Origin of the sequence: Gordonia humi, from assembly GCF_014197435.1 — a bacterium.
Taxonomy (GTDB): domain Bacteria; phylum Actinomycetota; class Actinomycetes; order Mycobacteriales; family Mycobacteriaceae; genus Gordonia; species Gordonia humi.
Genome location: NZ_JACIFP010000001.1, coordinates 4,816,089 through 4,856,907 on the forward strand (window position 1 = coordinate 4,816,089; position 40,819 = coordinate 4,856,907).

A 40,819-nucleotide genomic window follows, 5' to 3' on the forward strand; every position below is an offset into this window, starting at 1 on the left:
ACCGTGGAACGCGATGTCTGCTTCGAACTCCGACCCCGATCAGTCCCGCCGTCGCCTGCTCGCGTCCGGGCTCGGCGTGGTCGTCCTACTGGCCGTGGTCGCTCTGACCTGGTGGGTCGACGGTCGCAGTTCGCTCGACTCCGTGGAGTCGACGTCGTCCGGAGCGAGCATCGTCGCGCCGAGCGCCACGGGCTCCGAGCACTCCCGCACCGCCGGAAAGCCGTCCGACGACGTGCCTGCGCGGGTACAGCAGACGCTCGACTACATCGACGCGGGCGACTGGCCGGAGGCCGCGAACGCACCGGGCACCCACGGCGGCGACCTGTTCCGCAACGCCGAGGGACGGCTGCCCCGACGCACGGCCGACGGACAGAAGATCACCTATCGGGAGTGGGATGTGAACGCCAAGCAGCGGGGCCGCGGGCGCGACGCCGAGCGCATCGTGACCGGCAGCAACGGTTCGGCCTACTACACTCTCGACCACTACGAGAGCTTCACGGCGATCCGAGGGCCCGCCGCATGACCGCACTCTCCTCATCCGCCCCCAGCCTGTTCGGAACCGGATGGGTGGCACGCCGGGTGGACGGCGAGGCGATGCGGACCGTCGACGGCGTCCTCGACTCCCTCGCCGCGGCCTGGCGTTTCCCCGACCACTTCGGACGGAACCGCGACGCTCTCGACGACTGCATGCGAGATCTGCCCACTGATCTGCCGACCGCCGAGGGCGGACCGTCGACCGGCCTGCTGACGATCGTCGTGCACGCCGGCGCGCTGCTCGCCGACGCCCCCGACGAGCTGGAATGGTTCGCCGAATCGGTCGACTTCTGGCACGACCACTACCACGATCGCCGCTTCGCCGTCTTGCTGACCGACGACGACCCGGCGGCCGTCCGCGACCGGTGGGCCGCCGTCGGCACTCAGCTGACCGACCCGACCGAGGAGATCTGACCCGTGCGCCTGGCGACCTGGAACGTGAACTCGATCCGCGCGCGTTCGGAGGACGTCGTCGCGTGGATGACCCGGCATGCGATCGACGTCCTGGCGCTGCAGGAGACCAAGTGCTCCGACGACCAGTTCCCGGTGATGAGTTTCGCCGCACACGGCTACGACGTCGCGATCTGCGGCGACGGCGGATACAACGGGGTCGCCATCGCGTCCCGCGCGGGTCTGACCGATGTGCACATCGGCTTCGACGGTCAGCCGACGTACAACGGCGTGCGCGAGTCGCGCGCGATCTCGGCGACATGCGGCGGCGTGCGCGTGTGGAGCCTGTACGTGCCGAACGGCCGGACACGGACCGATCCGCATATGAGTTACAAACTGGAGTGGCTCGACGCCCTCGCCGACGTCACCAGACTCGAGCTCGGACACGATCCGGCCGCCCAAGTGGCGTTGGCCGGCGACTGGAACGTAGCACCGACCGACGCCGACGTATGGGATCCCGAGCTGTTCGCCGACCGCACGCATACCTCCGACGCCGAGCGCGCCGCGTTCGCCCAGTTCGGCGCCGCCGGTTTCGTCGACAGTGCGGGACCGTTCGCACCCGGTCCGGACACGTACACGTTCTGGGACTACCAGGCCGGCCGATTGGAGCGCAACGAAGGCATGCGCATCGACTTCGCGCTGTGCTCGCCCGCACTGAACGACCGGGTCTTCGACGCCTTCATCGACGTCGCCGCCCGCAACGCCAAGGGCGCCAGCGACCACGCTCCGCTCGTCCTCGACGTCTCGTCCGCGTAGACCCGCCCCCGACTCCCCCGCCGGTGGAGTATCGAGGCCCCTCCTACACCGGCACCAGCGGGACCACTCCCGGATGCTCCTCGATGAACTTCCTGGTGAACGTGCAGACGGGACGGACTTTGAAGCCGTTGTCGCGCATGTACGACATGGCGCTTCCGGTCAGTCTGGTCGCGAGGCCGTGACCGGCGTACTCGTCGTACATGACGGTGTGCAGAATGGTCGCGATCGTGCCGTCGGGAGCGTCTTCGAGGCTGTAGCCCAGCACGCCGACGAGATCGCCCGCCACCCACAGTTCGAAGCGTTCCCGTTCCGGGTTGTGGACCACTTCGGAGATCTGTTGGAGCAGCGAACGAGCGGAATTCTGCGGCGCCTGATGGCGATTCCTCAGATGCATGACACCTCCCTGTGACAACGATCACAACACTACGTGGCGCAAGCAATGTGCCGCAACTCACACCAGTCTCATCTGCATCACGGTTAGGTGTGACTCGAGTTACCTGGAGAGGCCGACTGGAACCGCACCGCGGCTTGTGGTTAGAGTGGCACCGTGCGCTGTGAGCGCACACACAACTGCACACGCGGGGGCTCTCACGAACCGAGGGCTGAGATGACGAACGGCGATCGTCGACCGCTTGAACCTGTCCGGATAATGCCGGCGTAGGGAGGAATGTCATGAGCACATCTGTGTCCACCGGCGGTGTCACCACCGGCCCCATCGAGGGCAGCACCAAGGAATACCTCGAGGTCGAACATCGCTCCGGTCTCGGGACGGTCGACGGCCTGCGTGTCCCCACTCGACGCGTTCACCTCACCGACGGCGACCACCTCGACCTGTACGACACATCCGGTCCGTACACCGATCCGAACGCCGTGATCGACCTCGAACGCGGTCTCGAACCGATCCGCGACTCGTGGACCAGGCCCGAGCCGATCGACGGCGCCGCCACCCAGCTCGGCTGGGCCCGAGCGGGCATCGTGACCGCCGAAATGGCCTACATCGCCGCCCGCGAAGGCGTCGACGCCGAGGTGGTCCGCACCGAGGTCGCCGCCGGCCGCGCGGTGATCCCGGCCAACCACCGCCACCCCGAATCGGAACCCATGATCATCGGCAAGAAGTTCGCGGTCAAGGTCAACGCCAACATCGGCAACTCGGCGGTCACATCGTCGATCGCCGAAGAGGTGGAGAAGATGGTGTGGGCCACCCGATGGGGCGCCGACACGATCATGGACCTCTCCACCGGCAAGGACATCCACCAGACCCGCGAGTGGATCATGCGCAACTCCCCCGCCCCGGTCGGCACCGTTCCGATCTACCAGGCGCTGGAGAAGGTCAAGGGCGATCCGACCGCACTGACCTGGGAGATCTACCGCGACACCGTGATCGAACAGGCCGAGCAGGGGGTCGACTACATGACCGTCCACGCCGGTGTCCTGCTGCGCTACGTGCCGCTCACGGCCAAACGCGTCACCGGCATCGTCTCGCGCGGCGGATCGATCATGGCGGCCTGGTGTCTGGCGCACCACACCGAATCGTTCCTGTACACGCACTTCGACGAGCTCTGCGAGATCCTCGCCCGATACGACATCACCTTCTCCCTCGGCGACGGTCTGCGCCCCGGTTCGATCGCCGACGCCAACGACGAGGCCCAGTTCGCCGAACTCCGGACGCTCGGTGAACTGACCACTCGCGCCAAGGCGTACGGCGTGCAGGTGATGATCGAGGGTCCCGGCCACGTGCCGATGCACAAGATCGTCGAGAACGTGCGCCTGGAGGAGGAATGGTGCGACGAGGCCCCGTTCTACACCCTCGGTCCGCTCGCCACCGACATCGCGCCCGCCTACGACCACATCACCTCGGCGATCGGCGCCGCGATGATCGCCCAGGCGGGCACCGCGATGCTCTGCTATGTCACCCCCAAGGAGCATCTCGGTCTGCCCGACCGCGACGACGTCAAGGTCGGCGTGATCACCTACAAGATCGCCGCCCATGCCGCCGACCTGGCCAAAGCGCATCCGCGTGCGCAGGAGCGCGACGACGCGCTGAGCAAGGCGCGGTTCGAGTTCCGCTGGACCGACCAGTTCAACCTGGCACTCGACCCGGACACCGCCCGCGAATACCACGACGAGACGATGCCCGCCGAACCCGCGAAGACCGCGCACTTCTGCTCGATGTGCGGTCCGAAGTTCTGCTCCATGCGCATCTCCGCCGACGTCCGCGCCTACGCCGAGGAGAACGACCTCGTCACCGCCGAGGACATCGACCGGAAGATCGCGCAGGAGATGGCGGCCAAGTCGGAGGAGTTCACCGCCGCGGGCAACCAGGTCTACCTGCCCATCAGCGAGGTCGCCGCGCCGTGACCGATCCGCGCCTGCTGCCGACCGTCGCTCCCGGACGCACGCCGGTACGCGTGATGACCGTCGCCGGGTCCGACTCCGGCGGCGGCGCGGGCATCCAGGCCGATATGCGCACGTTCGCACTGCTCGGCTTGCACGCGTGTGTGGCGGTCACCGCGGTGACCGTGCAGAACACGCTGGGGGTCACCGGTGTTCAGGAGATCGAACCGGAGGTCGTCGCCGCGCAGATGCACTCGGTGGTGCCCGACATCGGGGTCGGCGCGGTCAAGACCGGGATGCTCGCGTCGGCGCCGATCATCGAGGCGATCGCCGACGCGTGCGACGAACTGTCGATCGGCGGCGGGCGGACGATTCCGCTCGTCGTCGACCCGGTGTGCGCGTCGATGCACGGCAATCCCCTATTAGCTGTGGACGCCCTCGGCACGCTCATACATCGGATGATCCCGCTGGCCGACGTCGTGACGCCGAACCTCGACGAGGTCCGACTCATCACCGGCATCGACGTGGTCGACGCGGCGACCCAGCGCGACGCAGCCCGCGCCCTGCACGATCTCGGCGCCCGGTGGGCACTGGTCAAGGGCGGGCATCTGCGGACCAGCGAACTCAGCCCGGATCTGCTGTTCGACGGCACCGAGTTCATCGCCCTGGAGACCCGTCGCATCCACACCCCGCACGATCACGGAGCGGGCGACACGCTCGCCGCCGCGATCTGTGCGGCCCTCGCCCACGGTCGCACGGTGCCCGATGCGCTCGAGTTCGCCAAGGGCTGGGTCACCAGGGGTCTGGAGTCGGCGTATCCGCTGGGAGCCGGCCACGGCCCGGTGAACCCGCTGTGGCGGGTCGGCGAGTAAGCGCCCCGTTCGCGACGCGGCCGCTCCGCGACACCGGTGTGCCTGCCGAGCCGAGGCGCCGCGTCACGCCGTAACGGGCGCGGTGACCGGCCGCGCGTCCCGCTTGGCCACCACCAGTGCGATGAACGAGGCGGAGAAGAAGCACAGCGCGCCGATGAAGGTGCCGGTGTTGGCCAGCACCGCGTCCACGGTGTTACCGGTCCTACTGACGAAGCCGCCGACGGCCGACACTCCGAACGCAATACAGCCCAGCATGTTGATCTGACCGCACCACCAGTCCGAACTCCGCGGCGCCCACACGCGACCGTCGGTGTGTTTCAACGCGACCAAGACGAACCAACCGCTGACGAGGAAGAACACCGATCCGCCCGCGTCCGGATTCCAGACCAGCTGCTGGGTGCCGTGCACCGACTTGATGTACAGCGCGGCCGTGGTGCTCACATTGAACAGCACGGTGCCGACCGACTGCGTCGACGCGGCGAGCCACTCGGCGCGGAACATCGTGCCCGATCCGTAGGAGACCTTCGTCGTCATCGCACCCGAGAGCGCCAACTGCACCAGGCCCGCGGCCGTGAAGAACCACGCCCCGATGAAATACGAGACGTTCGACGCCGTCGCACCGGCCCACGTACCGAACCCGGGGGCCGACCCCAACGCGAACAGGAACGACCCGATCATGAATCCGATGCACTGTTTGGCCAGTGTCGGCATCAGGAGCCGTCCGACGAACGAACCGCGGGCGACGCTCACACGCATACCTCTCTTCTGAAGAAACGCCAAAGGACGTCCCGCGTCGCGAACGACTCGGGACGTCCCGCACCGGTCAGTGGTGGAAGGCCGAGGTCTGGCCCTCGGTCGGCATCGGACCGGTCAGACGCTCGAGGAACTCGACCTCGGTCTTGATGTCGGCGAGCAGTGAGCCGGCCAGATCCTTGCTCAGCCCGGCACGCACGACGATGCGCTGCACGGTGACCTCGGCGAGATCGTCGGCGAGCGGGTAGGCGGGAACCTGCCAGCCCTTCATCCGCAGACGGTCCTGGAGATCGTAGAGAGTCCAGTTGTCGGTGTATCCCTTGCGCATCCGCCACGCGAACACCGGGATCGTGTCGCCCTTGCTGACGAGTTCGAACGGCGCCATCTCGGCGATCGACGCCGAGAGGTACTGGGCGACGTCGAGCGACCCCTGCTGGACCTCGCGGTAGCCCTCCTTGCCCAGACGCAGGAACTGGTAGTACTGCAGCAGGACCTGCGCGCCCGGGCGCGAGAAGTTCAGCGCCAGGGTCGGCATGTCGCCGCCCAGGTAGGCGCAGTGGAAGATCAGGCTCTCGGGCAGAGCGTCCTTGTCACGCCACACGATCCAGCCGACACCCGGGTACACGAGGCCGAACTTGTGGCCCGAGGTGCTGATGGACGCGACGCGGTCGACGCGGAAGTCCCAGTTGAGCTCGGGCTGGCAGAACGGGGCGATCATCGCGCCGGACGCGCCGTCGATGTGGATGTTCACGTCCAGGCCGGTATCGGCCTGGATCTGGTCGAGCTTGGCCGCGATCTCCTCGACCGGCTCGTAGGCGCCGGTGTAGGTCTGGCCCATGATCGCGACGACGCCGATGGTGTTCTCGTCGACGTACTTCTCGAGGTCGTGGCCGTCGAGGAACAGGTGGTCCTCGGTGATCGGCACCCAACGGGGCTCCACCTCGAAGTAGTTGCAGAACTTCTCCCAGCACACCTGAACGGCGGTCGAGAGCACCAGGTTCGGCGCCTCCGTCGACTTGCCCTCGGCCTTGCGCTTGGTCTGCCAGCGGCGCTTGAGCGCCAGGCCGCCGAGCATGCACGCCTCGGACGAGCCGATCGTCGAGGTGCCGATCGAGTTCTCCACGTCCGGGTTGTGCCACAGGTTGCCCAGGATCCGCCAGCAGCGGTCCTCGATCTCGGCGGTCGCCGGATACTCGTCCTTGTCGATCATGTTCTTGTCGACGGTCTGCATGTACAGGAGCTGGGCTTCCTTGTCCATGTACGTCGAGACGAACGTCGCCATGTTCAAGCGCGAGTTTCCGTCGAGCATCGCCTGGTCGTGGACGATCTGGTACGCGGTGCTCGGCAGGAGCATCCCGTCTGCCATCTCGTGGCGCGGCAGCGACGACTGCTCGCCGAGCCGGTTGAACACCGGGCTGAGAGCCATCCGCTGGTAGTCCTTGTCGGCCATGTCTTCTCCTATTTTCTGGTCAGCGAATCAAATGTGTCGGGAAGGCACAGGTCACGCCTGTACCGGGTCAGACTTCGACTGGCGGATAGAGCCTGTCCATCGTGTACTGCCGGTTTCTTCGAGCGGCGAACGTCGACACGATCAGGCACAGGAGCGTGATCCCGATGAGGACCGCGAACGCCACCCAGAATCGATAATCGACGCCGCCCATGATCATTTGTCTCAACCCGTTGACGGTATATGTCATCGGATCCACCCAATGGATGTACTGGAATGGTTTCGTCGTCGTCTGAACGGGGTATATACCGCCGGCAGAAGTCAGCTGAATCATCAAGAACGCCAACGTGACCACACGGCCGACGGCTGGACCGAACAATGCGTTGAACATCTGAATTATCGCGAGGAACGTCGCGACCACCAACACCATGAATCCGAATGTGCCGAAAAGATGCGCCGGTTTCATGCCGACCGCGTACACGGTCACGAGGTACAGGATCAGGGCCTGCAGGACGCCGACGCCGAACGTGGGAGCGTACGAGGCGAGCACGGCGCGCACCGAGTTCAGCCCCTGTGCGATCGGACGGGACTGCAACGGTGTGAACAGCATCCAGGCGATGATGCCGCCGACGAACAGCGCCAGGGAGAAGAAGAACGGCGCGAAGCCGGTGCCGAAGGTCTCGGCCTCGTTCTTGTACTTCTCCTCCAGGGTCACCGGCGCCGCCAGAGTCTTGGCGAGCGCGTCCTGCTGGGCCTTGGTCCACTTCGGGATGGCGTCGCCGGCCTCGTCGAGACCGCTCGCGAGCTGCGCCGAACCGGTCTGCAGTTCGCCCAGACCGGACGACAGCTCATTCGCACCGTCGCTGAGCTCGGTCATGTCCGAGCGGACCGTCATGATGTCGTTGTGCAGCGCACCGGTCTCGGCCAGGCCGAGGAAGGTGTTCAGCGGGCTGCCCGGCGTGTTGAACTGCGACGAGATCAACGACGAGTCGGACTGCAGCTGAGTGAGGGTGTTGTCGGCGTCGGGGCCGAGCCCCTGCGTCGTCAGGTACTGCTTGGCCGGCGCGAGGGTCGACGCGAGCGCGCGCATCGACGGGTCACGGCTGTTCGACAGACGCGAGACGACCGTGTCCAGGGCGTTCGCCGCCCGCGACTGGGCCCCCGCCGCGTCGCTCATCACCGTGTTCAGCTTGGTCACGTTCGTGTCGATGCGGGTCGACGCCGCCTTCACCTCGGCGGGGCTGAGTCCGCCCCCGTCGCTCGTCAGAGACACGAGCGGATCGGTGGCCTTCAGCACGGCACTGGAGAGTTCGTCGACGCCCCCGGCCAGCTGTTTGCCGCCGGAGTTCGCGGTCACCAGCCCCGCGGCGAGCTCATTGGCGCCGTCGATGGCCTCGGTGACCTTCGGCAGCATGCCGCCGACCTGCTGGAAGACGATGTCGAAGGTCTGGGTGCCGACCTGCGCCGACACGTTCGCCACGACCTGCTGAGCGGCGTCGCCGCCGAGGACCGACGCCAGATAGTTGTTGGCGTCGTTGTACGTGAAGATCAGTTGAGCCGATCTCGCGTTGCCGGACGTCGGCGATACGACGGCCTGGCTGAAGTCCTTGGGCAGGGTGATCGAGAAGTAGTACTTGCCGTGGTCCACGCCGTCGGTGGCCTCGGACTCGGAGACCACGTCGAGGTCGAGTTGCTTGGACTCCAGGAGTCCCTGGACCACCTGCTCGCCGGCCTTCAACTCCTTGCCGTCCATCTGCGCGCCGGTGTCCAGATTCACCAGGGCGATCGGGATCCGGTTGACCTCGTTGAACGGGTTCCAGAACGCCCACAGGTAGAGCGCGCCGTACATCAACGGCATCAGGATGATGACAGCGAACGCCAACCTCGGCATCCTGCCGCGGTAGTAACGCTTGAAGTCGCTGCCCGGGGAGAATGCTGCGAGCATCTTCATACGATTCGATCTCCGTGCTCGAGACGAACGAACTCGTCGTCGGTCAGATTGGGAACGTCCACGACGTCGGTGATCCCGTCGACCGGGTCGACGCCGTTGACGTCGGCCGTGATCACGGTCTGCTCACGACCGAGATCGATGAGCCGTTCCAACATCAGGGCGGCGCTCGCGGTGTTCCGCAGGTTGTCGATTCCGCCGACGACGAGAAGCTCCGGTCGGCGGATGTTGGCCATGGCGATCCGGAACAGCGCACCGGTGAGCTCGGGAAGCTCCTCGACGTAGGCGTCCAGCGTGGGCAGTGTCAGCGGGCCGAACACCGGGCGGCACAGCCGCTCCAGATCGTCGGCGGTCGACTGCCCGACGAACTTGTACCAGGGCGCCGTCCAACGAAGCTGTTCGGTCAGCACGTCGTGCACGCGGATGGTCTGCTCGATCTCGTCGACCTCGTCGACGAAACCGAGGGCCGAACGCGAGAACAGTCGGTGCGCGGAATTGCGCCTGCCGAACGAGTCGAGGGTTCCCGCCGTCGGCTTCATCCGCCCGGCCAGGGTGAGGAGAAGCGCGGTCCGGCCGCGGCCTCCGGACCCGACGAGGACGGTCACACCACCGCGTCGGATGTCCAGGTCGACCGGTCCGTAGATGTGACCCCAGGACGCTTTGACCTGCATATCGCGTGCCTGCAGAATCGTCTCTCTGGGCAGCACGGTCTCCACTGTGGGAGCCTCATCGGAGAACGATTCGGCACCGTAGGGCTCAGTCATCGATGCGCCCGTTTCGACGAGCGTGAATATCGGCTTTCCCCACACGGACCGAGAATTCCCCTCGGTCTGAAGGACCTGCTGAGAAACCCCCGTCTAGAGCGTCGACACCGATCCGGTGACAAGAATAAGCCATGGCAGAAGCATAGTTAAGCCCCTCAGCAGACGTTAAGCAATGGTTCGGGGCCTCGGGTCGGTCCGAACCCACCGTCGCCCCGCCTTACCCCGCGCCGTAGCGACTACCTGCGGTTTCCGCCAATGCACGGATGCGTGATGATTGCCTCGGGCGTCACTGAGCGGACAAACATGTCACAGTTTTCAGCGCCGATGGCAGGTAATTGCGCATACGCAACTTCGATGCGTGACGCCCGCCCGGGACGTCTCCGCGCACCCGTCACGGCACGCGTTCAGGGTCCGCCGGGTGTCAGCGCTCTGTGCGCTTGCGGAGCTCGGCCTTGGCCAGCGAGTTCTTGTGAACCTCGTCGGGACCGTCGGCGAAGCGCAGCGTACGGATGCCCGCGTACGCCTCGGCGAGCGGGAAGTCCTGCGACAGACCGCCGGCGCCGTGCACTTGGATCGCCTTGTCGAGGATCCATTGGACGGTACGCGGGGTGGCGATCTTGATCGCCTGGATCTCGCTGTGCGCCCCCTTGTTTCCGACGGTGTCCATCAGCCATGCGGTCTTGAGGACCAGAAGTCGCAGCTGCTCGATGCGCACGCGCGATTCGGCGATCCAGTCGCGGATCACACCCTGCTCGGCGAGCGGGCGACCGAACGCGACACGAGCGGATGCACGGTCGCACATCAACTCGACGGCGCGCTCGGCGAGGCCGATCGATCGCATGCAGTGGTGGATGCGCCCCGGTCCCAGACGGGCCTGCGCGATGGCGAAACCGGCGCCCTCGTCGGCGATGACGTTCGCGACCGGCACGCGGACGTCGGTGAACTTCAGTTCGGCATGTCCGCCGTGGCTGTGGTCGTCGTAGCCGAAGACCTCCATACCGCGGATCACCTCGACGCCCGGGGTGTCCCGCGGGACGAGGATCTGCGACTGCTGCCGGTGACGCGGCGCCTCCGGATCCGTCTTGCCCATCACGATGAGGATCTTCGCGTTCGGATTCATCGCACCGGTGATCCACCATTTGCGACCGTTGACGACGTACTCGTCGCCGTCGCGGCGGATCGACAGCTCGATGTTGGTCGCATCCGAGCTCGCGACGTCCGGTTCGGTCATCGCGAATGCCGAGCGGATCTCGCCGTCGAGCAGCGGGCGCAGCCACTGCTCCTGCTGGGCCGCGGTGCCGAACTCGTTGAGGACCTCCATGTTTCCGGTGTCCGGCGCGGCGCAGTTGAAGACGGCGGGTGCCAGCTGCGGGCTGCGGCCGCTGAGCTCGGCGAGCGGAGCGTACTGCAGGTTGGTCAGCCCCGCACCGTTCTCGCCGGGCAGGAAGAAGTTCCAGTAGCCGCGCGAGCGCGCCTCGCCGCGCAGTTCGGCCAGCACCGGCACGCTGTCCCAGGCCCACTTGTCGTCGAGCTGGGCGAGCTGGTCGTGAAAGACCTGCTCATTCGGGTAGACGTGGCTGTCCATGAAGGCGCTGACGCCCTCGATCAGCTCGCGGGTCTCGTCGTCGAATGCGAATTCCATGTCAGTTCTCCTTCAGTGCGGCGAGCCCCGCGTCGAGCAGTCCGTACACGCCCTCGCCGATCTGCGAGAAGCCGTCGCCGACCGTCTGGCCGTTGACGAAGCGGTAGTGGATTCCTTCGACGATGCCCGCCAGTTTGAAACAGCTCAGGGCGATGTAGAAGCCGAGGTCCGACAGATCACGGTCGCTGCCCGCGGCGTACCGGGCGATCACCTCGTCCTCGCTCAGGTAACCGGGGGCCTCCGTCGCATCGGCGACGGTGTCCGGCGAGAACTTCGCCATGCGGCCGTAGACCAGCATCAGCGCGAGGTCCGTGAGCGGGTCGCCGATCGTCGACAGCTCCCAGTCGACGACGCCGACGACGCGGTCGTCGCCGTCGACGAGGACGTTGTCGAGCCGGTAGTCGCCGTGCACGATCCCGGGCGCGGTGTCGGCCAGAACCCGCTGCGACAGTTCGGCGTACAGCGCCTCCATCGTCGGGAGCTCACGGGTGTGCGCGGCCTCGAACTGCTTGTGCCACCGCTCGACCTGACGCCCGAGGAAGCCCTCGGGACGGCCGAAGTCGGCCAGCCCGACCTCCGCCGGGTTCACGCGGTGCAGTTCGGCGAGGACGTCGACGAAGTTCTCCGACATCGCCCTGGTCCGCTCGGCGCCGACGGCGGCGAGGTCGGCCTTGGAGCGGTAGGTGGCACCGTCGACGCACTCCATGACGTAGAACGGGGCGCCGAGCACGTCCGGATCGTCACACAGCGCGTACATCGCGGGCACGGGCACGGGAGTCGGCGCGAGCGCCGACATCATGCGGTGTTCGCGGACCATGTCGTGGGCGGTCGCCAGCAGGTGCCCCACCGGCGGCCGACGCAGAATCCACACCGCCGTCCCGTCGGTGATCCGGTACGTCAGGTTCGACTTTCCACCGGCGATCAACGTCGCGCTCAGCTGCGAGCCCGCGCCGTCGACGTGCTCGGGAAGCCAGCGGCCGAGGACATCCAGGTCGAGTCCGGGATGCGGCTGCGTCATCAGAACGCCAGCACCGACACGGTCTCGGCGACGCATGCGGGCTTGTCGCCGCCCTCGCGTTCGACGGTGACGCGGTTGATCACCTGGTACCCGGCGGCCGTCTCCGTGACCGACACGATCTCGACGCCCGCGCGCACGCGCGAGCCGACCGGGACCGTCGACGGGAAGCGGACCTTGTTGCTGCCGTAGTTGATGCCCATGGTGTTGCCCTCCACCTTGTACACCTGCCACGACAGCATCGGGATCAGCGACAGCGTCAGATAGCCGTGCGCGATGGTGGCGCCGAACGGTCCGGATGCCGCGCGCTCGGGATCGACGTGGATCCACTGGTGGTCGCCGGTCGCGTCGGCGAACTTGTCGATGCGGGCCTGGTCGATCTCGACCCAGTCGGAGTAGCCGAGGTGCGTGCCCTCGGCGGCTTTGAGCTCATCGGCGCCGTTGAGGATTCTCATGCCTTCGGCCCGCCCGCCACGTAGAGCACCTGGCCGGAGACGAAGCCCGCACCTTCGCTGGCGTAGAAGCTGACGGCGTGCGCGATGTCGGCGGGCTCGCCGACGCGCTGGACCGGGATCTCCTTGGCGGCCGCGGCCTTGAAGTCGTCGAAGCCGACGCCCATGCGCTCGGCGGTCGCGGCGGTCATCTCCGTGGCGATGAATCCCGGGGCGATCGCGTTGGCGGTGACGCCGAAGCGGCCGAGCTCAAGGGCGAGAGTCTTGGTGAAGCCCTGCATCCCGGCCTTGGCGGCCGAGTAGTTGGCCTGGCCGCGGTTGCCCAGCGCCGACGTCGACGACAGGTTAACGATGCGGCCCCAGCCCTCCTTGGTCTGATACGCCTGCACCTCGCGGGACATGAGGAACGCACCGCGCAGGTGCACGGCCATGACCGAGTCCCAGTCGGAGACGGTCATTTTGAAGATCAGGTTGTCGCGGATGATGCCTGCGTTGTTCACCAGGATGGTCGGCGCGCCGAGTTCGGCGGCCACCCGGCTCACCGCGGCTTCGACGGCGACCTCGTCGGAGACGTCCGCACCGACGGCCAGCGCCTTGCCGCCGTCGGCCACGATGCCGTCGACGACCTTCTGGCAGGCGGCCTCGTCGAGGTCGAGCACCGCGACGGCGTGGCCGTCGGACGCGAGACGACGGGCGACTTCGGCCCCGATGCCGCGGGCTGCTCCGGTGACGATGGCGGTTCGCTGGGTACTCATGAATCTCCTCTGACAATGACGGCGCCGACGGTCGCATTCACCATGCTCAAACCGAGTAAGCGATCGCTTATTTTTCCGGTTCCCACTATGCCGGAGGGTGTGACCGTCGTCAACCGTCGGCGAGGGAATCGCCCGGCGAGCCGTCGCCGCGCGCCGGTATCGCTCATGTTCCCGTCGATCGTGTCGCGGTACAACAGTGCCCCGGCGAGTCGATACTCGTCGGGGCACCGTCTGCGGTACGGCCGGACCGTTCTACTTCGGAGGCATCCGGATGCCGCCGTCGACGCGGATCACCTCGGCGTTCATGTACGAGTTGGTGATCAGCTCCTCGACCATCGACGCCAGCTCGTCGGGCACGCCGAGACGCTTCGGGAACAGAACGCTCTCACCGAGCTTGGCCTTGAACGCTTCGGCGTCGGGACCCTCGCCGTAGATGGGGGTGTTGATCAGACCCGGCGCGATGCAGTTGACGCGCACGCCGATCGCCGACAGGTCACGGGCGACGGGCAGGGTCATGCCGACGACGCCGCCCTTCGACGACGAGTACGCGGCCTGACCGATCTGACCGTCGAACGCCGCGACGCTGGCGAGGTTGACGATCGCACCGCGCTCGCCGTCGCCGGACGGCTCGTTGCGGCTCATCGCGGTGGCGGCGAGGCGAACGCAGTCGAAGGTGCCGATCAGGTTGATCGCGATGACCTTCTTGTACAGGTCCAGGTTGTGAGCGGAGGCGAACTCCCCGTCGCGTCCGACGGTGCGCTGCGCCCAGCCGATACCGGCCGAGTTGACGACGGCCTTCAGCGGGCCCAGCTCGGTGGCCTTGTTGACCGCGGCCTCGATCTGCGCGGTGTCGGTCACGTCGACGGTGACGAAGACGCCGTCGATCTCCTTGGCCAGGGCCTCGCCGTCTTCCGCCTTCAGATCGGCGATGACGACTTTGGCGCCGCGGGCGGCCAGACGACGGGCCGACGCCGCGCCGATGCCCGACGCGCCACCGGTGACGATTGCACTTGCTCCATTGAGTTCCATGTCCGGAGCTTAACCAACCGGTGACGGTCGACACAGGCGGGGTATGCAACAAAGTGCAGTGAACTTGCGCACAGGGGTCTCGACCCGCGCTCGACCGGCGGAAGACTCGTCCGGCGCCAGGCGAGTCAGCGACAGCGCACGAACGGCTCCGGATCGTATTTCACTTCTCGCGTGTGCCGGGAGATCTCGCGACCGGTCCGGTGATCGGTGATGACGCGGGTGTTCGACGCGGTGAAACCGCCCACACCGCTGCTGGGCACGCAGTCGTCGCCGGCGGGCAGGGTGATCGTCTCGGGCGACGTGGGTGCGGTGCGCGGCCCGGTGATCGACTCGACGTCGACGGTCTTGGTGCTCCACATGCGAACGGTGATGCTCGACGGCGACCACAGCGTCTCGATGTACACGCCGTGCTTGGTGTTGTTGGTGAACTGAAGGTCGATCTGACCTTCGAAGACCGTCGCCTCCCGGGCCTCGGGATACCGCGAGATGTAGTACGAGTGCTCGGTGTGCCCGGCGTCCTCGAGGCCCGCGAAGTACGCGGCGTTGTACAGGGTGGTCGCGAACTGGGAGATGCCGCCGCCGACCGCGTTCGACGGCCTGCCGTGATCGATGATCCCGGACTCGACGTACCCCTGGGCGGTGCCGCGAGGGCCGGTGTACCCGTTGAGCGAGAAGGTCTTTCCCGGTCGGACGAGAGCGCCGTCGACTTCCTGAGCGACGAGTCGGATGTTCTCCCCCGACGGTCCGGAGAAGCCCCCGGTGGTGAACTCGGAGACCACTTCGGTCACGCCGAGCCTGCGGGCGCCCGCCGTGGTCAGCGAGGGCTTGCGGATCCGGTAGTCGATCTCGCCGGAACGCTCGTCCTCGGACACCGCGAGCTTCTCGATCGCCGCGGCCGTCTTCGGCCAGTCGACGCGTGCGCCCTCGACGGACGGCACGACCTTCGGCGAACCGCCGGAGAGGCGGAAAGTCGCGCTCACCGGCTCGGACTCGGTGGGCGCGGTCCGCGCCGCCAGTAGTTCCTCGGCCTTCTTCGGGTCGACGCGCGGCACGAGACCTCCCCGTCCGTCGGCGACGAAGGTGACGAGCCTGCCGATCTCGCGAGGAGCGACGACCACGGTGCGGCCGCGACGCCCCTCCAGCCGGATCGGCATCATGGTGACCGTGCGGCCGATCCCGCGGATCACCTCGTCGACGGTCTGAGCGGACACGGTCGGCGCGAACGGCTCCATCGCCAGGTCGATGGTGCCGCCGTCGAGCCACCGCTCTTCGACCGCCCGCAGCGCCGCATCGCGGTCGATGCGCATGCCCTTGGCCGGATAGTCGGCTACCGGGGTCAATCCGTCGAAGTGCACACCGCCCTCCACGGCGGCCTTCTCCAGAACCTTCTTCTGCGCGTCGAGTTCGACGCCGAACGCCTCGTGGTCCACGTGCACCACCGGACGCACATCGTGTTTGACGCCGAACACCGCGGCGAGCCGGTCGATCGGGTTCCGCGGCTGCTTCTTCAGTTCAGCGAGGGTCGCGTCGACGTCGAAGGTCGCGCCGAGTGCGGCGGGATCGAGCGTCGCGGTGCCGGACGCGGTGCGGACGCTGATCGGCCCGTGCGAGACGACGGACAGCCGTTCGAGTTCGGCCCGCGCCTGTTGGTCGGTCTTGTCGCCGAGATCGAACTCGGCGATCTGAGCCCCGCGCGCGGTCTTGCCGTGGCCGAGTGCCGCGTCGACGGCGAATCCCAAGACGACGAGGAGAACCACTGCGAGGAGACCTCGCGCGATGGTTCGTCGTGCGCCCGCGCGGCGTTCGCGTCGTGAAGTCACTGCAGTGGGAATCATAGGTGGATGGCAAGACTCCGGCTGAACCGCCGGGTCGGGGGTCTGGCGGTTCAGCCGGAGCTACCAGGTTTATAGCCGTACGGCGTCCGGGCGTTACACATTCCTTCGGAAATCTTCTGCGCCGTCCTGAACTGGCGTTTCGTGGGCGTCGAGACGGACGGTCGCATCCAGCACGCGGCCCAGGGAGCTCAACAGCACCGCCTGTTCGTCGTCGGAGAGATCGACGAGGAGAGCGTCGGCCAAGCGCGCGAAACGGATGCGGGCCTCGCGTGTCGCGGCCGCCCCCGACTCGGTGAGGTGATGTCCCATCGCACGCCCGCCGAGCGCTTCGCGCCGCACCATGCCCGCGTCCACGAGGCGACACAGCACTTGGCTGACCGCTTGCGGCGTCGTGTGGGTGGCCTCGGCCAGCTCGAGCCCGGTGCTGCCCGGCAGATCCCCGATGACCGACAGCACGGGGATCTGCGCCTGCGAGAGCCCCAGGTCCTGCAGGTCTGAGGCCCCGTGCCGCGACAGCGCGAGATTGAGGTCACGGATCATCAGCGCGAATTTGAGCGACGGGTCGTCGACGCTCTCCGATGCGAGACGGGGCACGCCGTCACACCTCCACAGACTCTTCGGCGTCGACACGGCGACCGCCGGCCACGCGCAGGGCGGCGCATCCCACGGCGAGGAGCGCGAACACGACACACGCGGCGATCGCGGTGACGCTGAAGCCGTGCGCCTGTGCCGAGCTCAACGCGTCGTGCAGACCGAGTTCGGGGAACTTCGCCGTCGCGACCGCGCCGCCGTGCTGGATGCCCTGCGCGTCGACGAGTTCGGTGACCGCCGCGGCATGCGCCCGATCGACGCCCGCGTCGAACAGCTTGTCCGGCAGCGCACTGAGCGCCCACGAGGCCGACAGGATCGAGAAGACGGCCGGGCCGAGTGCACCGCCCGTCTGACGCACCGCGTTGATCGCGGCACTGGCCATACCCGCCTGCTGGTACGGAACCGCGTTGACCGCCGCCGCCGTCACCGTCGCGAGGACGGCGCCGATGCCGATCCCGGCGAGGACCAGTCGCAGGTCGGCCTGCCAGACCGGCGCCGACGAGTCGATGAACGACAGGAACGCCATCGCCGCTGCCGTCCACCCGCATGCGGCGGCGAGGACGCCCTGCGCGTTGAACCGGTGCAGCGCCCGGCCGGCGACGTTCGATCCGATCACCGAACCGCCGATGATGAAGATGTACCGGTTGGCGACCTGAATCGGGGTCAGGTCCAGGGCGCTGAAGTACAGGGCGAGTCCGAAGTTGACGCCGAGATAGGCGAACATCGCGATCGCGGCGACCAGGGCCGACATCGAGAAGTTGATGTTGGAGAACACGCGCAGATCGAGCAGCGGTGTGGCCGAACGGAGTTCGACGACGATGAAGCCCGCGATACCGACCGCCGCGACCACGAACGCCACGATCGCCTTCGGATTCGAGAAGCCGTCGGCGCCGCCGACGATCACCGCGTACACGAGGGCGGCGACGCCGACGGCCGTCAGAATCTGACCGGGCACGTCCATCCGGCCGGCACCGCCGGCGCGGCTCTCCGGCACCAGCCGGACGCCGAAGACGAGGAGCAGCGCGGAGGCCACGACCACGGGGACGAACAGCCAGTACCAGTCGAGCGAGTCGAGGATCGCGGCGGAGACGTACACGGCGACGGCCATGGCGGCCATCATCGAACCCGACCACGCCGCGATCAGCACCGCGCGGCGACGATGATCCGGTTCGGCCACGCTGATGATCGCCAGGGTCGTCGGGATCAGCGCGGCGGCGCCCGTTCCGGCCAGACCCTGGCCGACCCACACGAAGTAGATCGCCGCCGATCCCTCCACCAGGCCCGCGGCGGTCGCGACGATGCCCCCCAGCATGGCCAGCACCAGCCCGATCGCGAGGACTCGGCGTCGTCCCCACTTCTCCGCCCACGCGCCAAAGGCGAGAATGAGCGCGGCCATCGGCAGCACGAGCATCGACACGACCCACTCCAGGTCGGACGACGACGCCTCGGTGGCTCGCGCGATCGCCGACAGGCCGACCGTCGCCGCCATGATCGGGAGGTATCCGACGAAGATGCCCGCACAGGCGACCGCGGCGATGAGCCCCGTGCGGCCTCGCGGTTCATCGGATGTCGACGGCGGCATCGTCTCGCTCTGCGTACTCATGACAGTCATTGAATCAAGGACTTGATTCATGGCGCCAGAAGAAAGTCGTCGCGGGTGTGGAACATCACCGCGTCGGTCCGAATCCGCTTGCCGTGGAATGCGACTACCCGGAATGCGACTACCCCGCTCCACAGATCTCGTGGAGCGGGGTAGTCGGGGTTCAGGGCCCGGAACCTCAGCCTTCGACGATGGCGGTGACGCCTTGGCCGCCCGCGGCGCAGATGGAGACGAGGGCGCGACCGCCGCCGTTCTCCTTGATCTGCTTGGCCGCCTGGGCGATGATGCGGCCGCCGGTCGCGGCGAACGGGTGCCCCGCGGCCAGCGACGAGCCGTTGACGTTCAGCTTGCCGCGGTCGATCGCGCCGAGCGCCTTGTCGAGGCCGAGGCGCTCGCGGCAGTACTCGTCCGACTCCCACGCGGCCAGGGTCGCGAGGACGACGGAGGCGAACGCCTCGTGGATCTCGTAGAAGTCGAAGTCCTGCAGGGTCAGGCCGTTGCGCTCGAGCAGCCGCGGCACGGCGTAGGTCGGCGCCATGAGCAGTCCGTCCGGTCCGTTGACGTAGTCGACGGCGGCGGTCTCGGTGTCGCGCAGGTAGGCCAGGACCGGGAGCTTGTGCTCGGCGGCCCAGTCGTCGCTGGCGAGCAGCACCGTGGACGCACCGTCGGTGAGCGGGGTCGAGTTGCCCGCGGTCATGGTGGCGTCGCCCAGCCCCACGCCGAAGACCGGCTTGAGGGTGGCGAGCTTGTCCACCGAGGAGTTCGGACGCAGGTTCTCGTCGCGCGTCAGACCCATGAACGGGGTGATCAGGTCGTCGAAGAACCCGCGGTCGTACGCGGCGCCCATCTTCTGGTGGCTGGCGGCGGCGAGAGCGTCCTGGTCCTCGCGTTTGACGCCGAACTCCTTGGCGGTGATGGCGGCGTGCTCACCCATCGACATGCCGGTGCGCGGCTCGCCGTTGCGCGGGATCTCGATGCCGAGCTTGGTGGCCAGGCCGAGCGCCGCCTTGATGCGGTCGGCGGTGCTCTTGGCGCGGTTCACCTCGAGCATCTGACGGCGCATCTGTTCGGACACGCCGATCGGAGCGTCCGACGTGGTGTCGACGCCGCCGCCGACGGCGACGTCGTAGCGACCCGAGGCGATGCCGTCGCCGACGGCCGTGATGGCCTGCAGGCCCGTGCCGCACGCCTGCTGGAGGTCGAAGGCCGGGGTGTACGGCGAGAGACCGGAGCCCAGGACCGACTCGCGGATCAGATTGAAGTCGCGCGAGTGCTTGAGGACGGCGCCGCCGGCCACCATGCCGAGCTGCTCGCCCTGCAGGTTGAAGCGGCTGATCAGCCCCTGAAGGGCCGCGGTGAACATCTCCTGGTTGCTCGCGGTCGCATACGCACGATCCTGCCGCGCGAACGGGATACGGTTGCCACCGAGGATGGCGACGGGGCGAAGCTGGCGGGTTTCGGGCTTGCGGGGCGTGTACGAGGCCACGTGCTCTCCTGTGATCGGACCGACTGTTGTCAACATTCTTACTCCCGAGTAAGTTGTTTGTCGACCTCAGTGATCTGCGTTTAGCGTCACAACGCCACCTGGTGCGGGTGACCGCTCGACGCGCATATGGTCACCACCGAAGGTAACGACTCGAACAGTCACCGACCTACCAAAGGAGTCAGTCGTGGCAGGCAACACCGACCTCTACTCAGCGTTCGTGAACTCGGGCCCCGGCGGTTTCATCGCCAGCCGCGTCGGCCTCCCCCAGCCGCCTAAGCTGCGCCGCTATTCGGCCACGCAGCCGCCACTCGGCGGCCCGGTGCTGCTCGGCGGCACCGGACGCCTGGTGGAGCCGATCCGCGAGATCCTCACCGCGGGCGACGACTACAGCCTGGTGGAGAACAACACCGGTGGCCGCAGCGCCGACAAGTTGGGCGCGGCCGTCTTCGACGCGACCGGCATCAGCAACGCCGCCGAGTTGGAGCAGCTGTTCGAGTTCTTCACCCCGATCATGCGTTCGACGGGCAACTCGGCGCGCTTCGTCGTCCTGGGCACCACGCCCGAGCTGACCGCGAGCCCGGACGAGCAGGTCGCCCAGCGCGCCCTCGAGGGCTTCACCCGCTCACTCGGCAAGGAGCTCCGCAACGGCGCCACCGCGCAGCTCGTCTACGTCTCACCGAAGGCCACGACCGGCCTGTCGGGCGTCGAGTCGACACTGCGGTTCCTGCTGTCGGGCAAGTCGGCGTACGTCGACGCCCAGGTGATCCGCATCGGCGACGCCGACGGCGCCACCGTCGAGAACTGGGACAAGCCCCTCGCGGGCAAGGTCGCCCTGGTGACCGGCGCCGCCCGCGGCATCGGCGCCACCATCGCCGAGGTCCTCGCGCGCGACGGCGCCCACGTCATCGCCGCCGACATCCCCGCCGCGGGCGAGGCCCTGTCGGAGACCGCGAACAAGGTCGGCGGCACCGCACTGCCCCTCGACGTGACCGCCGAGGACGCCGGCGCCACGATCGCCGAGCACGTCCTCGAGCGCCACGGCGGTCTGGACATCATCGTGAACAACGCGGGCATCACCCGCGACAAGCTGCTCGCCAATATGGACGCCGGCCGCTGGAACTCGGTGATCGGCGTCAACCTGATCGCTCCGCAGACGCTGGTCAACGAGCTGATCTCCCGCAAGGCCCTCAACTCCGGCGGCGCCGTCGTGGACGTCTCGTCGATCGCGGGCATCGCGGGCAACCGCGGCCAGACCAACTACGGCGCGTCGAAGGCCGGCGTCATCGGTCTGGTGAACGCGTACGCTCCGATCCTGGCCGAGAAGGGCATCACCATCAACGCGGTGGCGCCGGGCTTCATCGAGACCGCGATGACCGCAGCCATTCCGCTCGCCACCCGCCAGGCCGGACGCCTGATGAACTCGATGCAGCAGGGCGGTCAGACGATCGACGTCGCCGAGACCGTGGCGTACTTCGCCAGCCCCGCCAGCAACGCGGTGACCGGCAACGTGGTCCGTGTCTGCGGTCAGAGCCTCCTGGGCGCCTGATGAGCACCGTGACGTTGACGTCGGTTCCCGGACCGGCGCAGATCTACCCGAAGGCCGTCGGCGCGATGTTGCCGGTGATCGGCAAGCCCGCTCGGGTGGCGGCCGACGCCGTCGTTCCCGACACGGTGTACCGGCTGGAGAATCTGACGATCGACCGCGCACAGCTGCAGGCGTACTGCCGTACCACGGGGCTGCCGTTCGGTGCGACCGTCCCGGTCACGTACCTGTTCGTGCTGTCGTTCCCGCTGGCCATGACGGTGATGGTCGACCCGAAGTTCCCGCTGGGCGCCATCGGTTCGGTGCACATCGAGAACACGATCGAGCGGTTCCGCGCGATCGGCGTCGACGAGCCGCTGACCGTGCAGACACACGCGGAGAACCTCCGCGAGCACCGCAAGGGCATGCTCGTCGACATGGTCAGCGAGTTCTTCGTCGGCTCGGAACGTGTCGCGGCGCAGACCAGCACGTTCCTGAAGCAGCAGCGCACCAGCCTGTCCGGCGGGGAACGAGGCCCGGCTCCGAAGGAGATCGCTCCCCCGCCGCCCGACCGCGTCGTCTCGGTGGACCTCGGGCTGATCCGCCAGTACGCGGAGACCTCCGGCGACCGGAATCCGATTCACATGGCCGATCTGTCGGCCAAGGCGTTCGGCTTCTCCAAGGCCATCGCCCACGGCATGTGGTCGGCGGCGACCGCGCTGGCCAACATCGAGGGCTCACTGCCCGGCGCGGTGACCTACTCGGTCCGCTTCGGCAAGCCGATCCTGTTGCCCGCCAAGGTGAACGCGTACACGAAACCGGTCGACGGCGGCTACGACGTGTCGCTGCTCAACCGTCGCAAGGGCTACCCGCACGTGACGGGGACCGTCCGCCCGCGCGGCTGAAGATCTCTCGACGAGAAGGCGCCGCCGGAATCTTCCGGCGGCGCCTTCTCGTGCGGGGTCGGCACGCGCCGAACGAAGACGCTCACGCCTCAGGCGTGGGTTCTCGCTGCGTGTCGGACAGGGTGCGCGAGCCGATGCCGCACGCGTATCCGCCCGACGAGGCCGGACGGGCGTCTCAGCCCTCGTCCCCCAACGTCGATCCCACTCCGCGCAGCCCGCGCCAGGTGATGCCGAGCAGCAGGTCGGTCGCGTCGTCGAGATCGATGTCGCCGTCGGAGATGCGGTCGGCGACGGCCTCGCCCGCGCCGACGAGAGCGACGGCGGTGAGCTCGAAGTCGATGTCGCGCGTGCCTTCGACAGTGGTGCCGCGTCGGATCAGATCCGTGATCATCCGGGTGATCGCGTGCCGACTCTCGGTGACGACGTCGGCGAACGCCGCGGTACCGACGGAGACGCGGTAGAGCACCCCCCACGACTGCGCGTTCTCGTAGACGAAACGCAGGAACTCGCGGACCAGGGTGCGCGCCTGATCGCGCTGGCGGAGATCGGGATCGAAGCCCGCGCTCATCGCCTCCATGAACCGCCCGGACTCTCGCGCGATGCATGCGCTGAACAGCTCGTCTTTGGAACCGTAGTACAGGTACAGCATCGGCTTGGAGATCTCGGCCTGCGCCGCGATGGCGTCCATCGAACTGTCGGAGTACCCGTGCTCGGAGAACACCGCGATCGCGGCGTCCAACATCTGCTGCTCGCGGACTGCACGGGGCAGTCGCTTCGTCCCGCTGGCCATACCAGAGAACTTACCACTCAGTAAGTTCTCACTGGCAGTCGATCACGCCTTTCGACCGCAGAATGCGGACGACCGACCGGTCGACGCGCGCCTGCGTCAACTTCTTGTCGGCGACGGCCTTCTCGAGCGAGTCGAGGACCGATCCGACCTTATCGGTGCTCAACCACAGGGCGACGTCCGACCCCGCGTTGATCGCCTTGCGCACCGCGACCTCGATCGGGTACTTGTCGCTGATCGCGGCCATCCCCGACAGGTCGTCCGAGAACACGACGCCGTTGAACGCCGGTCCGCCGTACCGTTCGCCGCTGCGAAGCATGCCGATCGCGCGCGGGCTGATGCTCGACGGCGTCTCCGGACCGGTGAGCCCCGGAACGATCAGATGACCGACCATCACACCGACGTCGCCGGGATCGGCCAGCAGCGTCTTGTAGGGGACCAGGTCGGTGGCGACCAGTTCGTCGATCGGCGGGGTGCGCACCGTGCCGGTGTGCGAGTCGCCCGATCCGTGACCGTGCCCGGGGAAGTGCTTGTAGACCGGCATGATCCCGGCGTCCTGCAGACCTCGTGCGAACGCGCCCGCGTACTCGGTGACGACGGCCGGGTCGTCGGAGAACGAGCGGTCGCCGATCACCTCGTCGTCGGCCTCGTCGCTGACGTCGGCGTCGGGCGCGAAGTCGACCGTGATGCCCAGCCTGCGCATCTTCTCGCCCGCGTCCTTGGCGAGGGCACGCACCTGCTCGGGCGTCTTCGTCTTCGCCAGGACGCGTGCCGACGGCATGTCGATGCCCAGCGATGACAGACGACTCACCCGACCGCCCTCCTGGTCGACGGTCACCATCAGCGGATACTTCTGCGCCTTCGACAGTTCGCCGATCGAACCGTCGCTCAGCATGTTCAGATCACTCCAGCTGCCGACGAACACGCCGCCGATGTGCTCGTCGCGCACCACCTGCCGCGCATCGCCCGCATCGGTCACGCCGACGACGAGGAGCTGAGCGAGCTTGTCACGCAACGACATCGACTTCAGTTCCGCGGCACCGCACGTCTGCGCGACCGGCGTCGTGCTCGATGAGGAGACCGTGCTGGTCGACGTCGCACTGCTCGCCGTCGTCGAGGTCGACGTCGGGGCCGCTGAGGGGTCACCGCTGCTGCAGGCCGCCGTCGACAGAAGTCCGGCGGCCGCGACGACGGCGATCAGGCGACGATGGGCACGCATGCGACCAGTCTTGCACGCCGAGCCGACGACGGGCGGGTGGTACCTTGTGGTTCATGGTTCGCGACCGCTTGATCTACGGGATTCTCGCCGCGATCGTCGGCGTGATCGTCGGCGTCGGCGGAGTCTTCCTCGGCGGCGCCCTCGCCTCCGAGAACAAGCCGTCGACCGATGTGAACAGCTTCAACGGCCAGGACGGCTTCGTGCAGGGCTCCGTCGAATACGGGACCCGCGGCGGCTCCGGGGCCGACAACTCGTAAATCCAGGTGGGCCACGACAGGTTGCTCACGCGACGCGGCGTCGGCATCACCGCCCTGATCTTCCTTCTGCTGTCGCTGTGGCAGGCGCCCGGCAAGATCTCGCCGGACACCAAGCTCGACCTCACCGCCGACCCGATCGGGTTCCTCGCACGGGCGACGCACCTGTGGTCGCCGACGATGCCGATGGGACAGATCCAGAATCAGGCGTACGGCTACCTGTTTCCACACGGGGCGTTCTTCGCGCTCGGTCACCTCGCCCACGTCCCGCCGTGGCTCACCCAGCGGTTGTGGTGGGCGGTCCTCCTCACCGTCGGCTTCGTCGGCGTGGTCCGCGTCGCCGAAGCCCTGCGAACCGGATCGTTCGCATCCCGGCTGATCGCGGCCGCGGCGTTCGTCGCGTCGCCGCGCGTGCTGACGACCCTCGGCACGATCTCGTCGGAGACGTTGCCGCTGATGCTGGCCCCGTGGGTGCTGCTGCCGGTGATCCGCGCGCTCGACGCCGCGCCGGTGCGACCCGCCTGGCGAGAGGCCGCGCGGTCGGGATGCGCCGTGGCCCTGATGGGCGCGGTGAACGCCGTCGCGACCGCGGCCGCGGTGGGTGTCGCCGCGCTCTGGTGGATCGCCGCCACCTGTTCCCGCCGACAGCGACCACGCGGCCTCCGGTTCGGCGGCGCGTGGGTCGTCGCACTCGGCGCGGCGTGCCTGTGGTGGGTGGTGCCGCTGCTCATGCTGTCGCGGGTGTCGCCGCCGTTCCTGGACTTCATCGAGTCGGCGCAGGTGACCACCGAGTGGACCTCGTTGACCGAGGTCCTGCGCGGCACATCGTCGTGGACGCCGTTCGTGTCGGCCGAGCGCGCCGCGGGCGCGGTGCTGGTGTCCGAGTCGGCTGCGGTGCTGGCCACCGGGATCCTCGCCGCCGCCGGTCTCGCCGGTCTGACGATGCGCGCGATGCCGCACCGTCGACGGTGGCTCGCCCTGCTGGTGATCGGGCTGATCGTCATGTGCCTCGGTTATCCCGGAGCGCTCGGCTCGCCGATCGCCGGAACCGTCCGGGAGTTCCTCGACGGCTCCGGCGCGGCGCTGCGCAACGTGCACAAGTTCGAACCGCTGGTCCGGATGCCGCTGGTTCTCGGCGTCGCCCATCTGCTGGCGCGAGTACCGTTCCGGTCGCTGATCGCGGCGCCCTCGAAGGCGAACGGCTTCGCCCGACCGGCGGCCGCCGCGATGGTCGTGGTGACCGCGGTGTTCGGCGCCGGATCACTCGCCTGGACCGGTGGCGTGGCCCCGGCCTCCAGCTACGACGCGATCCCCGACTACTGGCAGCAGACCGCCGACTGGCTCGACGAGCACGCCCACGACACACGTGCACTGGTGGTTCCGGGCGCGCCGTTCGCCGACCAGAACTGGGGTCTGACGCGTGATGAGCCGCTGCAGGCGCTCACCGAAGCGCCGTGGGCGGTGCGCGACGCCATCCCGCTGACACCGCCCGGCGCGATCCGCGCGATGGACTCGGTGCAGCGCGCGCTCGTCTCCGGCCGCGGATCGGCGGCGCTCGCCGACACGCTCACCGCCCAGGGCGTCGGCTATCTGGTGCTGCGCGCCGATCTCGATCCCGCGACGTCGCGGTCGGCGCGTCCGCTGGTCGTCGCCGATGCTCTGCGCCGTTCCCCCCACATCACGCCGGTCGCCCGGTTCGGCCCGGACGTCGCTCCGCCGACCGTCGACGGCGTGGTCGTCGACGACGGACTGCGCCCGATGATGCCCGCCGTGACCGTCTATCGGGTCGGCGACGCACGAGGTACCGGTCCGCTCCTGACCCCGCTCGATGCGATGCCGCGGGTCGTCGGCGGTCCGGAGTCGCTGGCCGCGATCGACGAGGTGCGCGCTCGCACCGGTCGCCCACCCCTCGGCACCTCGCTGCTGACCGCCGACGCCCGCCGCGCCGGAGTCGGCGACGGTCCCGGTCTCACGGTGACCGATTCACCGGTCGATCGGGAGACCGACTTCGGGCGCGTCGACGACCATTCGTCGGCCGTCCGCGCGCCGGGCGATCCCCGTCTGACGAAGAACGCCGCCGCCGACTACCCCGTCGACGGAACGGCGAAGGTCGAAGGGCAGTGGCTGCTGAACAACGAGCCCGGACAGATACGCGTCACCTCGTCCGGGTCCGCGGCCGACGCGACCCAGCCCGGCCGGACCTCACCTGCCGCCTCGACGGCGGCCGCGTTCGACGGCGACCCGAACACCGCGTGGGTCAGTCGCGGCCTCGAATCCGCTGTCGGACGCTGGGTGGCGATCGAGTTCACCCGCCCGCGCCGGGACCTCGCGCTGACCGTGACGACAGCGAAGGCGCTCGGCCCGGACGTGTCGTCACTACTGGTCACCACCGATGCGGGCAGCACCGTGGTCGCCGATGTGCGTCCGGGCGTGCCGACGCGGATCGTCGCCCCGGCCGGCGAGACCGAGCGCGTCGAGATCCGCGCGATCCGCACCGCGAACGGCACCGCGGGCAACCAGTTCGCCCTCGCCGACGTCCGACTGTCCGACACCGCCACCGGCCTGGACTACGCGATCCGACACCGTGCGGTGCTGCCGCAGCTCGACGCCGCCGACCGGGTGGACGCCTGGGTGCTGCGGAACGAACTGGGCGGGCGGGCCGAATGTGCGGCCGACGCCGACCGCGTCCGTTGTGCCCCGACGCTCGGCGTGGCACCGGAGACGCCGGGCGTCTTCGGTCGGGTGCTGTCGGTGCCGTCGACCGTGGACGTGCACCCCACGGTGGTGCTGCGGCCGTCGGCGGGTGGCGCGCTGTCGGATCTGCTGTCACGACCGAGCACGGTGACGGCGGAGGGGCCGTCGAACGTCGCCGATCCGCGCGGGTCGGCCGCGGCCGCCGTCGACGGAGATCCCGCCACCGTGTGGACCGCACCGGAGGCCCCGGTGACCAGCGGGAGGAAGAAGCCTGCGAAGCCGTCGTTGACGCTGCACCTGCCGACCGCGCGCGAGGTCTCGGGCTTGAAGTTGACCCTGCCCGACGACTATCCGGCCCGCCCGACGAAGGTCCGCGTCGACCTCGGCGACGGCGATCAGACCGTCCGCGTGGCCGACGACGGGACCGTGCCGCTGCGCCCGACCCGGACCGACCGCATCGTGCTCACCGTCGAGTCCTCGAGCGACCTGATCGATGTGAACGACCTGGGTTTCGCCCGCCAGTCGCCGGTCGGCATCGCCGACATCGCGGTGCTGCCCACCGTCGCCGCCGTCCCCGCCGATCTCGAGCGACCGATCGTGATCGGCTGCGACACCGACCCGCAGGGACCGCTCGGGCTCGGGCTGTCGGCGGGCGGGGTGGTCCACCGACTGCAGGTGTCCACCACGGCGCGGGCCCTGCGCGACGGCGATCCCGTCGTCGCCACCGTGTGCCCGAGCGACCCCGTCGCGCTTCCGGCGGGCGAGCAGGAGGTGTCGGTGAATCCCGGCGCCGCGTTCACCGTCGACTCGGTGGAACTGCGCGTCTCGGACGACGATCCGGTCGGCACGAGCACACCTGCACGGACCGGCCGGTGGGACGCGACCTCGCGAGAGGCGATCGTCGACGCCGCCGACACCCCGCGAGTCCTGTCCGTGCCGGAGAGCACCAACTCCGGCTGGCACGCCCGTCTCGGCGACGACGAACTCCGGCCGATCGTGGTGAACGGTTGGCAGCAGGGCTGGATCGTGCCCGCCGGCGCGTCCGGAACCGTCGCCCTGACCTTCGACCTCGACACGCCCTACCGCTGGGTCCTGCTGATCGGTCTGCTGCTGGTGGCGGCGCTGTTCGCGGTCGCGTTCTGGCCGCGTTCCCGCCGGTCGAGCGGCCTCCGCCGGCCGAATCCCCTCCGCCGGTCGAGCGAAGTCGAGCCCCCTCGCCTCGACCGGAACGAGACGACGAGCGTGCGGCGAGGCGAACTCGCGGACCGAGGCCCGACCCGGTTCGCCTGCGTGCTCCTCGCTCTCCTCGCCGCCTACGTCCTCACCGGTCCATGGGGAGTCGCGGCCGCGGCCGCGACGGGCGCCGTGGTCGCCGTCGTCTCCCCCGCGGCCCGCGTGTCCCTCACGTTCTGCGCGATGGCCGTCGCTACCCTCGCACTGGCGGCCGGCCCCTGGAATTCGGGCATGGCCTACACCGGATACGACGTCCTGCCGCAGCTCGCGGCGTTGGTGGCGGTGATCTCGGCCATCTTCTCGGCCGTCCTTCCACGCTTCCCGCGCCGAACCTGATTCCGCCTGCACCGGACGAACATCGACAGCACGCGGTGCCGAGCTCTCGGCTCGGCACCGCGTGCTCAGTGCTCTCGGGCGGATCGTCAGTGCGTCAGCAGGATCTTGCCCGTCGTCTCCCGCGACTCCAGGGCGGAGAAGGCGTCGGACGCCTCCTCCACGGGGTACCGGCCACCGATCGACACGACCAGGTCTCCCGACGCCAACCAGGCGAACAGGTCACGCGCGCGAGCACGCAGTTCATCCGGCGTGCGGACGTGATGAACGACGCTCGGGCGAGTGACGAACAGCGATCCACCGGAGTTCAACCGCGGAATGTCCAGCGGCGGAGTGGGACCGCTCGACGTACCGAACACCACATATGTGCCGCGAACGGCAAGGCTCGCCAGGCTCCCGTCGAACGTCGCCGCTCCGACACCGTCGTAGACCGCGGCGACGCCGGTGCCGCCGGTGATGCGTTCGACCTCCGAGGGGAAGTCGTCGTAGCCGACGACGTGATCGGCTCCGGCGCCTCGCGCGACGGCGGCCTTCTCCTCCGTGGAGACCGTTCCGATCACCGTCGCCCCCTTGAGCTTCGCGATCTGCGTCAGCATCTGACCGACGCCACCGGCGGCAGCATGAATGAGGACCGTGTCGCCGCGTTCGATCGGATAGGTGTCCGTTGCGAGATAGTGGGCCGTGACGCCCTGCATGAGCACCGCGACGGCGCTCTCGTCGGAGACGTCGTCCGGGATCACGACTGCCTTACCCGCATCGACGACGGCGAAGTCCGCGAAGCTTCCCTGACCGCCCGCGAGCCACCCGATCCGCCGGCCGACGTCGAGGTCGACGACGTCGGGACCGCGTTCGGCGATGACGCCCATGCCCTCGACTCCGGCGAGGAACGGCGCGGAGACGGGGGTTCCGCCGACCCGCTGGTAGACGTCCAGGAAGTTCACACCCGACAGTCGCACCTCGACGAGCACCTCGCCCGCCCCGGGTGCGGGCCGTTCGATGTCGACGACCTGCAGATTCTCCGGCCCGCCGTGCGTCGCCACTTCGATTGCACGCATCATCGAATCCCTTCTACGTCACGACGCGTTTCAGACGTCGATCTTGACGTTGATCTGCTTGGTCTGGGTGAAGCCGGCGATCATGCCCTCGAGCGAGACCTCGCGGCCGCTGCCCGAGTCCTTCATGCCGCCGTACGACTGGCCGACCACCTGGCCGCCGCCCTGGTTGACCTGGACCCAACCCGCCTCGATGCGATGCGCCGCGCTGAGTGCCTGGTTGATGTCGTTGCTCCACACGTAGGCGGCGAGACCGTACGAGGTGTCGTTCGCCATCGCGATGACCTCGTCGAGGTCGGTCCACGGAATCGACACGACGACCGGGCCGAAGATCTCCTCGCGGGCCAGCCGGAACTCGTTGTTGCCGCCGGTGAAGAGGGTCGGCACGTGGAAGTTGCCGCCCGCCAGCGGTCCCTCGGTCGGGGGCAGACCGCCGGTGGCGACCGTCAGGCCCGCGTCGTTGACGCCTTCCTCGATGTACTCCTGGATGCCCTTGTACTGCGACTCGTTGATGACGGCGCCGATGTCGGAGGCCTCATCGGTCGGGTCGCCGACGACCATCGACGCGAACTTGGCGGCCAGACGCTCGTTGACCTCGTCCTCGACGTCGCGGTGCACGAACAGGCGGGTGCCGGCCGTGCAGCTCTGCCCCTGGCGGTGGATGCGCGAGGACATCAGCAGACCGTCGATCAGCTTGTCGGTGACCTGCCCCGGGAACACGATCGACGGGTTCTTGCCGCCGAGCTCGAGCGAGACGTGCGCGAGGCGCTCACCGGCGTCGCGGGCGATGCCGCGGCCGACCTCGGTGGAGCCGGTGAACGACACCTTGTCGACGCCCTTGTGATCGACGAGCATCTGGCCCGCGGTACGCCCGCCGCCGGTCAGCACGTTGAGGAGACCCGCAGGCAGGTACTCGTTGCAGATCTCGGCGAGCATGATGATCGACAGCGGAGCATCCTCGGCGGCCTTCAGAATCACCGCATTGCCCGCGGCGATCGCGGCCGGGACCTTGAAGCCCGCGATCATCAGCGGCGAGTTCCACGGCAGGATGCCCGCGACGACGCCGAGCGGCTCCTGCCGGGTGTACTGCAGCTGATCCGCACCGGCGGGCAGGGTGTTGCCCTTGACTTCCCCTGCGACGCCGCCGAAGTAGCGGAACAACGACGCGAGGGTCGCGACTTCGGGGCGGGCCTGGGTGCGCAGCGCGTTACCGGTGTCCTGCGCGGTGATCAGCGCGAGGTCCTCGGCGCGCTCGTCGATCGCGTCGGCGATCTTGAGGAGAGCCCGCGCGCGGACGGTGAAGTGCACGTCGCGCCATGCTTCGAAGGCGCGGCGGGATGAGGCGACAGCGCGGTCGACGTCCTCCTGACCTGCGCGGGGCACCCGGGCGATGACCTCGCCGCGGCGCGCGGGATTGGTGATGTCGCGCCACTCTCCGGTGCTCGACTCGGCCCATTCGCCGTCGATCAGCATCAGTTTGGTGGGGGTGTCGGTAGTCATATCTGGCCTTTCTAGATGGGAGAAAACATGCTCGCCACGACAGGTGCGTCGGCGGGCGAGATCGTGCGAGCGATCAGGTCCGTGTCATCGGTCGACGTGGTCCCGGATCGAGGTGATCAGCGACGAGCAGTCCAGCAGCGCATTGCCCGCCTCTTTGTGCTCGGTGAACTGACGTAGCACGGTCTGACCGGTCTGGAGGGGAGTCCCGGTCGCCTGACCTGCCGAGACGGCCAGGTTGAGATCCTTGACCAGCAGTGCGGTCGTGAACCCCGGGGCGAAATCGCGGTTGCTCGCCGCCGTCTCCACCACTCCGGGGATCGGATACCAGTTCCGCAGGGCCCAGTTGTCACCGGAGGAACGCGACACCATGTCGAACAGTGCCGAGGTGTCGAGTCCGAGTCGTTCGGCGAGGACGACGCCTTCACATGTGGCGGCCAGGCAGGCCCCGACGATCATGTTGTTGACGATCTTGACCGCCTGGCCGCTGCCCGCACCACCGATCAGTCCGACGTGGCCGCCGTAGCCCTCGAGCACCGGACGGGCCACCTCGAAGTCGGCCGCGTCGCCGCCGACCATCACCGCCAGCGTTCCGGCCTGCGCTCCGGCGACACCCCCCGACACCGGCGCGTCCAGGAATGCGACGCCGCGGCGCTTCGCCTCGTCGTGGAGGTCCCGGGTCTGCACGACGTCGACCGTGGACGAGTCGATCGCCACCGCACCGTCGCGCATGAGTGCGAAGACGCCGTCCTCCCCGGTCAGCACGGCCGCCACGAGGTCGCCCGTCGGGAGCATCGTGAACACGAAGGCCGAATCCGGCACGCTCTCGGCGGCCGAGTCGTGCATCACGATGCCCGCGGCGGCGGCCGCCGCCGCCATCTCCGGATCGATCTCGACGCCGTGCACTTCATGACCGGCGCGCACCAGATTCGTCGCCATCGGCAGGCCCATCTGGCCGAGACCGATCCACGTGATGACTGACATTGGCAATCTCCTCTGTTGACCGATGACGTGAGGCAAGTCTTCGTCGACTACGAGAATGGCCCAACGCATACATGCAAACAAGCAACGAGTTGGAAACCCGTACATGCTAAATTGCAAAACTAAAGGTGAGAGCCTGGCAATGACGAGTGGAAAGGCCGTGATGGACGCTCAATCGGTGCTCCGAAACCTCAAGACCGACGACCTCCGTTATCTCCTCGCCGTGGCCAACACCGGTCGGATCGGCGCCGCGGCCGACCATCTGAGCGTCGATGCGAGCACGGTCTCACGCCGACTGCGCGCGCTGGAGAAGGTACTCGGCACGAGGGTGATCACCCGGTCGTCGGACGGCTGGGAGCTGACCGAGTTCGGTGGATCCATCGTCGAACGCGCCCGCCCGATCGAAGAGGCGCTCGAAAGCGTGGCCCGAGCGGTCGGAGGCGAGTCCGGGGACTCGGTCCGCGGCGACTTCCGACTGACCGCGCCGGACGGGTTCGCCACGGTGTTCGCGGTCCCGGCGCTGCAGAAGCTGCGCACGCAGCACCCCGGACTGAATGTCGAACTGTTGACCGCGACCCGCCAGCTGAACCTTCATCAGGCCGGCTTCGATCTCGCGGTCGCGGTCGGCACCCCGATAACCAAGCGGCTCTTCACCGAAGCGCTCACGCAGTACCGTCTGTCGTTCTACGCGACCGACGAGTACCTCGAACGCAACGGAACGCCGGCCACCCTGGACGAGCTGAGCGGACACACCATCGCGTTCTACGTCGAGTCGCTCCTGCAAGTCGGTGACCTCGACTTCAGTCATTACGCGCCGGGCGTCGACGTCCGTTTCGCGTCGACGAACATCTTCGCCCAGCTCGAGGCCGCGGTCTCCAGTGCGGCGATCGCCCTGATCCCTCGGTTCATGGCCCTGCGATCACCCGACCTCCGCGAGTTGGACCACCTCCGCCCGTCCACGCCGTTGAGGTATGTGCTCGCGACCCGACGCGAGTCGCTCGCGCGCCCGGCGGTGAAGGCCGTCCGAGACGCGCTGGCGCGCGAGGTCGCAGTTCGCCGACACGAACTGCTCTGAGCCGACACGAACTGCTCTGACTCGGACCTGCGGTTCTGCACACCCGAATCCCTCACCGCCGTTCGCACATGCGCGTCTGCGATCTGCCGGGGCGGGTCAGCCCTCGCTGCTCAATCCGCGCAGTTCGGCGATGACCTCGTCGTTGTGCGCGCCGAGATCCGGCGGCGCGATGCGCGCGGTGGCGACCTCGCCGTCGATGTGCCACGGCGAGTTCGGCGACTTCAGCTCGCCCAGACGCGGATGCTCGGCGGTGAGGACCATCTGGCGTGCGAGCAGCGCCGGGTCGGTGAGCACCTGGCCGATCGGTGCGATGGCGCCCGCCGGAACACCCGCCTTGTCGGCGGCGGCGAGGAGTTCGTCGGTGGTGACGTTCCGCAATGCGCCCTCCAGTGCGGTCTTGAGCTCAACCGAGTTGGCCACCCGCTTGCCGTTGTCGACGAACCGTGGGTCGGTCAAGAGCTCCGGCGCGCCGATCGCCTCGCACAGACCCGTCCACTGGCGCTCGTTGCCGACGGAGATGTTGGCGGATCCGTCACTGGTCGCGAAGGTGCCGTACGGCGCCAGCGACGCGTGCTGGTTGCCGCGACGACTGGGCGACTCGCCCGTCGCGAAGAAGGCGCCGGCCTGGTAGGTGAGCATCGAGACCAGCGAGTCCTGCATCGCCAGGTCGATGTGGGCGCCCTCGCCGGTCTGCGCGCGGCGCAGCAGCGCGGCGAGAACCGCCTGGGTGGCGAACATGCCGGACGAGATGTCGGCGATCGGCAGACCGCTCTTGGTCGGCTCGCCGTCGGCGGTGCCGGTGATGCTCATCCAGCCGGACGTGCCCTGCACCACCTGGTCGTATCCCGGGCGCTGCGACTCCTGACCGAAACCGGAGATCGAGCAGTACACGACGTTCGGGTTGGTCGCACGCACCGCGTCGACGCCGAGTCCCAGCCGCTCCGCCGTGCCCGGACGCCAGTTCTCGACGACGACGTCGGCGTGCCGCGCGAGCCGCTGGGCGATCTCACGGTCGTCCTCGGACTTCAGATCGAGGGCCAGACTGCGCTTGTTCCGGTTCACCGACAGGTAGTACGCGGCGGTGTCACCGACCCACGGCGGACCCCAACGACGCGAGTCGTCGCCGCTGCCCGCGCGCTCCACCTTGACGACGTCGGCGCCGTAGTCGGCGAGGAGCATCGTGCAGAACGGCCCGGACAGTGCCTGTGAGAAGTCGGCGACACGAATGCCCTCGAGAGGAAGCGTCCCCATGGCGATCTCCTAGTCTGATACCTCGAACTGAGGTACAAGTTTCATTATTCGGCACAACTTCTGGACTGGTGCCGTATATTGGACTATTTCAGGGTAGGTAAGGACTGTCAGGCCGTCAACGGAATCGCCGAATCCTCACGCCGGGCGGCGAATTCGACGATCGGTCGCGGAACGAGGAGACGACGATGCAGCAGACGGTCGTGACCGCATTGCGCGTGCTCGACGAGGTCGCCAAACATCAGCCCGCCGGCGTCAGCGATCTCGCGGCGCGGATGGACATGAGCAAGAGCACGATGCAGCGGACGCTGCGCGCCCTCGAAGCGGCGGGGTGGATCCGACCGGCGGGCGGCCGTAACGACGGATGGGTCCTCACCGCCAAACCGATCGACTTGTCGCGGTACGTCGCGGCCGACACGGGCCTGCGCAGGCACACCCGTTCGGCGATGGCTGCCCTGCGCGACGAGACGGGCGAGTCCGTGCACCTGGCCGTCCGGGAGGGCACCGAGGTCGTGGTCGTCGAGGTGGAGGAGTCGTCCAGCCCGGTGCGCATCTACTGGCCGGCGGGCACGCGGTCGGCGTGCCACGCCTCCGCCAACGGGAAGGCGATACTCTCCCGCCTGCCACCCGATGAGGTCGACGATCTCCTCACCGACGACCTGCCCGGCTTCACTCCGCTGACGATCACCGCGCGGGCGGCGCTGCTCGACGAATTGAGCCTCGTGCGCGAGCGCGGGTTCGCCGTCGCGGAGGGCGAACTGCGCGACGACATCGCCTCGGTCGCGTCGCCGATCCTCGGCAAGGCGGGCGCACCGCTCGGATCGATCTCGGTCTTCCTCCCCCGCCATCGGCTCGCCGACGGCGACGTCGACAGGTTGGGGCGCGCCACTCGCATCGCTGCGACGACGATCACCGAGAGTCTGCGGGCGTGAGGTCGTCGGACCGTCGCCGGTCGGCGCGGCGCGTCTCCCGTCGCTTCAGCGCACGACGGCATGGTTCTTCGACGAACGTGTAGCTCGCCGCCGAGACGCCGACGGTGACGATCACGGTCAGCACCCAGACGCCGACGAACCGGCCGTCGAACGCGGGGATCCCGAACAGGCCGAAGACGACCGTCAGCACCGCGACATGCCAGATGAAGATGCCGTACGACCACCGTCCCAGAGCCGCCATGATCGCGGAGTCGAGAAGGCGAAACGGGCCGTCGCGCAGGACGAGAGGGGCCAGGATCGCATAGGCGCCGACAGCGCCGAGAAACATCTTCGCGGCGTACTGCGGGTCGCTCATGGGAGCCAGTCCCACCGGACCCGCCAGCGGAGTGCACGCGAGGCCGTAGGCGATCACCAGAACGGCCAACATCAGCGGTCGATTGGTCGACCATCGGATCACCCGCGACGGTTCGGCGACGCGCCCGGCCTCGACCGCGGCGACGATCTCGGCCAGCACCAGACCGGCGGCGAACCACGGCAGATGCCCGAACACCCAGTTCTGGCCTTCCACTCCGTCGGGGAGCGGCAGCAGCTCCGCGACCCATGCCCAGCCGAGACTGAGCGCGCTGACGCCGAGAATCACCGGGATCCGATGCCGGGCGCGCGCGCCGCGCACCGCGCTCAGCACGTAGCCGATGAGCGGAAGCAGCAGGTAGAACGCGACTTCGACGGACAGGCTCCACATCTGCGTGAGACCGGGCGCCAGGGTGAGCGGCACGAACACCTGCGTCAGCGTCAGGTTGGCGATCCAGACGGTCGGCGACGCGTCGCGCGCCTGCGGCAGCAGGGCCAGGACCGCCACGACCACGATCGCGTAGGCGGGCCAGATCCGGACGAAGCGGTGACGGAAGTAGCGACGGACGCCCGGTGGATCGCCCTGCCCGCGTGCCGCGCTCGCGTACGGACGCCACAGCAGGAATCCGCTCAACGCGAAGAAGAGCGCGACGGCCAGATCGAGCCTCCCCAGAACCGGACCGATCACCGGCCAGTGCAGGGATCGCGTCTGGAACGCCACGTGCGTGGTGAGGACGCCCAGGGCGGCGACCGCGCGCATCCCCTCGAGCTGCGGATAGAACCGCCGGGGCGGCGGTGTCGCAGTCGTCGTGTCCTGGCCCGTCATAACGGCGTCCAATGTACTCACCGCGGCCGCGCCGTCTGCACCGAAACGAATCGGGTGCTCCCGACGAGACACCGTGCCGGAGAAGTGCCGGATTCGTCTCGCACCCTCTGCCGATAAAGTCGACGGCATGGCCGAGACCCCCTCACCGCGTCTGCGCGCACGCGATCTGCTGGCGCCGACCGCGTTCTTTCTCGGGGCCTTGCTGATCGCGGCGGCGATCGCGGTCGGCCCGGTGATCGGTTCGGGGCTCAAGAAGATCCCCCTCGACGTCGATCAGACCTGGGTCGCCGACGGCTCGGACGGATCGCGGGTGCTCGACAGGTGTTCGATCGACAGCCCGCACGCACGGGTCCTGCCCGCACAGGTGCAGCAGCGGCGCCGCATCGTCGTGGTGCGCCCCGCCGACTCCGACCTGGTGACGTTGCAGGCGGGGACCTCGCTGGGAGTGAGCGAGTATCAGGTGGACGGCGCCTCGGTCGACGCCGAGAAGGTCTGCGCGGAGGAGACCCTCTCCGCGGTCATCGACCGCGTGAGCATCGACCGCCGCAGCGCGCTGCCGACCGGCAGCCCCTCGGAGATCCAGTACGACGACAAGAAGGGAGCGGTGCAGCTGCCCGACCGGACCGGGTACACCTACCTGCTGCCGTTCGAGTTCGCCGACTCCGACGCCTCCTATTTCGACGTCGTGAGCCGATCCGCGGTCCCGTTGAAGAACGCGGGCACCGAGACCGTCGCAGGCCGAGACACCGTGCATTTCACGGCCGCCGTCGACGATGCCGACCTGTCGCGCTACGACTCCCGCGCCGTGCTCACTCGTCCCGCCTCGTGGTTCGGAACGTTCCCGGGGGTGCGCCCCGACGACGAGCTGACGGCGACGCTGCACTACAGCGCCGCACGCGACCTCTACGTCGACGAGACCACCGGAGTCGTGATCGACGAGCGGGTCCGGCTCGTCGAGGAGTACCGCTTCGCGCCCGACGTCGCCGCACGCTCGCCCGAGCTCGCCGACTTCCGACTCACCAACGTCGACACGACGCTGCGCGGCGACCGGCAGAGTCTCACCGACGCCGCCGCTGCCGCGTCGTCACGCGACTGGCCGGTCACCGCGACGACGGTCATCGCGCCGATCGTGCTCGGGCTGATCGGGGTCGCGGCGCTCACGGTCGGCGTGGCGGTGACCCTGCGCGATCGACGGCGCGGGCTACCCGACGGCTCTCATCCAGGCCCAGGTGCCGATCACCGCGGCTGACGCACACGCCGCGGCGATCGCCGCCAGACCGAGCACCGAATCGGCGACGCTCACGATGAGCACCACCTCGACGATGAGCACGGCGAAGGCGGGAGCGGCTCCCCGCGCGCTGTTGCGGGCGATCGCGGCGAGCAGCATCACCTGCAGCACCGCCAACAGCGAACCGGTGAGCGCGAACAGCCACATCCAGCCCGCGACGGGCCGGTAGTCGTCGGAGATCACCGCCGGCACCAGCGGCCCGCAGGCGACGGCCGCGACGGTCACCGCGCACCCGATGCCCGCCAGAACCGTCACCGCTCGGCGCAGTGCGACGGCCGACCGGACCGGGTCCGCGAGCCGCGGAAACACGACCACGCCGATGGCCTGCGGCAGCCAGAACGCGGCCTTCGTCGCGACGGCGCCCAAGGCGTAGACCCCGGCGTCGTCGGCCGACAGCACCGACCGAGACAGCAGCAGGTCCACCGAGACGGCGACGATCATGACGAACTGCACACTCGACGCGGACAGCACGTCGCCCATCCCGATGCGGGCGGCGCCAGACCCCGACCCCGCTCGATCGGCACGAGAGTCCGCGGCGAGCACCGCCACCACGATCGCCGCGACGACGCTCCCGATCGTCCCCGCCGCGAGCGCGCCGGTCGGGCCGGCACCGAAGGCGATCGCGGCGATGATCGGCGCCGACTTGGCGACGCCGACACCGGCGAGGACACCGCCGAGTAGACCGAATCGCCCCTCACCCTGCAAGAAGCCCTGCCCGCCCGCGATCACCGCCAACGGTGCGGCGCCGGCGAGCGCGGCGAGCGTCGTCGCCCAGGAGGTGTGCGCCAGCGGCATCATCACGACGACGCCGACCGCCGAGCCGACCGCGACGACGACGCCGACCAGTCCGATCAGACGCCACAGGCGACGCCGCGACGTCCCCTTCACCACTTCGCGCGCCACCACGGCCTGCACGGCGAGCGCGGGAACCGACAGGACGAGCATCGCCGCGTTCAGGACGGAGAACTGGCCGAATCCGTCCGGACCGAGCACCCGGCTGGCCGGAACCTGCACGACGTAGGCGAGGAGGTTCGCCAACAACGTTCCGACGGTGACCGCGCCGAGTGCGCGCACCGTGGTTCCTCGCGCCGTCGTGGTCATGGCACCAGTGTGCCTGTACCGGCGGGTAGACTTGCGCGGCGGCATCCGCCCCACCCCGTCACCGAGCACCACAGCAGGCAGAGAGTCGATGTACGACACCGAATTCACCGAGCCCGATCCCACCGACGTCGGCTCCCGGATCGATCCGGTACTCGCGCGCAGCTGGCTGCTCGCGAACGGCGCGCAGTCCGAACGCTTCGAGGCGGCCTCGCGGTCGCGTGCGGACATCGTCGTCCTCGACATCGAGGACGCCGTGGCTCCCAAGGACAAGGACGCCGCCCGCGAGAACGTCGTGTCGTGGCTGGCCGACGACCACGCCGACTGGGTCCGGATCAACGGGTTCGGCACACCGTGGTGGCAGGCCGACATCGACGCGCTCGCGCCGACGACGATCGGCGGCGTGATGCTGGCGATGGTCGAGTCGGTCGACCACATCACCGAGACCGCCCGTCGCCTGCCGAACATCCCGGTCGTCGCGCTGGTCGAGACCGCCCGCGGTCTGGAACGCATCACCGAGATCGCCTCCGCCAAGGGCACGTTCCGACTCGCCTTCGGCATCGGCGACTTCCGCCGCGACACCGGATTCGGCGACAACCCGACGACGCTGGCGTACGCGCGTTCCCGCTTCACGATCGCCGCGAAGGCAGCGGGCCTCCCGTCGGCGATCGACGGTCCCACCGTCGGCTCGAATCCGCTCAAGCTCAGCGAGGCCACGGCGGTCAGCTCCGAGTTCGGGATGACCGGCAAGATCTGTCTGACTCCCGACCAGTGCGCCGCGGTGAACGACGGCCTGTCGCCGTCGTTGGACGACATCAGTTGGGCGCGCGAGTTCTTCGCCGAATTCGAGGCCGACGGCGGTGAGATCCGCAACGGCTCCGATCTGCCGCGCATCGCCCGCGCCACGAAGATCCTCGACCTGGCGCGGTCGTACAACATCGTGCCGAAGGATTACGGCGTGTCCGACCAGTCACACGCCTCGACCGACACCTTCCACTACTGATTCGATGATCTGTCTGATCAGTGCCCTCCTCACGGCGCTGATCTGCGCGCCGATGTTCGGCGGGCACCTGATCTACCGGGACGCGGTGGCGGTGCCCCGGTTCTCCTTGTCGCCCGCGGCGTTCGGGATCGACGGATCCGCACCGCGCGCCGTTCCGCAGGACGCCGTCCTCGGGCTCGTATCGCGGATCGTCGACGGCGGTTGGCTCGTCGCCGGGCTGACGGCCGCGGCCGTATTCGGCGCGGGGGTCGGATTCGG

General features: G+C 68.5%; 35 protein-coding genes, 1 pseudogene and 1 riboswitch. Of the genes and pseudogenes, 14 read left to right on the forward strand and 22 right to left on the reverse strand.

Going from position 1 to position 40,819, the window contains the following annotated elements:
• The first annotated feature begins 13 nt into the window (after positions 1-13).
• Genes BKA16_RS22345 through BKA16_RS22355 form a run of 3 tightly spaced genes read left to right on the forward strand, consistent with a single transcriptional unit; the run spans position 14 to position 1,740 of the window.
• Positions 14-523: a guanyl-specific ribonuclease gene (locus BKA16_RS22345; RefSeq protein WP_183372766.1), complete on the forward strand. Its 510-nt coding sequence runs from the start codon at positions 14-16 to the stop codon at positions 521-523.
• Positions 520-948, forward strand: coding sequence for a barstar family protein (locus tag BKA16_RS22350; RefSeq protein ID WP_183372767.1), 429 nt, complete (start codon positions 520-522; stop codon positions 946-948). Before BKA16_RS22345 ends, BKA16_RS22350 begins: the two co-directional genes overlap by 4 nt.
• A 3-nt stretch (positions 949-951) precedes the next feature.
• Entirely contained in the window at positions 952-1,740 is a 789-nt protein-coding gene (locus BKA16_RS22355; RefSeq protein WP_183372768.1) for an exodeoxyribonuclease III, read from the forward strand.
• Positions 1,741-1,783: 43 nt separating this feature from the next.
• Here BKA16_RS22355 and BKA16_RS22360 read toward each other — a convergent pair whose 3' ends face one another.
• Positions 1,784-2,134, reverse strand: coding sequence for a GNAT family N-acetyltransferase (locus tag BKA16_RS22360; protein WP_183372769.1), 351 nt, complete (start codon positions 2,132-2,134; stop codon positions 1,784-1,786).
• Between the two features lie 174 nt (positions 2,135-2,308).
• Positions 2,309-2,422, forward strand: a riboswitch (TPP riboswitch).
• Between BKA16_RS22360 and thiC the strand changes: the two genes are divergently transcribed.
• On the forward strand, positions 2,413-4,098 hold the full coding sequence (gene thiC / locus BKA16_RS22365) for a phosphomethylpyrimidine synthase ThiC (protein WP_183372770.1): 1,686 nt from the start codon (positions 2,413-2,415) through the stop codon (positions 4,096-4,098). Its footprint overlaps the riboswitch before it by 10 nt.
• Positions 4,095-4,946 carry a bifunctional hydroxymethylpyrimidine kinase/phosphomethylpyrimidine kinase gene (gene thiD, locus BKA16_RS22370; protein ID WP_183372771.1) on the forward strand — a complete coding sequence of 284 codons (852 nt, stop codon included), beginning with the start codon at positions 4,095-4,097 and terminating at the stop codon, positions 4,944-4,946. The genes thiC and thiD overlap by 4 nt, the downstream gene beginning before the upstream one ends.
• A gap of 63 nt (positions 4,947-5,009) precedes the next feature.
• Here thiD and BKA16_RS22375 read toward each other — a convergent pair whose 3' ends face one another.
• The 13 genes from BKA16_RS22375 to BKA16_RS22435 all read right to left on the reverse strand — a co-directional run bounded on the left by BKA16_RS22375 (position 5,010) and on the right by BKA16_RS22435 (position 20,299).
• Entirely contained in the window at positions 5,010-5,657 is a 648-nt protein-coding gene (locus BKA16_RS22375; RefSeq protein ID WP_246372555.1) for a hypothetical protein, read from the reverse strand.
• A gap of 112 nt (positions 5,658-5,769) precedes the next feature.
• Positions 5,770-7,149: a glutamate decarboxylase gene (gene gad / locus BKA16_RS22380; RefSeq protein ID WP_183372773.1), complete on the reverse strand. Its 1,380-nt coding sequence runs from the start codon at positions 7,147-7,149 to the stop codon at positions 5,770-5,772.
• A 67-nt stretch (positions 7,150-7,216) separates the two neighbouring features.
• Positions 7,217-9,091, reverse strand: coding sequence for a YhgE/Pip domain-containing protein (locus BKA16_RS22385; protein WP_183372774.1), 1,875 nt, complete (start codon positions 9,089-9,091; stop codon positions 7,217-7,219).
• Between the two features lie 2 nt (positions 9,092-9,093).
• A complete protein-coding gene (locus BKA16_RS22390; protein ID WP_183372775.1) occupies positions 9,094-9,858 on the reverse strand; it encodes an ATP-binding cassette domain-containing protein in 765 nt (254 codons plus the stop codon).
• Positions 9,859-10,279: 421 nt separating this feature from the next.
• Positions 10,280-11,500, reverse strand: coding sequence for an acyl-CoA dehydrogenase family protein (locus BKA16_RS22395; RefSeq protein WP_183372776.1), 1,221 nt, complete (start codon positions 11,498-11,500; stop codon positions 10,280-10,282).
• A gap of 1 nt (position 11,501) precedes the next feature.
• The gene (locus BKA16_RS22400) at positions 11,502-12,518 is read right to left on the reverse strand and encodes a phosphotransferase family protein (protein ID WP_183372777.1); all 1,017 of its coding nucleotides are present in this window, start codon (positions 12,516-12,518) and stop codon (positions 11,502-11,504) included.
• The gene (locus tag BKA16_RS22405) at positions 12,518-12,970 is read right to left on the reverse strand and encodes a MaoC family dehydratase (RefSeq protein WP_183372778.1); all 453 of its coding nucleotides are present in this window, start codon (positions 12,968-12,970) and stop codon (positions 12,518-12,520) included. Before BKA16_RS22405 ends, BKA16_RS22400 begins: the two co-directional genes overlap by 1 nt.
• Positions 12,967-13,722 carry an SDR family oxidoreductase gene (locus BKA16_RS22410; protein ID WP_183372779.1) on the reverse strand — a complete coding sequence of 252 codons (756 nt, stop codon included), beginning with the start codon at positions 13,720-13,722 and terminating at the stop codon, positions 12,967-12,969. The genes BKA16_RS22405 and BKA16_RS22410 overlap by 4 nt, the downstream gene beginning before the upstream one ends.
• A 252-nt stretch (positions 13,723-13,974) precedes the next feature.
• Positions 13,975-14,751, reverse strand: a complete 777-nt coding sequence (locus BKA16_RS22415) for an SDR family NAD(P)-dependent oxidoreductase (protein WP_183372780.1) — start codon at positions 14,749-14,751, stop codon at positions 13,975-13,977.
• A gap of 125 nt (positions 14,752-14,876) precedes the next feature.
• Positions 14,877-16,571 (reverse strand): VanW family protein, encoded by a 1,695-nt coding sequence (locus BKA16_RS22420; RefSeq protein ID WP_343067587.1) that lies wholly within the window; start codon positions 16,569-16,571, stop codon positions 14,877-14,879.
• 108 nt (positions 16,572-16,679) lie between these two features.
• Positions 16,680-17,180 carry a MarR family transcriptional regulator gene (locus BKA16_RS22425; protein WP_183372782.1) on the reverse strand — a complete coding sequence of 167 codons (501 nt, stop codon included), beginning with the start codon at positions 17,178-17,180 and terminating at the stop codon, positions 16,680-16,682.
• A 4-nt stretch (positions 17,181-17,184) separates the two neighbouring features.
• A complete protein-coding gene (locus BKA16_RS22430; protein ID WP_183372783.1) occupies positions 17,185-18,780 on the reverse strand; it encodes an MFS transporter in 1,596 nt (531 codons plus the stop codon).
• A 175-nt stretch (positions 18,781-18,955) separates the two neighbouring features.
• On the reverse strand, positions 18,956-20,299 hold the full coding sequence (locus tag BKA16_RS22435) for an acetyl-CoA C-acetyltransferase (protein ID WP_221246946.1): 1,344 nt from the start codon (positions 20,297-20,299) through the stop codon (positions 18,956-18,958).
• A 148-nt stretch (positions 20,300-20,447) separates the two neighbouring features.
• On the opposite strand from BKA16_RS22435, the gene BKA16_RS22440 reads away from it, so the two are divergent.
• Both BKA16_RS22440 and BKA16_RS22445 read left to right on the forward strand, forming a co-directional pair.
• Positions 20,448-21,809, forward strand: a complete 1,362-nt coding sequence (locus BKA16_RS22440; RefSeq protein ID WP_183372785.1) for a 3-oxoacyl-ACP reductase — start codon at positions 20,448-20,450, stop codon at positions 21,807-21,809.
• On the forward strand, positions 21,809-22,690 hold the full coding sequence (locus BKA16_RS22445; protein WP_382425833.1) for a MaoC family dehydratase: 882 nt from the start codon (positions 21,809-21,811) through the stop codon (positions 22,688-22,690). The genes BKA16_RS22440 and BKA16_RS22445 overlap by 1 nt, the downstream gene beginning before the upstream one ends.
• A gap of 175 nt (positions 22,691-22,865) precedes the next feature.
• Here BKA16_RS22445 and BKA16_RS22450 read toward each other — a convergent pair whose 3' ends face one another.
• Complete coding sequence (locus BKA16_RS22450; protein WP_183372786.1) at positions 22,866-23,480, reverse strand: TetR/AcrR family transcriptional regulator; 615 nt, start codon at positions 23,478-23,480, stop codon at positions 22,866-22,868.
• A 28-nt stretch (positions 23,481-23,508) separates the two neighbouring features.
• A complete protein-coding gene (locus BKA16_RS22455; protein ID WP_183372787.1) occupies positions 23,509-24,696 on the reverse strand; it encodes a glycoside hydrolase family 3 N-terminal domain-containing protein in 1,188 nt (395 codons plus the stop codon).
• A 53-nt stretch (positions 24,697-24,749) separates the two neighbouring features.
• On the opposite strand from BKA16_RS22455, the gene BKA16_RS22460 reads away from it, so the two are divergent.
• On the forward strand, positions 24,750-24,953 hold the full coding sequence (locus BKA16_RS22460; protein WP_183372788.1) for a DUF2613 family protein: 204 nt from the start codon (positions 24,750-24,752) through the stop codon (positions 24,951-24,953).
• A 21-nt stretch (positions 24,954-24,974) separates the two neighbouring features.
• The gene (locus BKA16_RS22465) at positions 24,975-29,213 is read left to right on the forward strand and encodes an alpha-(1->3)-arabinofuranosyltransferase (protein ID WP_183372789.1); all 4,239 of its coding nucleotides are present in this window, start codon (positions 24,975-24,977) and stop codon (positions 29,211-29,213) included.
• An 86-nt stretch (positions 29,214-29,299) separates the two neighbouring features.
• On the opposite strand, the gene BKA16_RS22470 is transcribed toward BKA16_RS22465, so the two are convergent.
• The 3 genes from BKA16_RS22470 to BKA16_RS22480 all read right to left on the reverse strand — a co-directional run bounded on the left by BKA16_RS22470 (position 29,300) and on the right by BKA16_RS22480 (position 32,743).
• Positions 29,300-30,265: a quinone oxidoreductase family protein gene (locus BKA16_RS22470; RefSeq protein ID WP_183372790.1), complete on the reverse strand. Its 966-nt coding sequence runs from the start codon at positions 30,263-30,265 to the stop codon at positions 29,300-29,302.
• Between the two features lie 30 nt (positions 30,266-30,295).
• Positions 30,296-31,762 carry an aldehyde dehydrogenase family protein gene (locus BKA16_RS22475; RefSeq protein ID WP_183372791.1) on the reverse strand — a complete coding sequence of 489 codons (1,467 nt, stop codon included), beginning with the start codon at positions 31,760-31,762 and terminating at the stop codon, positions 30,296-30,298.
• 84 nt (positions 31,763-31,846) lie between these two features.
• Positions 31,847-32,743 carry an NAD(P)-dependent oxidoreductase gene (locus BKA16_RS22480; protein ID WP_183372792.1) on the reverse strand — a complete coding sequence of 299 codons (897 nt, stop codon included), beginning with the start codon at positions 32,741-32,743 and terminating at the stop codon, positions 31,847-31,849.
• Between the two features lie 139 nt (positions 32,744-32,882).
• Between BKA16_RS22480 and BKA16_RS22485 the strand changes: the two genes are divergently transcribed.
• The gene (locus tag BKA16_RS22485) at positions 32,883-33,815 is read left to right on the forward strand and encodes a LysR family transcriptional regulator (protein ID WP_246371845.1); all 933 of its coding nucleotides are present in this window, start codon (positions 32,883-32,885) and stop codon (positions 33,813-33,815) included.
• A gap of 96 nt (positions 33,816-33,911) precedes the next feature.
• Here the strand turns inward: BKA16_RS22485 and BKA16_RS22490 are convergent, their stop codons facing one another.
• Complete coding sequence (locus BKA16_RS22490) at positions 33,912-35,066, reverse strand: CaiB/BaiF CoA transferase family protein (protein ID WP_183372793.1); 1,155 nt, start codon at positions 35,064-35,066, stop codon at positions 33,912-33,914.
• Between the two features lie 185 nt (positions 35,067-35,251).
• On the opposite strand from BKA16_RS22490, the gene BKA16_RS22495 reads away from it, so the two are divergent.
• Positions 35,252-35,995: an IclR family transcriptional regulator gene (locus BKA16_RS22495; protein WP_183372794.1), complete on the forward strand. Its 744-nt coding sequence runs from the start codon at positions 35,252-35,254 to the stop codon at positions 35,993-35,995.
• Here BKA16_RS22495 and BKA16_RS22500 read toward each other — a convergent pair.
• Positions 35,973-37,172 carry an acyltransferase family protein gene (locus tag BKA16_RS22500; protein ID WP_183372795.1) on the reverse strand — a complete coding sequence of 400 codons (1,200 nt, stop codon included), beginning with the start codon at positions 37,170-37,172 and terminating at the stop codon, positions 35,973-35,975. The genes BKA16_RS22495 and BKA16_RS22500 overlap by 23 nt on opposite strands.
• A gap of 127 nt (positions 37,173-37,299) precedes the next feature.
• Between BKA16_RS22500 and pgfA the strand changes: the two genes are divergently transcribed.
• Positions 37,300-38,421 (forward strand): cell envelope lipid trafficking protein PgfA, encoded by a 1,122-nt coding sequence (gene pgfA, locus BKA16_RS22505; protein WP_183372796.1) that lies wholly within the window; start codon positions 37,300-37,302, stop codon positions 38,419-38,421.
• Here the strand turns inward: pgfA and BKA16_RS22510 are convergent.
• Positions 38,374-39,561 carry a polysaccharide biosynthesis protein gene (locus tag BKA16_RS22510; protein WP_183372797.1) on the reverse strand — a complete coding sequence of 396 codons (1,188 nt, stop codon included), beginning with the start codon at positions 39,559-39,561 and terminating at the stop codon, positions 38,374-38,376. The two genes, pgfA and BKA16_RS22510, sit on opposite strands and share 48 nt — an antisense overlap.
• 88 nt (positions 39,562-39,649) lie before the next feature.
• On the opposite strand from BKA16_RS22510, the gene BKA16_RS22515 reads away from it, so the two are divergent.
• Together BKA16_RS22515 and BKA16_RS22520 are read left to right on the forward strand one after the other, a co-directional pair.
• Entirely contained in the window at positions 39,650-40,561 is a 912-nt protein-coding gene (locus tag BKA16_RS22515) for an HpcH/HpaI aldolase/citrate lyase family protein (RefSeq protein ID WP_183372798.1), read from the forward strand.
• Between the two features lie 4 nt (positions 40,562-40,565).
• Positions 40,566-40,819 (forward strand): annotated as a pseudogene (locus tag BKA16_RS22520) (hypothetical protein); the annotation flags it as partial.

Coding starts and splice junctions, on each gene's coding strand:
- BKA16_RS22345 (WP_183372766.1), top strand. CDS start 14: ATGTCTGCTTCGAACTCCGACCCCGATCAGTCCCGCCGTCGCCTGCTC.
- BKA16_RS22350 (WP_183372767.1), top strand. CDS start 520: ATGACCGCACTCTCCTCATCCGCCCCCAGCCTGTTCGGAACCGGATGG.
- BKA16_RS22360 (WP_183372769.1), bottom strand. CDS start 2,134: ATGCATCTGAGGAATCGCCATCAGGCGCCGCAGAATTCCGCTCGTTCG.
- thiC (WP_183372770.1), top strand. CDS start 2,413: ATGAGCACATCTGTGTCCACCGGCGGTGTCACCACCGGCCCCATCGAG.
- BKA16_RS22375 (WP_246372555.1), bottom strand. CDS start 5,657: ATGCCGACACTGGCCAAACAGTGCATCGGATTCATGATCGGGTCGTTC.
- gad (WP_183372773.1), bottom strand. CDS start 7,149: ATGGCCGACAAGGACTACCAGCGGATGGCTCTCAGCCCGGTGTTCAAC.
- BKA16_RS22385 (WP_183372774.1), bottom strand. CDS start 9,091: ATGCTCGCAGCATTCTCCCCGGGCAGCGACTTCAAGCGTTACTACCGC.
- BKA16_RS22390 (WP_183372775.1), bottom strand. CDS start 9,858: ATGACTGAGCCCTACGGTGCCGAATCGTTCTCCGATGAGGCTCCCACA.
- BKA16_RS22395 (WP_183372776.1), bottom strand. CDS start 11,500: ATGGAATTCGCATTCGACGACGAGACCCGCGAGCTGATCGAGGGCGTC.
- BKA16_RS22400 (WP_183372777.1), bottom strand. CDS start 12,518: ATGACGCAGCCGCATCCCGGACTCGACCTGGATGTCCTCGGCCGCTGG.
- BKA16_RS22405 (WP_183372778.1), bottom strand. CDS start 12,970: ATGAGAATCCTCAACGGCGCCGATGAGCTCAAAGCCGCCGAGGGCACG.
- BKA16_RS22410 (WP_183372779.1), bottom strand. CDS start 13,722: ATGAGTACCCAGCGAACCGCCATCGTCACCGGAGCAGCCCGCGGCATC.
- BKA16_RS22415 (WP_183372780.1), bottom strand. CDS start 14,751: ATGGAACTCAATGGAGCAAGTGCAATCGTCACCGGTGGCGCGTCGGGC.
- BKA16_RS22430 (WP_183372783.1), bottom strand. CDS start 18,780: ATGAGTACGCAGAGCGAGACGATGCCGCCGTCGACATCCGATGAACCG.
- BKA16_RS22435 (WP_221246946.1), bottom strand. CDS start 20,299: ATGTTGACAACAGTCGGTCCGATCACAGGAGAGCACGTGGCCTCGTAC.
- BKA16_RS22445 (WP_382425833.1), top strand. CDS start 21,809: ATGAGCACCGTGACGTTGACGTCGGTTCCCGGACCGGCGCAGATCTAC.
- BKA16_RS22450 (WP_183372786.1), bottom strand. CDS start 23,480: ATGGCCAGCGGGACGAAGCGACTGCCCCGTGCAGTCCGCGAGCAGCAG.
- BKA16_RS22455 (WP_183372787.1), bottom strand. CDS start 24,696: ATGCGTGCCCATCGTCGCCTGATCGCCGTCGTCGCGGCCGCCGGACTT.
- BKA16_RS22460 (WP_183372788.1), top strand. CDS start 24,750: ATGGTTCGCGACCGCTTGATCTACGGGATTCTCGCCGCGATCGTCGGC.
- BKA16_RS22470 (WP_183372790.1), bottom strand. CDS start 30,265: ATGCGTGCAATCGAAGTGGCGACGCACGGCGGGCCGGAGAATCTGCAG.
- BKA16_RS22475 (WP_183372791.1), bottom strand. CDS start 31,762: ATGACTACCGACACCCCCACCAAACTGATGCTGATCGACGGCGAATGG.
- BKA16_RS22480 (WP_183372792.1), bottom strand. CDS start 32,743: ATGTCAGTCATCACGTGGATCGGTCTCGGCCAGATGGGCCTGCCGATG.
- BKA16_RS22485 (WP_246371845.1), top strand. CDS start 32,883: ATGACGAGTGGAAAGGCCGTGATGGACGCTCAATCGGTGCTCCGAAAC.
- BKA16_RS22490 (WP_183372793.1), bottom strand. CDS start 35,066: ATGGGGACGCTTCCTCTCGAGGGCATTCGTGTCGCCGACTTCTCACAG.
- BKA16_RS22495 (WP_183372794.1), top strand. CDS start 35,252: ATGCAGCAGACGGTCGTGACCGCATTGCGCGTGCTCGACGAGGTCGCC.
- BKA16_RS22500 (WP_183372795.1), bottom strand. CDS start 37,172: ATGACGGGCCAGGACACGACGACTGCGACACCGCCGCCCCGGCGGTTC.
- pgfA (WP_183372796.1), top strand. CDS start 37,300: ATGGCCGAGACCCCCTCACCGCGTCTGCGCGCACGCGATCTGCTGGCG.
- BKA16_RS22510 (WP_183372797.1), bottom strand. CDS start 39,561: ATGACCACGACGGCGCGAGGAACCACGGTGCGCGCACTCGGCGCGGTC.
- BKA16_RS22515 (WP_183372798.1), top strand. CDS start 39,650: ATGTACGACACCGAATTCACCGAGCCCGATCCCACCGACGTCGGCTCC.